General features: G+C 67.8%; 52 protein-coding genes and 1 pseudogene. 35 read left to right on the top strand and 18 right to left on the bottom strand.

Features of this window, described 5'->3' with window-relative positions; translation table 11 throughout:
* The first annotated feature begins 148 nt into the window (after positions 1-148).
* Positions 149-892, top strand: a complete 744-nt coding sequence (gene nucS / locus NA12_RS31600; RefSeq protein WP_067460001.1) for an endonuclease NucS — start codon at positions 149-151, stop codon at positions 890-892.
* A gap of 12 nt (positions 893-904) precedes the next feature.
* Complete coding sequence (locus tag NA12_RS31595) at positions 905-1195, top strand: Rv1322 family protein (protein WP_067459999.1); 291 nt, start codon at positions 905-907, stop codon at positions 1193-1195.
* A 105-nt stretch (positions 1196-1300) separates the two neighbouring features.
* Here the strand turns inward: NA12_RS31595 and NA12_RS31590 are convergent, their stop codons facing one another.
* Together NA12_RS31590 and mce are read right to left on the bottom strand one after the other, a co-directional pair.
* Positions 1301-2296: a coiled-coil domain-containing protein gene (locus tag NA12_RS31590; RefSeq protein WP_084473310.1), complete on the bottom strand. Its 996-nt coding sequence runs from the start codon at positions 2294-2296 to the stop codon at positions 1301-1303.
* Between the two features lie 86 nt (positions 2297-2382).
* The gene (gene mce / locus NA12_RS31585) at positions 2383-2844 is read right to left on the bottom strand and encodes a methylmalonyl-CoA epimerase (protein WP_174551151.1); all 462 of its coding nucleotides are present in this window, start codon (positions 2842-2844) and stop codon (positions 2383-2385) included.
* A gap of 131 nt (positions 2845-2975) precedes the next feature.
* Here mce and NA12_RS31580 point away from each other — a divergent pair, with 131 nt between their 5' ends.
* The 3 genes from NA12_RS31580 (at position 2976) to NA12_RS31570 (ending at position 5562) form a co-directional block, all read left to right on the top strand.
* Complete coding sequence (locus tag NA12_RS31580; protein ID WP_067459997.1) at positions 2976-4160, top strand: acetyl-CoA C-acetyltransferase; 1185 nt, start codon at positions 2976-2978, stop codon at positions 4158-4160.
* Between the two features lie 105 nt (positions 4161-4265).
* A complete protein-coding gene (locus tag NA12_RS31575) occupies positions 4266-4634 on the top strand; it encodes a DUF3817 domain-containing protein (protein WP_067459995.1) in 369 nt (122 codons plus the stop codon).
* Between the two features lie 61 nt (positions 4635-4695).
* Positions 4696-5562 carry a tetratricopeptide repeat protein gene (locus NA12_RS31570; protein ID WP_067459993.1) on the top strand — a complete coding sequence of 289 codons (867 nt, stop codon included), beginning with the start codon at positions 4696-4698 and terminating at the stop codon, positions 5560-5562.
* Between the two features lie 79 nt (positions 5563-5641).
* On the opposite strand, the gene glgB is transcribed toward NA12_RS31570, so the two are convergent.
* A complete protein-coding gene (gene glgB / locus NA12_RS31565; RefSeq protein ID WP_067459991.1) occupies positions 5642-7798 on the bottom strand; it encodes a 1,4-alpha-glucan branching protein GlgB in 2157 nt (718 codons plus the stop codon).
* Positions 7795-9798: an alpha-1,4-glucan--maltose-1-phosphate maltosyltransferase gene (locus NA12_RS31560; protein ID WP_067459989.1), complete on the bottom strand. Its 2004-nt coding sequence runs from the start codon at positions 9796-9798 to the stop codon at positions 7795-7797. Before NA12_RS31560 ends, glgB begins: the two co-directional genes overlap by 4 nt.
* Before the next feature lie 113 nt (positions 9799-9911).
* On the opposite strand from NA12_RS31560, the gene glgP reads away from it, so the two are divergent.
* The 5 genes from glgP (at position 9912) to NA12_RS31535 (ending at position 16172) form a co-directional block, all read left to right on the top strand.
* Positions 9912-12482, top strand: coding sequence for an alpha-glucan family phosphorylase (gene glgP / locus NA12_RS31555; RefSeq protein WP_067459987.1), 2571 nt, complete (start codon positions 9912-9914; stop codon positions 12480-12482).
* Between the two features lie 83 nt (positions 12483-12565).
* On the top strand, positions 12566-13927 hold the full coding sequence (locus NA12_RS31550) for an NCS2 family permease (protein ID WP_067459985.1): 1362 nt from the start codon (positions 12566-12568) through the stop codon (positions 13925-13927).
* Between the two features lie 69 nt (positions 13928-13996).
* Positions 13997-14410: an MTB12 C-terminal domain-containing protein gene (locus NA12_RS31545; protein ID WP_132370448.1), complete on the top strand. Its 414-nt coding sequence runs from the start codon at positions 13997-13999 to the stop codon at positions 14408-14410.
* A gap of 181 nt (positions 14411-14591) precedes the next feature.
* A complete protein-coding gene (locus NA12_RS31540) occupies positions 14592-15140 on the top strand; it encodes a DoxX family protein (RefSeq protein WP_084473308.1) in 549 nt (182 codons plus the stop codon).
* Between the two features lie 222 nt (positions 15141-15362).
* The gene (locus NA12_RS31535) at positions 15363-16172 is read left to right on the top strand and encodes a hypothetical protein (protein WP_067459981.1); all 810 of its coding nucleotides are present in this window, start codon (positions 15363-15365) and stop codon (positions 16170-16172) included.
* A 1-nt stretch (position 16173) separates the two neighbouring features.
* Here the strand turns inward: NA12_RS31535 and NA12_RS31530 are convergent, their stop codons facing one another.
* The 6 genes from NA12_RS31530 to NA12_RS31505 form a co-directional block, all read right to left on the bottom strand.
* Positions 16174-17496, bottom strand: a complete 1323-nt coding sequence (locus NA12_RS31530) for a glycosyltransferase 87 family protein (RefSeq protein ID WP_255284116.1) — start codon at positions 17494-17496, stop codon at positions 16174-16176.
* A gap of 155 nt (positions 17497-17651) precedes the next feature.
* Positions 17652-18281, bottom strand: a complete 630-nt coding sequence (locus NA12_RS31525; RefSeq protein WP_243655171.1) for a hypothetical protein — start codon at positions 18279-18281, stop codon at positions 17652-17654.
* Between the two features lie 170 nt (positions 18282-18451).
* Complete coding sequence (locus NA12_RS31520) at positions 18452-20497, bottom strand: ATP-dependent DNA helicase (protein WP_067459976.1); 2046 nt, start codon at positions 20495-20497, stop codon at positions 18452-18454.
* Between the two features lie 92 nt (positions 20498-20589).
* Positions 20590-21126 carry a DMP19 family protein gene (locus NA12_RS31515; protein ID WP_067459974.1) on the bottom strand — a complete coding sequence of 179 codons (537 nt, stop codon included), beginning with the start codon at positions 21124-21126 and terminating at the stop codon, positions 20590-20592.
* 11 nt (positions 21127-21137) lie between these two features.
* Positions 21138-21692 (bottom strand): isochorismatase family protein, encoded by a 555-nt coding sequence (locus NA12_RS31510; protein WP_067460029.1) that lies wholly within the window; start codon positions 21690-21692, stop codon positions 21138-21140.
* 92 nt (positions 21693-21784) lie between these two features.
* Positions 21785-23098, bottom strand: a complete 1314-nt coding sequence (locus NA12_RS31505; RefSeq protein ID WP_067459971.1) for a nicotinate phosphoribosyltransferase — start codon at positions 23096-23098, stop codon at positions 21785-21787.
* A gap of 61 nt (positions 23099-23159) precedes the next feature.
* Between NA12_RS31505 and clpS the strand changes: the two genes are divergently transcribed.
* The 10 genes from clpS to rdgB all read left to right on the top strand — a co-directional run bounded on the left by clpS (position 23160) and on the right by rdgB (position 30109).
* Entirely contained in the window at positions 23160-23507 is a 348-nt protein-coding gene (gene clpS / locus NA12_RS31500; RefSeq protein WP_084473306.1) for an ATP-dependent Clp protease adapter ClpS, read from the top strand.
* A 22-nt stretch (positions 23508-23529) separates the two neighbouring features.
* On the top strand, positions 23530-24099 hold the full coding sequence (aosR, locus tag NA12_RS31495) for an oxidative stress transcriptional regulator AosR (protein WP_067459968.1): 570 nt from the start codon (positions 23530-23532) through the stop codon (positions 24097-24099).
* Positions 24100-24136: 37 nt separating this feature from the next.
* A complete protein-coding gene (locus NA12_RS31490) occupies positions 24137-25195 on the top strand; it encodes a P1 family peptidase (protein WP_067459965.1) in 1059 nt (352 codons plus the stop codon).
* Between the two features lie 155 nt (positions 25196-25350).
* Positions 25351-25764: a M67 family metallopeptidase gene (locus NA12_RS31485; RefSeq protein ID WP_067459963.1), complete on the top strand. Its 414-nt coding sequence runs from the start codon at positions 25351-25353 to the stop codon at positions 25762-25764.
* Between the two features lie 36 nt (positions 25765-25800).
* Positions 25801-26076, top strand: a complete 276-nt coding sequence (locus tag NA12_RS31480; RefSeq protein ID WP_067459961.1) for a MoaD/ThiS family protein — start codon at positions 25801-25803, stop codon at positions 26074-26076.
* Between the two features lie 4 nt (positions 26077-26080).
* Entirely contained in the window at positions 26081-27043 is a 963-nt protein-coding gene (locus tag NA12_RS31475; protein WP_067459958.1) for a PLP-dependent cysteine synthase family protein, read from the top strand.
* An 88-nt stretch (positions 27044-27131) separates the two neighbouring features.
* Entirely contained in the window at positions 27132-27815 is a 684-nt protein-coding gene (locus tag NA12_RS31470; protein ID WP_084473314.1) for a rhomboid family intramembrane serine protease, read from the top strand.
* A gap of 69 nt (positions 27816-27884) precedes the next feature.
* Positions 27885-28649: a cyclic nucleotide-degrading phosphodiesterase gene (locus tag NA12_RS31465; RefSeq protein ID WP_067459954.1), complete on the top strand. Its 765-nt coding sequence runs from the start codon at positions 27885-27887 to the stop codon at positions 28647-28649.
* 87 nt (positions 28650-28736) lie between these two features.
* A complete protein-coding gene (gene rph / locus NA12_RS31460) occupies positions 28737-29501 on the top strand; it encodes a ribonuclease PH (protein WP_067459952.1) in 765 nt (254 codons plus the stop codon).
* Positions 29502-29503: 2 nt separating this feature from the next.
* Positions 29504-30109 (top strand): RdgB/HAM1 family non-canonical purine NTP pyrophosphatase, encoded by a 606-nt coding sequence (gene rdgB, locus NA12_RS31455; RefSeq protein ID WP_067459950.1) that lies wholly within the window; start codon positions 29504-29506, stop codon positions 30107-30109.
* A gap of 62 nt (positions 30110-30171) precedes the next feature.
* Here rdgB and NA12_RS31450 read toward each other — a convergent pair whose 3' ends face one another.
* From NA12_RS31450 to NA12_RS31440, 3 genes are all read right to left on the bottom strand, one after another.
* Positions 30172-30549 (bottom strand): DUF3817 domain-containing protein, encoded by a 378-nt coding sequence (locus tag NA12_RS31450; RefSeq protein WP_084473305.1) that lies wholly within the window; start codon positions 30547-30549, stop codon positions 30172-30174.
* Positions 30546-30974 carry a transcriptional regulator gene (locus NA12_RS31445; RefSeq protein ID WP_067460018.1) on the bottom strand — a complete coding sequence of 143 codons (429 nt, stop codon included), beginning with the start codon at positions 30972-30974 and terminating at the stop codon, positions 30546-30548. Before NA12_RS31445 ends, NA12_RS31450 begins: the two co-directional genes overlap by 4 nt.
* Before the next feature lie 139 nt (positions 30975-31113).
* Positions 31114-31989, bottom strand: coding sequence for an oxidoreductase (locus NA12_RS31440; RefSeq protein ID WP_067459947.1), 876 nt, complete (start codon positions 31987-31989; stop codon positions 31114-31116).
* A 208-nt stretch (positions 31990-32197) separates the two neighbouring features.
* Here NA12_RS31440 and NA12_RS31435 point away from each other — a divergent pair, with 208 nt between their 5' ends.
* From NA12_RS31435 to NA12_RS31420, 4 genes are all read left to right on the top strand, one after another.
* Positions 32198-32830: a TetR/AcrR family transcriptional regulator gene (locus tag NA12_RS31435; RefSeq protein ID WP_067459946.1), complete on the top strand. Its 633-nt coding sequence runs from the start codon at positions 32198-32200 to the stop codon at positions 32828-32830.
* A 56-nt stretch (positions 32831-32886) separates the two neighbouring features.
* The gene (locus tag NA12_RS31430) at positions 32887-34917 is read left to right on the top strand and encodes an MDR family MFS transporter (protein WP_067459944.1); all 2031 of its coding nucleotides are present in this window, start codon (positions 32887-32889) and stop codon (positions 34915-34917) included.
* 79 nt (positions 34918-34996) lie between these two features.
* Entirely contained in the window at positions 34997-35632 is a 636-nt protein-coding gene (locus NA12_RS31425; protein ID WP_067459941.1) for a PadR family transcriptional regulator, read from the top strand.
* A 145-nt stretch (positions 35633-35777) separates the two neighbouring features.
* Positions 35778-36989, top strand: a complete 1212-nt coding sequence (locus NA12_RS31420; RefSeq protein WP_067459938.1) for an FAD-dependent oxidoreductase — start codon at positions 35778-35780, stop codon at positions 36987-36989.
* Positions 36990-37025: 36 nt separating this feature from the next.
* On the opposite strand, the gene NA12_RS31415 is transcribed toward NA12_RS31420, so the two are convergent.
* Entirely contained in the window at positions 37026-37829 is an 804-nt protein-coding gene (locus NA12_RS31415) for a helix-turn-helix domain-containing protein (RefSeq protein WP_067459934.1), read from the bottom strand.
* A 107-nt stretch (positions 37830-37936) separates the two neighbouring features.
* On the opposite strand from NA12_RS31415, the gene NA12_RS31410 reads away from it, so the two are divergent.
* Complete coding sequence (locus tag NA12_RS31410) at positions 37937-38965, top strand: zinc-dependent alcohol dehydrogenase family protein (RefSeq protein WP_084473304.1); 1029 nt, start codon at positions 37937-37939, stop codon at positions 38963-38965.
* Here the strand turns inward: NA12_RS31410 and NA12_RS31405 are convergent.
* From NA12_RS31405 to NA12_RS31390, 4 genes are all read right to left on the bottom strand, one after another.
* Positions 38914-39636, bottom strand: a complete 723-nt coding sequence (locus NA12_RS31405; RefSeq protein ID WP_084473302.1) for a phosphatase PAP2 family protein — start codon at positions 39634-39636, stop codon at positions 38914-38916. The genes NA12_RS31410 and NA12_RS31405 overlap by 52 nt on opposite strands.
* Positions 39637-39661: 25 nt before the next feature.
* Positions 39662-39886 (bottom strand): hypothetical protein, encoded by a 225-nt coding sequence (locus NA12_RS31400; RefSeq protein ID WP_084473300.1) that lies wholly within the window; start codon positions 39884-39886, stop codon positions 39662-39664.
* A 35-nt stretch (positions 39887-39921) separates the two neighbouring features.
* The gene (locus NA12_RS31395; RefSeq protein ID WP_067459927.1) at positions 39922-40698 is read right to left on the bottom strand and encodes an HNH endonuclease family protein; all 777 of its coding nucleotides are present in this window, start codon (positions 40696-40698) and stop codon (positions 39922-39924) included.
* A gap of 198 nt (positions 40699-40896) precedes the next feature.
* Complete coding sequence (locus tag NA12_RS31390) at positions 40897-41547, bottom strand: phosphate signaling complex PhoU family protein (RefSeq protein ID WP_067459922.1); 651 nt, start codon at positions 41545-41547, stop codon at positions 40897-40899.
* 103 nt (positions 41548-41650) lie between these two features.
* On the opposite strand from NA12_RS31390, the gene NA12_RS31385 reads away from it, so the two are divergent.
* The 10 genes and pseudogenes from NA12_RS31385 to NA12_RS31340 form a co-directional block, all read left to right on the top strand.
* Positions 41651-42742 (top strand): calcium:cation antiporter, encoded by a 1092-nt coding sequence (locus tag NA12_RS31385; protein WP_207905685.1) that lies wholly within the window; start codon positions 41651-41653, stop codon positions 42740-42742.
* 198 nt (positions 42743-42940) lie between these two features.
* A complete protein-coding gene (locus tag NA12_RS31380; RefSeq protein ID WP_067459917.1) occupies positions 42941-43786 on the top strand; it encodes an MlaE family ABC transporter permease in 846 nt (281 codons plus the stop codon).
* Entirely contained in the window at positions 43786-44652 is an 867-nt protein-coding gene (locus NA12_RS31375) for an MlaE family ABC transporter permease (RefSeq protein ID WP_067459914.1), read from the top strand. Before NA12_RS31380 ends, NA12_RS31375 begins: the two co-directional genes overlap by 1 nt.
* A gap of 5 nt (positions 44653-44657) precedes the next feature.
* On the top strand, positions 44658-45692 hold the full coding sequence (locus NA12_RS31370; RefSeq protein ID WP_067459911.1) for an MlaD family protein: 1035 nt from the start codon (positions 44658-44660) through the stop codon (positions 45690-45692).
* Positions 45689-46693 (top strand): MlaD family protein, encoded by a 1005-nt coding sequence (locus tag NA12_RS31365; protein ID WP_067459908.1) that lies wholly within the window; start codon positions 45689-45691, stop codon positions 46691-46693. Before NA12_RS31370 ends, NA12_RS31365 begins: the two co-directional genes overlap by 4 nt.
* Positions 46681-47700: an MlaD family protein gene (locus tag NA12_RS31360; protein ID WP_067459904.1), complete on the top strand. Its 1020-nt coding sequence runs from the start codon at positions 46681-46683 to the stop codon at positions 47698-47700. Before NA12_RS31365 ends, NA12_RS31360 begins: the two co-directional genes overlap by 13 nt.
* On the top strand, positions 47700-48797 hold the full coding sequence (locus NA12_RS31355; protein ID WP_067460002.1) for an MlaD family protein: 1098 nt from the start codon (positions 47700-47702) through the stop codon (positions 48795-48797). The genes NA12_RS31360 and NA12_RS31355 overlap by 1 nt, the downstream gene beginning before the upstream one ends.
* A gap of 14 nt (positions 48798-48811) precedes the next feature.
* Positions 48812-49846: an MlaD family protein gene (locus tag NA12_RS31350; RefSeq protein ID WP_067459901.1), complete on the top strand. Its 1035-nt coding sequence runs from the start codon at positions 48812-48814 to the stop codon at positions 49844-49846.
* On the top strand, positions 49843-50796 hold the full coding sequence (locus NA12_RS31345; RefSeq protein ID WP_067459898.1) for an MlaD family protein: 954 nt from the start codon (positions 49843-49845) through the stop codon (positions 50794-50796). Before NA12_RS31350 ends, NA12_RS31345 begins: the two co-directional genes overlap by 4 nt.
* 132 nt (positions 50797-50928) lie before the next feature.
* Positions 50929-51305 (top strand): annotated as a pseudogene (locus NA12_RS31340) (hypothetical protein); the annotation flags it as partial.

Here is a 51305-nt window from a genome sequence, read left to right as displayed (position 1 = left end):
CCGCGACAACTGATTTCGCGAGCACATGGGTAACTCACCGGGAACTTCCGGCCCTGTACCACCGTCACGCCGCCGGCCCGCCGACAAACTCCTGAGAACTCTTCGACCGGCAAAAGTCGCGGAGTGGCGGAACAGCTAGAGTGCTTGGGTGCGCCTTGTCATTGCTCGTTGCCAGGTCGACTATGTCGGTCGACTGACCGCCCACCTCCCGATGGCTCGTCGGCTATTGCTGATCAAGGCCGACGGGTCGGTGCTCGTGCACTCCGACGGCGGCTCGTACAAGCCGCTGAATTGGATGAGTCCGCCGTGCTGGTTGGTGGAGCAGGAAGTGCCGGAGGCGATGCCCGCCGAATTGCCCGACGGCGTACGGCCGTTGCGGGAGGGGCAGACACCGGAGCCGGTGACGGCGAAGGCGCTGTGGGTGGTGACCAACAAGGCCGGCGAGGAATTGCGGATCACTATCGAGGAGATCGAGCACGATTCCTCACACGACCTCGGTGTGGACCCCGGGCTGGTCAAGGACGGCGTCGAAGCGCACCTGCAGGAGCTGCTCGCCGAACACGTGACGAAGCTCGGGGAGGGGTACACGTTGGTGCGGCGTGAGTACATGACCGCGATCGGCCCGGTCGACCTGCTGTGCCGCGACGCGGACGGCGCCACCGTGGCGGTCGAGATCAAGCGTCGCGGTGACATCGACGGTGTCGAGCAGCTCACCCGGTACCTCGAATTGCTCAACCTCGATCCGCTGCTGGCGCCGGTGGCCGGGGTGTTCGCGGCGCAGCAGATCAAGCCGCAGGCGAAGACGCTGGCCGAGTACCGTGGAATTCGGTGCCTCACGCTCGATTACGACGAGCTACGCGGCACGGAGAGCAACGTTTTCCGGCTGTTCTAGGAGGAGAGTCTCATGCCGCGACGTAGACCGCGCAGCGGGCGTCCTGCGGCGCCCCGGGCGATCGGGGACGTGTACGGCCGCACCGAGGACGGCCCGGGCGACGAAACCTATATCGTGCGAACGGTTCCCGGCGCGCGTGCGGTGAAGACCTATCGGTGCCCCGGCTGTGACCACGAGATCGCGACCGGAGTCGCCCACATCGTGGCCTGGGCCGCCGAGGGCGGCGAGGACGACCGCAGACACTGGCACCAGGGGTGCTGGAACGGCCGACGCACCCGCGGTATCACGCGTCGCTGGTCGTAACGGCAGAGACACCGAAAAGAGACACCGAAAACCGAAGGCCGCCTCGATGATTCGAGGCGGCCTTCGGTTTTTCCGAGTGAATGTCGTGACGAGTCCGACAGATGATCAGTTGACGTCGGCGCTCTCGCGGTCCTCATCGACGATGTCCTCGTCGGCGACCTCGGGGATGGCCTTGTTCTGACGCGAGCTCGACACCGACTTGTTGCCGTTGTTGCTGATCGACTTGCGCTCTGGCGTGCCGTCGAGCAGTTCGCTCTCGCGGTTGACCGCGGCGAGCATGGCGGGCACGGAATCGAGCTGACCGCGGATACCGAGCAGCTGGGCCAGGACCCGGCCGCGCAGCACGCGCATCTCCTCGGCCAGTTCCTTCGCGTGCGCGATCTTGCGCTCGGAGGTCTGGGTGGCGGAGCTGATCAGGCGGTTCGACTCGTCGGTCGCGTCCTTGATCCGCTGGGCGGCTTCGGCGCGACTGGTGGCCTCGAGCTCCTCCATGGCACGGGTCAGCTTGGTGCGCCGATCGTTCATGGTGGCTTCGAAGTCCTGCTGGGTGGCCTTGCGCTTGGCTTCGGCCTCCTTGCCCAGACGTTCGACATCGGCTTGGGCGGCTTCGATGATCTTGGCCGACTCGGTGCGCGCGTTCGCGAGGGTCTGCTCGAACTCGATCTCGAGCGCCTCGCGCTTCTCCTTGGTCTCCGCGAGCAGCGACTCGTACTTGCCACGCATCTCGGTGGCCTGCTGCTCGGCGATCGACACCATCTCGGCGGCTTCGGCCTGCGCCAGCGCGCGGACCTCGGACGCTTCGTCCGAGGCCAGGCGCAGCATGCGCGAGATGCGGTCGGACATACCTTCGGCGGTGGTCGGCGGCACGGAAAGCCGGTCGACCTCCTTGCGGAGCTCATCGATCTCGTCCCGGGCATCTTCCAGCTGGCTGGCGAGATTGCGGGCCTGCGCTGCGGCAGCGTCCCGGTCGGTGGCGGTGACGCGGAGCTCAGCGTCGAAGCGGTCGAAGTAGTTGCGCACCTCGTCTTGCGCATAACCCTTGCGCACAACGGTGAAGGGCAGTGCAACGAAGCGATTGCGATCGGACTCAGGTGACGACATGGCACACAAAATACAGCCTCGAGCGGATGGATGGAGACTCGACCGTGATTGTGATCTCGCCGAGATTTACCGACAGTACCGGTGTACTAGTGCGTAACATCGGGGTTCGGCTCCACTAGCTCGACCAGCACACCGCCAGCATCCTTCGGATGGATGAAATTGATGCGGGAATCGGCGGTTCCGTGGCGAGGAGCCTCGTACAGCAAACGCACGCCGCGCCCGCGCAGGAAATCCGAAACCGCCTCGATGTCGGTGACCCGGTAGGCCAGCTGCTGCAGTCCGGGGCCGCTGCGGTCGATGAACTTGGCGATCGTCGACTCCGCGGTGAGCGGGGCCAGCAACTGCAGGGCGGTCGCGCGGTCGGCGGCGGCGGGGCACGAGAGCATGGCCTCGACGACGCCCTGGGCCTCGTTCACCTCGCGGTGAGTCTCGACCATGCCGAGATTGTCGGTGTACCAGGACACCGCGGCGTCCAGGTCGGGCACGGCGATGCCCACATGGTCGACGGCGATGATGTAGTCGGCGGGGATGAAGTTCTCATTGGTCACCCTACGAAGTTAGCGCGGACCTGCGTTCCCGGCGCGGGCTTCTACGGGTTACCGTGGAGTCCAACTCCCGAGTACGCGCGGTGCTGCTGTGTGCGTCCGGCGAGGATCGACTCAATGAATGCGAGGCTTTCGTGACCACTTCTGTCATCGTGTCCGGTGCGCGTACCCCGGTCGGTCGGCTCCTGGGCGGTTTGAAGGGCTTCAAGGCCTCGGATCTGGCCGGTGTCGCGATCAAGGCCGCGCTCGAGAAGGGCGGCGTCGCACCCGAGCAGGTCGACTACGTGATCCTCGGCCAGGTGCTGCAGGCGGGCGCGGGACAGTTGCCCGCGCGCCAAGCCGCCATCGCCGCGGGCATTCCGATGGATGTGCCGTCGATCCTGATCAACAAGGTCTGTCTGTCCGGCATCAACGCGATCGCGCTGGCCGATCAGCTGATCCGCGCGGGTGAACACGAGATCGTGGTCGCCGGCGGCATGGAGTCGATGAGCCAGACCCCGCACCTGCTGCCCAAGAGCCGCGAGGGCTTCAAGTACGGCGACACCACCCTCGTCGACCACATGGCCTACGACGGCCTGCACGACGTGATCACCGACCAGGCCATGGGCCTGCTCACCGACGATCGCAACGACCTGGACAAGGTGAGCCGCGAGGAGCAGGACGCGCTGGCCGCGGCTTCGCACCAGCGCGCCGCCGCCGCGTGGAAGAACGGCCTGTTCGAGAACGAGGTCGTGCCGGTCGCCGTGCCGCAGCGCAAGGGTGACCCTGTCTACGTGACCGAGGACGAGGGCATTCGCGCCGACACCACCGTGGAGTCGCTGAGCAAGCTGCGCCCGGCCTTCCGCAAGGACGGCACCGTCACCGCGGGCACCGCCTCGCAGATCTCCGACGGCGCGGCCGCGGTGATCGTGATGAGCAAGGCCAAGGCCGAAGCGCTCGGGCTGGAGTGGATCGCCGAGATCGGCGCCGCGGGCCAGGTGGCCGGGCCGGATTCGACCCTGCAGGACCAGCCGGCCAACGCCATCCTCGCCGCGTGCGCGAAGGAGGGCATCACGCCCGCCGATCTGGATCTGATCGAGATCAACGAGGCGTTCGCGGCCGTGGGGGTGTCGTCGACCCGCAAGCTGGGCTATGACCCGGAGAAGGTCAACGTCAACGGTGGCGCCATCGCCATCGGGCACCCGCTCGGCATGTCAGGTGCGCGCATCCTGCTGCACCTCGCGCTGGAGCTGAAGCGCCGCGGTGGCGGCGTCGGCGCTGCCGCGCTGTGTGGCGGTGGCGGCCAGGGTGACGCGCTGATCATCCGCGTACCCGCCTGATCCTGTTCGACCACGAAAGCCCTGGTATTCCGTCGGGAATGCCAGGGCTTTCGTGTGACCGGTCCAACTACATGGTGTCGTAGATCATGCGGCACAATGGGGGGTATGGGTTTCTTCGATTTGCGGTCAACGGCCAGTCGGTTTCGGTTCTTCGCGGTGCTCGAGGCGCTGTCGTGGATCGGGTTGTTGGCGGGAATGGCGTTCAAGTACCTGCCCGCGGAGGGCAACGAGATCGGGGTGAAGATCTTCGGGCCGGTGCACGGTGGGATCTTCGTGCTGTTCTTGCTCTCGGCGCTGCTGGCCGCGCGGGAACTGAAGTGGAGCTGGAAGACCACGGTGCTGGCGCTGGCGTCGAGCATTCCGCCGCTGTTCACTGTGATCTTCGAGGTCTGGGCGGTGCGCACCGGACAGCTGGGTGAGCTGAGCGCCGACGCGAGCAAGGGCTCCGCGGCTGCTGCGCCGGCGGCTTCGTGACAAACTGGAAACCGTGACTCGACCCGCTGCCCGTCGTCCTTCGCCCGCCGCTGCCGCCGCCATGTCCGGCGCGGTGGATTTGTCCGCGCTGAAGCAGCCGCCCGCCGCTCCCGGTGGCGCTGCTGCTCCGGCTTCGGGGAACCATACGGTCACCGAGGCGGACTTCGAAGCCAAGGTGATCCGGCGCTCGACGCAGGTGCCCGTGGTGGTCGCGCTGTTCTCACAGCGCAGCGCGGGCAGTGTCGAGCTGGTTCGTACCCTCGAACGGTTCAACGCCGAAGACCGGGGCGCCTGGGATCTGGCCGTGATCGAGGCCGAAGCCAATATGAACATCGTGCAGGCGCTGCGCGTGCAGGGCATTCCGACGGTGATCGCGGTGGCAGGCGGGCAGCCGCTGGCCGATTTCGAAGGCGCGCAGCCGGATCCGCAGGTGCGGCAGTGGCTCGACGCTGTGCTGGACGCGACAGCGGGCAAGCTCGAGGGCGACCCCGACGCGGCTCCCGCCGAGCCCGAGATCGAGGACCCGCGCTTCGTCGACGCGGAGGACAAGCTCTCCGAAGGTGACTTCGCCGGCGCCGAGGCGGCCTACGAGGCGATCATCGCCGAGGAACCCGGCAACGAGGAAGCCAAAGCGGCCCTGCGCCAGCTGCGTTTCCTGACCAGGGCCCAGCAGCTGGACCCGGCCGTGGTCGCCACCGCCGACGCCGACCCGGCGAATCTGGATGCCGCACTCGACGCCGCCGATATCGAGATGTTCGAGCAGCGACCCGAGGCGGCCTTCGATCGGATCATCGCGATCGTCAAGCGCACCGCGGGCGACGACCGCACCAGGGCCCGCACCCGTCTGCTCGAACTGTTCGAGCTGTTCGACCCCGCCGAGCCCTTCGTGATCGCGGCTCGCCGCAAGCTCGCCGCCGCGCTGTACTGACGACACCTACGAAGAGGCCGCCCCGGCCGTGCGACCGGGGCGGCCTCTTCGTTTCTCGCCCAGCTACCTCGCGCGAGGACTAGGCGGGCGAGCTCAGCCAGAGGGCGCTGTGCGGCGCCAGGGTGACGGTCGTCGAGCAGGGCTGACCGTGCCACGGGGTGCCGTCGGTGATGACGGCGCCCAGGTTGCCGATGCCGGAGCCCGCGTATTCGGCGGCGTCGGTGTTGAGGATCTCGCGCCAGGAACCGGGGTGGGGCAGGCCGATTCGGTAGTTCTCGCGGATAGCGCCGGAGAAGTTGAAGACGGCGGCGACCGCGCTGCCGTCGGTGGCCCAGCGCAGGAAGGCGAAGACATTGGCGGTGCTGTCGTCGGCTTCGATCCAGGAGTGGCCGCCGGGGGTGGTGTCCTGGGTCCACAGCGCCGGGTGGGCGGTGTAGGTGCGATTGAGGTCGGTGACCATCGTCGAAATGCCTTGATGGAGTGGGTTGTCCAGTTCCTGCCAGTCCAGGCCGCGGTCGTTGTCCCATTCGCGGAACTGGCCGAATTCCTGGCCCATGAACAGCAGTTGTTTGCCCGGGTGGGCCCACATGTAGGCGAGCAGGGCGCGCACGCCGCTCGCCTTGGCGAAATCGTCGCCGGGCATGCGGGTCCACAACGTGCCCTTGCCGTGGACTACCTCGTCGTGACTGATCGGCAGGACGTAGTTCTCGCTCCACGCGTAGACCAGTGAGAACGTCATCTCGTTGTGGTGCCAGGAGCGGTGGATCGGGTCCCGGCCGAGGTAGCCGAGCGTGTCGTGCATCCAGCCCATGTTCCACTTCATGGTGAAGCCGAGGCCGCCCACGTCGGTGCCGCGGGTGACGCCGGGCCAGGTGGTCGACTCCTCGGCGATGGTGACCACGCCGGGATGGGCGCCGTGCACGGTGTCGTTGAGTTCCTGCAGGAAGTCGACCGCTTCCAGATTCTCCCGGCCACCATAGATATTGGGCTCCCAGCCGCCCTCGGGGCGGGAGTAGTCCAGGTACAGCATCGAGGCGACGGCGTCGACGCGCAGGCCGTCGATGTGGAATTCGGAGATCCAGAAGGCCGCGTTGGCGACCAGGAAGTTGCGGACTTCGTTGCGACCGAAGTCGAAAACGTAGGTGCCCCAGTCGAGTTGCTCACCACGGCGCGGGTCGGGATGTTCGTAGAGTGGGGTGCCGTCGAAGCGGGCGAGCGCCCATTCGTCGCGGGGGAAGTGCGCGGGGACCCAATCGAGCAGTACGCCGATGCCCGCGTTGTGGAGGTGGTCGACGAAGTAGCGGAAGTCGTCAGGACTGCCGAAACGCGAGGTCGGAGCGTAGTACGAGGTGACCTGGTAGCCCCACGACCCGCCGAAGGGGTGCTCGGCGACCGGCAGCAGCTCGACATGGGTGAAGCCGGTGGTCCGCAGGTAATCGGCCAGCTGGTGCGCCAATTCCCGATAGTCGAGTCCGGGTCGCCACGAACCGAGGTGGACCTCGTAGGCGCTCATGGGGGAGCGAACCGCGTCGGTTCTCGCGCGTGTGTCGAGCCAGGCGCTGTCGGTCCACACGTGGTCGGCGCGCGCCACCACCGAGGCGGTCGCGGGCGGTACCTCCGTCGAAAAGGCCAGGGGGTCGGCATGATCCACGACGCGACCGTCGGCGCCGTGGATGCGGTACTTGTACCGCGTGCCCGGCCCGACGCCCGGCACGAACACCTCCCACACGCCGGAACCGCCCAGCGCGCGCATCGGGGCCGAGGTGCCGCTCCAATGATCGAAATCGCCGAAGACGGTGACGCCGCGGGCATTCGGGGCCCACACCGCGAAGGAGGTGCCGTCCACTTCGCCGTCGAGGGTGGTGTAGTGGCGCGGATGGGCGCCGAGTACTTCCCAGAGACGGGTGTGTCTGCCTTCGCCGATGAGGTGCAGATCGAGTTCGCCGACGGTGGGCAGGAAGCGGTACCCGTCGGCGGAGACCACCGTCTGGCCGCCCGGGTACTCGGCGCGGATCCGGTAGTCGTCGATCTGTGGATAGGGCAGGACGGCGTCGAAGATGCCGTGGCCCAACGACTTCAGCCGATGCTGGGACGTTCCGACCAGCACGGTCACTGTTTCGGCGTGGGGGCGAAGGACACGAACCGCCGTGCCGTCGGCGTGGGCATGCGCGCCGAGGACAGTGTGCGGGTCGGTGTGGGTGCCCGCGGCCAGCAGCAGGAGATCGCGGCGCTTCATCGCAGGGTCTCGCGGTAGGCCAGCGGCGCGCGAGCGGCAGCCGCGACGCCGGGCAGCGACAGGATGTGCGCGACCGCACGGGTGGGGTCGAGGCGCACGAAATTCTGCTGGCCCCAGTGGTATTCCTCGCCGCTCACCTCGTCGAAGACCACCGGATGGTCGTGCCATTCGCGGCCGATGGCGGGCAGGTCGAGCGAGATATGGCCCTGCTCAGCGGCATAGGGGTTCAGGTTCACGACGACCAGCACCGCGTCGCCGGTGGCCGGGTCGACCTTGGAGTAGGCGATCAGCGCGTCGTTGTCGACGTGATGGAAGTGGATGCAGCGCAGTTGTTGCAGCGCGGGGTGATTGCGGCGGATCTCATTGAGACGAGTGAGCCACGGTTCCAGGGATTCACCGCGTTCGAGGGCGCCGGCGAAGTCACGGGGACGCAGTTCGTACTTCTCCGAATCGAGGTATTCCTCGCTGCCCTCGCGGACCGCCTCGTGTTCGAACAGCTCGAAACCGGAGTACACGCCCCAGGTGGGCGACAGGGTGGCGGCGAGCGCGGCGCGGACGGCGAACATGCCGGGGCCGCCGTGCTGCAGGCTCTCGTGCAGGATGTCGGGGGTGTTCACGAAGAGATTGGGCCTGGCCTCGTCGGCCTTGGCGGCGATCTCGTAGCCGAACTCGGTGAGTTCCCACTTGTGCACGCGCCAGGTGAAGTAGGTGTAGGACTGGCTGAAGCCGCGGCGGGCCAGGCCGTAGAGGCGGGCCGGGCGGGTGAACGCCTCGGAGAGGAAGATCACGTCGGGGTCGGTGCGGCGCAGCTCGGTGATCAGCCACTCCCAGAAATCGGCGGGCTTGGTATGCGGGTTGTCCACGCGGAAGATGGTGACGCCGAGGGAAATCCAGTGCCGGACCACGCGCAGGATCTCGGCGTAGAGGCCGTCGGGGTCGTTGTCGAAGTTGACCGGGTAGATGTCCTGGTACTTCTTCGGCGGGTTCTCGGCGTAGGCGATGGTGCCGTCGGGCAGGGTGGTGAACCATTTTGGGTGGGCGGCGACCCACGGGTGATCGGGGGCGCACTGCAGAGCCAGGTCGATGGCTACTTCGAGGCCGAGAGCTGTTGCCGTGGAGACGAACTCGAGGAAATCTGCCTCGGTGCCGAGCAGTGGGTGCACGGCATCGTGTCCGCCGTCCGCCGAGCCGATGGCCCAGGGTGAGCCGACGTCGCCTGCCTCGGTGGTGAGAGTGTTGTTGCGGCCCTTGCGATTCACCTCGCCGACCGGGTGGATCGGGGGGAGATAGACCACGTCGAAGCCCATGCCCGCGATGCGGGGGAGTTCGCGGGCCGCCGTGGCGAAGGTGCCGTGGATCGGCGCGCCGTCGGCGTCACGCCCGCCCGTGGAGCGGGGGAAGAACTCGTACCAGGACCCCACCAGGGCGCGACGGCGTTCGACCAGCACCGAGAACTGGGTGCCGCGGGTGAGCATCTCGCGCAGCGGGGTGGCGCGCAGGATCTCGGCGACCTCCTCGGAGAACGCGGGTGCGACCCGCGACGGCAGTTGTTCGTCGCCGCGCAGGGCGGCGGCGGCGGCGCGCAGGCGTTCGAACTGCTTCTTCGGGACGGCTTGGGCGGCGCGCTCGAACAGGAGGGCGCCGGTCTCCAGATCGTTGGCGAGGTCGGCGGCGGACTGGCCGACCGACAATTTCGCCTCGACCGCGCTGCGCCAGGTGGCGATGGGGTCGCTCCAGCCCTCGACCCGGTAGGTCCACACGCCGGGGAGGTGGGGGGTGAAAAGGGCATTGAAGACGTCGGGCTGATAGTCGGGCGACATCCGGATGCGGGTGATCCGGGAGGAGCCGGGGGCGCGGACCGCCAGGGTGGCGGCTACCGCGTCGTGACCTTCGCGCCAGACGACGGCGCGGACGGGGAACACCTCGCCGACTGCGGCCTTGGCCGGGCGGCCGCCGGGAATGGACGGGGCGATGTCATCGATGGCAATCCGGCCGGTCACTCGGCTAACTTACTGCATTTTCGCTGGGCTGCAGCGTTGGCGGCGGCCGGTGGCGGCGGTGGTCAGCGGGTCTGTACCGCCTGTGGGCGGGCATGATCGTTTATTCTTCCGGGGTGAAGGCACTTCGTCGGTTCACTGTCCGTGCCCATTTGCCGGAGCGGCTCGCCGCGCTGGGTGAGTTGTCGACAAACCTGCGGTGGTCGTGGCATGGCCCGACACAGGATCTGTTCGCCGAGCTCGACCCGGGGCTGTGGCGGACCGTCGGCCAGGACCCGGTCCGGATGCTGGGCGAAGTGCCCGCCGAGCGGCTCGATGAGCTCGCCGCCGATCCGGCGTATACCGCGCGAGTCGACGCGGCCGCCGCGGGCCTGCGCGACTATCTGACGCGACCACGGTGGTTCCAGGAGCAGACCGGCACCGACATCGCGGGGATCGCCTACTTCTCGATGGAGTTCGGTGTCACCGAGGTACTGCCGAACTATTCCGGCGGTCTCGGCATCCTGGCCGGTGATCATCTCAAGGCCGCCTCGGATCTCGGGCTGCCGCTGATCGGCGTCGGTCTGCTGTATCGCTCGGGGTATTTCCGGCAGTCGCTGTCGGCCGACGGCTGGCAGATGGAGCACTATCCGGCGCTCGATCCGCAGGGTCTACCGCTGCGTCTGCTCACCAGCGACGGTTCGCCGGTGCTCATCCACGTCGGTATGTCCGAGGGGCGGGTACTGCGGGCCCGGGTGTGGATCGCGCAGGTGGGCCGGATTCCGTTGCTGCTGCTGGATTCCGATATCGCGGAGAACGATCCCGAGCTGCGGGCCGTCACCGACCGGCTCTACGGCGGCGACCAGGACCACCGCATCAAGCAGGAGATCCTGGCGGGTATCGGCGGCGTTCGCGCGGTGCGCGCGTACACCCGCGCCAACGGGCTGCCCGATCCCGATGTCTTCCACATGAACGAGGGCCACGCGGGTTTCCTCGGCGTCGAGCGCATCCGTGAATTCATCGCGGGCGGACTGGATTTCGAGACCGCGCTCGCCGCGGTACGGGCAGGCACCGTATTCACCACGCACACCCCGGTGCCCGCGGGCATCGACCGTTTCCCGATGCCGTTGGTGCGCAGGTACTTCGGCGGCGCGCACGGTGAATCCGAATCCTCGCTGCTGCCAGGGCTTTCCGTCGACCGGATTCTGGCGTTCGGGCGGGAGGGCGATCCCTCGGTGTTCAACATGGCGCACATGGGTCTGCGGATGGCTCAGCGCGCGAACGGTGTCTCGAAGCTGCACGGCGAGGTCAGCCGGGAGATGTTCGCGGCACTGTGGCCCGGGTTCGACGCGGCCGAGGTGCCGATCGGCTCGGTCACCAACGGCGTACACGCTCCGACTTGGGCCGCGCGCGAATGGCTCGACAAGGCGCGCGAACTCGTCGGGCCCGAACTGGTCGAGGAGGCGCGGGGTTGGGAGAAACTCAGCGACGTCGACCTCGGCCAGCTGTGGTCGACGCGAAACACGTTGCGCGGCGTGCTGATCGAGGAAGTGCGGCGCAGGCTGCGCGATTCCTGGCGACAGCGCGGCGCCGCCGACGCCGAACTCGGCTGGATCGACGACGTCTTCGACCCGAACGTGCTCACCATCGGTTTCGCCCGCCGCGTGCCCACCTACAAGCGGCTCACCCTCATGCTGCGCGACCCCGAACGGCTGCGCGCGCTGTTGCTGCACCCCGAGCATCCGGTGCAGCTGGTGGTGGCGGGTAAGAGTCACCCCGCCGACGACGGCGGCAAGGCGCTGATCCAGCAGGTGGTGCGGTTCGCCGACGACCCAGAGGTGCGTCATCGCATCGTGTTCCTGCCCGACTACGACATGTCGATGGCCCGCTACCTGTACTGGGGTTGCGATGTGTGGCTGAACAATCCGCTGCGCCCGCTCGAGGCGTGCGGTACCTCGGGCATGAAGTCCGCGCTCAACGGCGGCCTGAATCTGTCCATCCGCGACGGCTGGTGGGACGAGATGTTCGACGGCGAGAACGGCTGGGCGATCCCCACCGCCGACGGCGTCCGCGACGAATCCCGCCGCGACGACCTCGAGGCCTCGGCACTCTACGAACTCGTCGAACGCACCGTGGCGCCACGTTTCTACGACCGTGACGGCAGCGATGTGCCGGTCCGCTGGACCGAGATGGTGCGCCACACCCTGCAGACCACCAGTCCGAAGGTCCTGGCCTCGCGCATGGTGCGCGACTACGCCGAGCAGTACTACGGACCGGCGGCCGCCGCGTTCGGGCGCGCCGCCGCCGACACCTTCGCGGGCGCGGCGCGGGTCGCCGAGTACCGCAGGCGCGTCGATGCCGCGTGGCCTTCGGTGCGGATCGCGCAGGTCGACAGCTCCGGCCTGCCCGACACCCCCGTGATCGGCGCCCCGCTGTCGCTGCACGCGCGCATCGACCTCGGCGGGCTCGCGCCATCGGATGTGGTGGTGCAGGCGATACTGGGCCGGGTCTCGCCGACCGACGATCTCTCCGATACGACCACGATCGAGATGGGCCACACCGGCACCGACGACGGCAGCGAGCTGTATTCGATCCACGCGCCGGTCCCGCTGTCGGGCGCGGTCGGCTACACGGTGCGTGTGCTTCCCCACAACGAACTGCTCGCCGCTGACGCGGAACTGGGCTTGGTGGCCGTCGCGGGCGCGTAACCGTCCTCGGCGACCCGTGCGCCGGGTTCTTCGATTCAGTGAACTTTCCGCTACCGTTCCGGGGTCGATCATCGAGGAGAGTCATGGCCAGCGACGTCCCAACCCGTCCCGTAGGGCGCATCGACGAATATTTCGGTATCTCGTCGAGTGGGTCCACCTTCAAGCGCGAGGCGATGGCGGGCACGGTCACGTTCCTGGCGATGTCGTATGTGCTGGCGGTGAACCCGTCGATCCTCGGTGACGAAGGCGCGCTCGGCGACAAGGGCATTCCGATGCAGGCGGTCTTCACCGCCACCGCCGTCGCCGCGGTCTTCGGCACGCTGGTCATGGGTATCTGGGCGAAGTACCCGATCGCGCTCGCGCCGGGCATGGGTCTCAACGCGTTCTTCGCCTACACCGTGGTGCTCAGCATGGGCATCCCGTGGCAGGTGGCGCTGTCGGGCACCTTGCTCTCGGGCATCATCTTCTTCGTTCTCGCGGTCACCAGGGTTCGGGAACGGATCCTCAACGCGATCCCGTTGCAGATGAAATTCGCGGTGGGCGCGGGTATCGGTTTGTTCGTGGCGTTCCTCGGTTTGAAGAACGCGGGCATCGTCGTCAACAGTGACTCGACGCTGGTGACCCTCGGCGATTTCACCGAGGGGACCACACTGCTCGCCCTGTTCGGTTTGATCGTGACCGTGGTCTTCCTGGTGATCGGCTGGCACGGCGCGGTGCTCTACGGCATCGTCGCGACCACGATCCTCGGCATGGTGACCGGTCTGGTCGGCGTGCCGGACGGTATCGCCGAGATGCCGAAGGGCCTGGATGAGACCTTCGGCCAGGCGATCATCCATCTGCCCGACGCGTTCACCGGACAGATGATCGTGGTGGTGCTCACCATGCTGTTCGTCGACTTCTTCGATGCCTCGGGCACCCTGATCGGCGTCGCCAATCAGGCGGGTCTGCTGAACAAGGACGGCACGCTGCCGCGCGCGGCGAGCGCGATGGCCGCCGACTCGGTCGGCACCACCGCGGGCGCGATCATCGGCACCTCCACCACCACCGCGTACGTGGAATCGACGGCGGGTGTGTCGGCGGGTGGCCGAACCGGCCTCACCGCGGTGACCACCGCGGGCTGGTTCCTGATCGCGATGTTCTGCTATCCGATCTTCTCGGTGGTCGCCGGGTCGGCCGAGATCACCTCGGCCGCGCTGATCGTGGTCGGCATCCTGATGGCGCGATCGCTGGGCGATATCGACTGGCAGAACCTCGAGTACTCGGTGCCCGCGTTCATCACCGTCATCATGATGCCGCTGACGTACTCGATCGCGAACGGCCTGGCCATGGGCATGATCTTCTACCCCATCGTGATGGTCGCCAAGGGCCGCATCAAGGACGTGCACCCGGCCATGTGGGCGTTGATGGTGCTGTTCCTCGCGTACTTCTTCTTCCTGGTCGAATAGACATTCCGGCCGTAGGTGTGTCTATACTCGGGCTAGCCTAGGCTTGCCTAACTAAGAGGAGATCCACCCATGAAGCGCTCGCTCGTTGCCGCGTCGATGGCATTCGCCACCATCTTCGCGCCGGTTACCGCTGCCGTCGTCATCACCGCTCCCGCCGCGATCGCAGCCCCGGCCACGCCTTCGGTCGGTGAGCTGTACGGCAAGCTGCAGGCGGCCATGAACGGATCGTCGGCCGAGCTCGAGTCGGGCAACGGCGGCAGCCTCGCGGTCGTGCGCGACACCGTCAACCGGATCCCCGGCTACAGCTGGGATGTCTCCGGCCCGGTCACCGTGGACGGTGACACCCTGTCGGCCACCCTGAACAGCCGCCTGGGCGACTACGCCTTCCCGATCCCCGTGACCTGGAAGAACATCGGCGGGATGTGGAAGCTGTCGCAGGAGTCCGAGCAGACGCTGGTCAGCTACGCCACCATGGCGTGGTGATCTGAGGAATTCCGATCAGGGCCGCCCCGATGGGGCGGCCTTTTTCGATCGATAGTGATCGGCATTACAGAATTGCCCGGGAGGGCGTGAAATAGTGGCACTGGACTCAGGGTTGTGATCGAGGAAGGCAACCGGACCGTGGTCCGGTTGTGTGGATGTTCGAATCGCAGATGAGGACACGATGACCGATACCGCTACCCGCCTCACTCCTACCGCCACCACTGACGAGACCACCGCCGTTGGCATCGGCCTGCTGGTGCTGCGCGTCGGCTTCGGTGGACTGATGGCCGCCTACGGAACCCAGAAGCTGTTCGGCTGGTTCAACGGACCCGGCTGGCGCGCCAATGCCGACAGCTTCACCGCCATGGACTACAACCCCGGCGAATTCTTCGGCACCCTGGCCGGCGCCGCCGAACTGGTCGGCGGGCTGCTGCTGGTGTTCGGGCTGTTCACGCCACTGGCCGCCGCCATCGTGCTCGGAACGATGATCAATGCCATCAATGTGCTGTGGAGCGGCGGCCTCTTCCCGGCGGATCCGTCGGTGCCGGGGTTCACCACGCCGCTGCTGTTCGCGCTGGCCGCGGCGGCGCTGGCGTTCACCGGGCCGGGGCGTTTCTCCCTCGACGCCGGGCGCCCCTGGCAGCGCCGGGGCGTGGTGTGGGGCGGTGCGGCCGTGGCGCTCGCCGTCGTGACCGCGGTGGTGACATTGATCTTCAAGGCCGTGCTGTGATCTGACGCGACACCCCGGATCAGGGATAGCGAGGCGGGGCGGTGACCGGTATCCGGTTGCCGCACCGCCTCGTTCGCGCCGCGGTGAGGCGATTCGTCATCGCCCGTATGTCCGAGGTTCCACGGAGCTGGCGCGAGGAGTCGGTGGCAGCGATTAACCTCGTGGCGGCGCCTGTGCACAGCGGCGCGACGCATAGTCCGCGGATGGAAGAGGAGAGCTGCGATGAAGGCTTACGACCTGGGTTTCGGAGACTCGGCGGACAAACTGGCCGAGACGCCCGAGGGTGATCCGCTGGTTCTCGACGCGCCGGTACGCTCCGGCTGGATCGGCAGTGAGGGCCCGGCCATCGACCCGGCCACCTGGCCGCGCGGACCTGTCACCGGCCTGCCGATGATGCACGCGCTCACTCTGCGTCTGCCCGCCGACTTCCAGCGCCGCGGGCCCGGATTTCCCGCCATCGCGCTCTTCCAGGGCGAGGGACAGTTCGCCGGTACCGATGCGGTCGAGGCCGACGCCTCGTCGCAGGACCCTCTTGCCCGCGATCTCGTCGCCACCCGCGCGCACCCGACGTTGCAGATCATGCACGACGAGATCGGCGGCGCCTTCGCGCTGATCTGGCTCACCGACAAGGAATTCGCCGACGGCCCGGTGGCCCCGCCCGCCGATGTCCGCACGCCGGGTTCCCCGACCGCGAGCGACGAAGGCCGCAACGCCTGGGACGACGTGCATCCCACCCTCGGCGTCTGGCTCGCCGAGCGCACCGCCGACCCCAACGTGGGCATTGCCCCGGTCGAATACGAGCCGAACACCAATTACCAGGACCCGCTCACCGAGGATTCCGGCTGGACCACGTGGGCCGAGCCGCTCTTCGGTCGCTCCCACCTCGGCGGCACCGCCTTCCCGGTGCAGGCGCTGCCGGAGGGGTTGACCCCGTACTACCTGGAGATCGAGGAGATCTCCGGCATGAACTTCGGCGGCGGCAACGCCCAACTCGATCTCGACTCCGGCGTTTTCGATTGGTCCTGCGGATAGCTCAGTTCATCATCGCCGGGCGGTCGTCGTCGGGGTGCGCGACGGCGGCCGTTCGGGTTCGTGGTGAAAGCTGTTCGTAGGCGCGGAGTTCGATGGCGGGCTCGATGGGCGCCGGCGGGAGTTCGCGTGTGCGGATGCGCACCGCGATACCCGCGAGGGTGATCAGATAGATGATCACGTAGATGTTCATCAGGACCTGCGGCAGCGGCCACCACGGGGGCAGCAGGAAGGTGCCCACGCTCACCCAGGTGGGGGTATAGGTGTAGGTCCAGGCGGCGGTGGCCAGGTAGAGCGCGAACGCGGCGAGCCACCAGGGGGCGCGAGTCTGAGCGCGGTGGATCAGGTACACCAGCAGCGGAACGAACCAGACCCAGTGGTGGCCCCACGAATACGGGGAGATGGCGCACGCGGTGAGGCCGCCGAGGGTGACCGAGAGCAGGGGTTCGCCCCGGCGAACAAGGACGGCGGCCAGCCACAGCGCGACCAGCGCGACCGGCACGGCGATCAACAGCCACAACCACACCGGTGCGGGGCCGTGGCCGAGATGGGCGATGGCGCCGCGCAGAGACTGGTTGGCGGGGTGGACATCCGGGGCGATGCGACCGGAATGGAAGAACGTCGACGTCCAGTACTGGTACGAATCGCTCGGCAGGATCAACGCGGTCACACCGATCGAGGCGACGAAGGTGGCAGCGGCGGTCGCGGCCGCGCGCCACTGCCGTTGGGCCAGATACTGCGCGATGAAGTACAGCGGAGTCAGTTTGATACCCGCGGCGATGCCGATGCCGATCCCACGCAATCTGCTGTTCTCGGCGCGGGAGAAATCCCACAGCACCACCAGCATCAGCACCAGATTGATCTGCCCGTAGTAGAGCGTGGTGCGCACCGGCTCGGCGAAGGCGCAGGACAGGGTGAGCAGTGCGCTGACGGCGGCCAGCGCGGGGGTGGCGCGATAGCCGAGCATCCGAAAGCTTTGCAGCACAACCCCGAACAGCACCAGCAGATTCAGCACCAGCCAGGTCGTGGTGACGTGGGCCCACGGCACCAGCAGCAGCGGCAGGAACGCCACGGCCGAGAACGGCGTGTAGGTGTAGAGCAAGCCATAATGCGTCGGCTCGATGTAGAGCGCCCGGTCGTGCACGAGCCGCCAGCCGCCGTCGCGGTAGATGTGCACGTCGAGACCGCCGACGAGAATGCCGCCGTTGTTCATCCACGGATCCATGGTGGTGAACAGCAGCGTCACACCGGCGACGGCGGTGCCGAGTAGCAGAAGCAGCGTCAGGGTCGTGCGCGGGAGTACCACGCCTCGAGATCTCTCCGCCACGGCCGTGCTACCGGCCGACCCAGATCGTATGCACGACTAAGAACCTACCGCGCCGGGTCGAGCGCGCTCGATGGCGGATCGACTTCGGTAGGAAAACGACATGAATGCGGGTAAGGCTGGCGGCGAACCCTTCTCGTGCGTGCGTGTCCCACCTGTCAGGCCGCTGGTCGCAGCGTCAACATGGTGTCGGCGCCGTGGTGGAACTCATATCCGGTCTTTTGCAGGGACGTGGCGATGCCCTTGTCGAGAAGTTCGGCGCGCAGGTGCTCGATGAGATCGTCGAGCGGGGCGCCGGTGTAGTCGAGCAGCGGATAGACACGGGTTTCGACGGTGGCGACGCGCGCCAATTCCAGCAGGGCGGCCAGATGGAAGTCGGCGTCGAGCCGGTCGGCGTAGCTGAACAGCAGGTGCGAGCTCAGGGCCAGATCGAACGCGTCGTCAGGGCAGGGGAGCGCGGGAAGGGAGCCGGCCAGATACCGCTCGGGCGTAGCGCGCACGTCGTCGGCGAAGCGGGCGGCGGCGCCGCGGCGGATCGCGGCGTGTTCTGCCGTGGAGCCGTACCAGTCCCAGCGGTAACGGTCGGCGTGAGAGTGCGCCCAGGCCACGGCGCGTTCGGTTTCGGGGGTGGCGCGGGCGGCCAGTTCGGTTGGTGGAGTGGCGTAGATGGGATCGATCGCGGTGACTTCGGCGCCCAGCGCGCTCGCCTCCGCCGCGAAACTCGCGGCGCCGCCCGGACAGTCGAGGACACGGCGCCCGGACAGATCATCGTCGCGAAGTTGGAACATAGCGCGGTACTCGGCCAAAGATCTTGCGCTGACCAAAAATTCGCCGAGTACCTCGCCATCGGCGTGGTGCATCATCACAAAACGTTCTCACGACTTGCGTTCGCACGCTCGCGAATTCCTGAGTGTGGTCACCTCGATTGCAAGACCCGACTTCGCAAGTGTTGCTTCGCTCACGCGGAGTCGGTGAGCCGGCGCAACGCCTTGGTGACCACCTCGGGATCGCTGGTCTCCCAGTACGGCGGCAAGGACGCGCGCAGATAGCTGCCGTAGCGGGCGGTGGCAAGGCGGGAATCCAGGATCGCGACCACGCCGCGGTCGTCGACGCTGCGCAGCAACCTGCCGGTGCCCTGGGCCAGCAGCAGCGCGGCGTGATTGGCTGCCACCGCCATGAAACCGTTGCCGCCGCGCGACTCCACCGCTCGCTGACGCGCGGTGAGCAGCGGATCGTCGGGGCGGGGGAACGGAATGCGGTCCAGGATAACGAGACTCAGCGACGGGCCGGGGACGTCGACACCCTGCCAGAGGGTGAGGGTGCCGAACAGCGAGGTGGCCGGATCGTCGGCGAACTTGCGTACCAGCGCGCCCATCGAATCGTCGCCCTGACACAGCACCGGGGTGTCGAGCCGTTCGCGCAGCGCCTCGGTGGCGGCCTTGGCGGCGCGCATCGACGAGAACAGGCCGAGCGTGCGACCACCGGCGGCGGTGATGAGCTGTTCGATCTCGGTGAGATAGGCGGGGGACAGGCCGTCGCGACCCGGGGCGGGCAGGTGTTCGGCCACATAGAGGATGCCGGACTTGGCGTGGTCGAACGGCGAACCGACGTCGAGGGCGTTCCAGCGCACCGACTCCAGGTCGGCGGGCGCGGTGGCGCCGTTGGCCATGGCCGGATCGACCCTGCCACCCGACTGCGCCGGCAGGCCCCAGGCGATCGCGAGCCCGTCGAACGAGCCGCCGATCTGCAGGGTGGCCGAGGTGAGCACGACGGTCGCGGTGCCGAACAGTCTGCTGCGCAACAGCCCGCCCACCGAGAGCGGCGCCATTCGCAACGTGCGACGGGCGACGCCACGGACCTCGTCAGCCGACAACCAGATGACATCGCGACGGGCGGCCGGGTCGGCCTCCTCGAACGCGGTGAGCGCGCGGACCGCGGCGTCGTGCACATCGTCGATGGCGGCCACGGCCATGGTGCGGGCGGCGGCGTTGTCGGGGTCGTCCTGGGCTTTGACAGTGCCCTGCGGTGCGATGGCGGTGCGCGCGTTCCAGGCGGAATCGCGCACCAGGGCCAGAACCGGGGCGATGCCGTCGGGCATCTGGTCCCAGCGGCCGGGCGACAGTTCCTCCAGTGCCTGGTGGAAGGCCTCCGCGGCACCCTCCAGCCGGTCGACTTCGCGTTCGTCGATCAGCTTGGTGCAGCGGCGCGCGGCCGCGCTGATCGCGGTCGCGGCCAGCTCGGCGGTGGCGACGCCGGTGACGCGGTCGACCAGTTCGTGCGCCTCGTCGATCACCACCACATCGTGCTCGGGCAGGATCTGGATGCCGCTGATGGCGTCGATGGCCAGCAGCGCGTGGTTGGTCACCACCACGTCGGCCTGGGCGGATTCCGCGCGGGCCTTCTCGGCGAAGCAGTCCTGCCCGAACTGACACCGAGACTTGCCGAGGCATTCGCGCGAGCCGACGCTGACCTGACGCCACGCGCGATCGGTGACGCCGGGGGCGAGCTCGTCGCGGTCACCGGTCTCGGTGTCGGAGGCCCATTCGTTGAGGCGCTGGACTTCGCGGCCGAGGCGGGAGATGGCGAAGGCGTCGAACAGCTCGGCCTCGCCGCCGGTGTCCTCCGGGATCACGCTGTTGATCTTGTTGAGGCAGAGATAGTTGTTGCGGCCCTTGAGAATCGCGAACTGGGGGGCCCGGCCCAGCGGCTTGGTGAGCGCCTCGGCCAGCCGCGGCAGATCTCGGTCGACGAGCTGGCGTTGCAGTGCGATCGTCGCGGTGGAGACCACCACGGTGCGGCCGGTGCGGACGGCGTGGCGCAAGCTCGGGATGAGATAGGCCAGCGACTTGCCGGTGCCGGTGCCCGCCTGCACGGCCAGGTGCTCCTTGGTGTCGATCGCGTGGTCGACGGCGGTGGCCATGGTGGTCTGCCCGGTGCGTTCCTTGCCGCCGAGGGCATGCACGGCGGTGACGAGCAGGTCGGCTACGGGGGGGAGTTCGGGCACGGTGGCAGCTTATCGGTCGGGTCGGACAGGTTTGGGTGTGCTCGGGGTGAGGGTGGGGCTGGGGTTGGGGTTTGTGGTGGCGGGGGTGTGGGTCAGGACTCGCGGACGAAGTCGTCGATGTGGGCTCGGATGTAGTCGAGGACGCGCTGTTCGAAGTCCGGGGGTTCGTTGATGTCGTAGATCTCGTCGGGGTCCTCGGCGCGGTCGCCGGTGGGGCGGCGGATCTGGTCGGGGGTGGCCAGGGTGCGGTGTTCGTCTTCCCAGAAGCGGTCGAGGTCGTCGTGGGGGGAGCTGGGGGAGGCGTCGCGGGCGGCGATGATGGCTGCTGCGGCCAGTTGGGGCATGCCTGCGGCTCGCAAACCTCTTGTTGCCCAGGGGAGTTCGCTGCGACGGGTTTTCAGGTAGCTCGAGAAGCCCGCGTCCAGGACGCTGGTGTGCAGGCTCGACAGGGCCAGCAGGTGGGAGAACGCGGGCGGGAGGTGGCCGAACGCGCCGATGCCGAGGCGGTGGAGGTCGTCGGTGGCGGGGTTGGACCAGAAGACGGTGTCGGCGGCGTCGTGGATGCTGTCGGTCTCGGCGAGTGCCTTCGTCAGGGCGGGTCGGGTGTGCGCCGGGAATCGATAGTCCATGGGAGAAGTATTCAGGGCCGTAGGCGCACGCCCGCATCGCGGAGGGTGGTCAGGGCGGTCTCGGTGGTTTCCGGGGCGACGCCCGCGGTGAGATCGAGCAGGACGGTGGTGTCGAAGCCTGCCTCGGCGGCGTCGAGCGCGGTGGCTCGCACGCAGTGGTCGGTGGCGATGCCGACCACGTCCACAGCGTCGATACCGTGGGCGCGCAGCCAATCCGTGAGTGCGGTGCCGTCGGCCGCCGCGCCTTCGAAGCCGGAGTAGGCGGCGGTGTATTCGCCTTTCGAGAAGGTCTCCTGGATGGGCGAGACGTCGAGTGCGGGGTGGAAATCGGCGCCGGGGGTCCCCACGCGGCAGTGGGGCGGCCACGAGTCGACATAGTCGGGTTCGGTGGAGAAGTGCGGTCCGGGGTCGATGTGCCAGTCCCGGGTGGCCACCACCGCGTCGTAGTGCTCGGTGGCGAGGAAGTCGGTGATCGCCGCCGCCACGGCCGCGCCGCCCGCTACCGCGAGGGAACCACCCTCGCAGAAGTCGTTCTGTACATCCACGATTATCAGCCCGCGTGCCATGTCTTCCTCCGCCTCGTTCGAGGTGAACCATTCTCCGCCGTGGAACACCCGGAAGCCACCCGGGCCGGCGCGGCCGACCGAAGCACCGTCACTCAGCCGAGGAACGTCGTCGGCACGGCCGGCTCACCCGCGGAGAGCTTCAGACCTTCCCACGGCAGGCTGACCAAACCGCGCGCGACCAGGTCACGGCTCTGTGCCAGGGTCGCGACATCGTCGACCACCTTGCCGCCGCGTACCAGCGGCACCTGCAGCTCTCGCACCTGGAAACCGTTGGTATCCGGTGCTTGCGTACCCGCGGGGTAGACGATCTCCTCGACGATCGTGCCGGTGGCGCGGGCCAATCGCACGGCCTTCTTGGTCCCGCCGCGTGACTGCTTGTGACTCGATCGCTTGGCCACCGGAATGCCGTCGACCTCGACCAGCTTGTAGACCATGCCCGCCGTCGGGGCGCCGGAGCCGACGACCACCGAGGTGCCGACGCCGTACACATCGACCGGCTCGGCCCGCAGCGCCGCGATCGCGTACTCGTCCAGGTCGCCGGAGACCACGATGCGGGTGCCGGTGGCGCCGAGCTCGTCGAGCTGTCGGCGGACCTGTCCGGCGAGGACGCCGAGATCGCCGGAGTCGATGCGCACACCGCCCAGCTCGGGGCCTGCCACCTCGATGGCGGTGGCGACGCCCCTGGTGATGTCGAAGGTGTCGACCAGCAGGGTCGTGCCGATGCCGAGCGCGTCGATCTGGCTGCGGAACGCCGCGGCCTCGTGTTCGCCGTCGGCGCCGCTGTGCAGCAGGGTGAAGGCGTGGGCGCTGGTACCAGCGCCGGGCACGCCGAAGCCGCGTACGGCCTCGAGATTGGACGTGGCGTCGAAGCCGGCCAGATAGGCGGCGCGCGAACTCGCGGGCGCGGCGAGCTCGTGGGTGCGTCGCGATCCCATCTCGATCATCCGCCGACCCGCGGCCGCGCTCACCATCCTGGCGGCGGCGGAGGCGATGGCACTGTCGTGATTGAAGATCGACAGCGCGAGGGTCTCGAGCAACACGCATTCGGCGAAACTGCCGCGCACGGTCAGGATCGGCGAACCGGGGAAGTACAACTCGCCCTCGGCATAGCCGTCGATGTCGCCGGTGAAGCGATACTCGCGCAACCAGTCGACGGTGGCCGGGTCGAGGAACTTCGCGACCACGGCCAGCTCCTCGGGCCCGAACTGGAAGTGGGTCAGCGCGTCGAGTAGCCGACCCGTGCCCGCCACGACGCCGTAGCGGCGCCCGTTCGGCAATCGCCGGGCGAACACCTCGAAGGTGCACTGTCGACGGGCCGAACCGTCGGCCAGCGCCGCGGCCAGCATGGTCAGCTCGTATTGGTCGGTCAGCAGCGCGGTGCTGGCGAACTCGTCACGGATCTGCACACCAGAAACTCTAGTCACCGCGGGTGTTGATTCCGGTGGGCGTCGTCGTAGGCTGGTTTCCATGTCCGTGTGCAATACCGTTCGGGCCGGCGCCGTCACCGACGCTGTGAACGCCGCACTGCCGGCACCGCAGGCGACACCGGAGACCACCGAATACGCCGAGATCCTGGAGGCCGAGGACCGGCCCTGGGTCACCGTCGTCTGGGACGATCCGGTGAACCTCATGCACTACGTCACCTACATCTTCCAGAAGCTTTTCGGCTACAGCAAAGCCAAGGCGACCGAGTTGATGATGCAGGTCCACAACGAGGGCAAGGCGGTGGTGTCGTCGGGCTCGCGCGACAAGATGGAGCAGGACGTGCGTCGGCTACACGCCGCGGGGCTCTGGGCAACCATGCAGCGCGACTGACGACCTGAGTAACCTGGGCCCTGTGCGTAAGTGGAGCAGGAAGAACTCACTGAGTGGCCTCAAGCTTCGATCCGAAATGGACGAGCACGAAGCCACCGTCCTGCGCTCGCTCATCGGTGCGGTGTCCGGGCTGCTCAGCGATCGTGCCGCCGACGCCCCCGAAGACGAACTCGCCGCGCTCACCGGTCTGCGCACCGGCAATTCCACCCCGCCCGACGACCCGCAACTGCTGCGTCTGCTGCCCGATTTCCACCGCGCCGAACCCGGTTCCCCCGATGCCAAGCGCGCCGATCTCAACAGCGCGCTGCGCAGCCTGCACGAGCCGGAGATCATCGACGCGAAACTGGCCGCGGGGCAGACCGTCCTGGACAGCTGCCCGGAAATAGGCGGCAAGATCGCGCTCACGCCCGAGCAGGCCGATGCGTGGCTGGCCGCGCTCACCGACGTCCGTCTCGCGCTGGGCACCCTGCTCGACATCGACGACGACACGCCCGACCACTTCGACCCGGAAGATCCGCGCGCCCCACATCTGGACGTCTACCACTGGCTCACCTGGATGCAGGATTCCCTGTTGCAGGCACTGGCCCCCTGACCCGCCGTGGCGGGCGTGATCAGACAAGGACGAGACGATGCGCAGTAGCCAAGGGGCACGTAACTCGATCACCGATGTCGAGGGCGTACTGGTAGGCCACTGCCAGGCCATCGACGCCGAGGTCACTCTCGGCACCGGCGCTGCGACCGGCTGCACGGTGGTGCGGGTCCCCGGCGGCGCGACGGCCTCGGTCGACGTCCGCGGTGGCGGCCCCGGCACCAGGGAAACCGACCTGCTCGACCCGGCCAACACCGTCCGCCGACTCAACGCCGTGCTCCTCACCGGCGGCAGCGCGTACGGCCTCGCCGCCGCCGACGGGGTGATGCGCTGGTCGGAGGAACACGGCGAGGGCATTCCGATGGACCCGACCGACGCGAGTCGCGTGGTCCCGATCGTGCCGGGCGCGGTGATCTTCGATCTGCCGGTCGGGGACTGGGGCATCCGGCCCGACGCCGATTTCGGCTATCGCGCGGCCGCGGCGGCCTCGACCGAGTTCGCCAGGGGGACCGCGGGTGCCGGTGTGGGGGCGCGCGCGGGTGCGCTCAAGGGCGGAATCGGTTCGGCGAGTGTGGTTCTCGCGGACGGACCCGGTGCCGGGGTGACGGTGGGCGCGGTGATCGTCGCGAATCCTGTCGGATCGGTTGTCGATCCGCGCACCGGGTTGCCATGGGGTGCGGGCACCGACGGGCCCGACTTCTTCGGGCTGCGCCCGGGAACCCCCGATGAGATCGCGGCGCTGGTCGCGCTGCCCGTCAAGAGCATGGTCCTCAACACCACGATCGGTGTGGTGGCGACCGACGCCGCCCTCGACCCGGCGGGGTGCCGGCGGATGGCAACGACCGCGCACGACGGACTGGCCCGCGCGATCCGGCCCGTGCACTCCCCGCTCGACGGCGACACGCTCTTCGCGCTCGCGACCGGGACTCGCGAAGTCGCGCCCGCCGAGTTGCCCGCCGCTTTCCCCGCCGACCTGCTCCTGCTCGATCAGCTGTGTACCGCCGCCGCCGTGGTCGTCGAACGCGCCGTCGTCGACGCGGTACTGCAAGCGACCTCGATCGCCGCGATCCCGGCCTACTACGACCTGTTTTCGCGTTGATCGCCGCACCCTCGCCCCGGAACGCCGCGCTGACCAGCCCCGCGACGACCCGGCCGGGACCGGAGTGTGTGCCTCGCGGAATACCCGAATAGGGTGAGTCGTTGTCGAGGAAGGTGCTCGACAGCGCGCACGCAGGATGTGGAAAGGGTCGACAAGTGCTGGTGATCAGGGCCGATCTCGTTGACGCGATGGTGGCGCACGCCCGCGCCGATCACCCGGACGAGGCCTGCGGCATCATCGCCGGCCCCGAGGGCAGTGACCGGCCGGAACGTTTCGTCGCGATGGTCAACGCCGAGCGCTCGCCCACCTTCTACCGGTTCGATTCCGGTGAACAGCTACGGGTGTGGCGCGCGATGGACGACGCCGACGAAGTGCCGGTCGTGGTCTACCACTCACACACCGCCACCGAGGCCTACCCGAGCCGCACCGATATCTCCTACGCCGCCGAACCGGACGCGCACTATGTGCTGGTCTCCACGCGCGACCCGCAGACCCACGAACTGCGCAGCTACCGCATCGTCGACGGCGAGGTCACCGAAGAACCGGTGCGCATCGTCGATTCGTACTGAACCGTCCGAGAAAAGTCACCACCCCGAGGAGTCCCCATGCCGGTAACCGTGTCCATTCCGACCATCATGCGTGGTATCACCGGAGGTGAGAAGCGGGTGCAGGGCGAGGGCTCGACGCTGTCCGCGCTCATCGCCGACCTCGACGCGAACCACCCGGGGCTGGCCGAGAAGCTGCTGTCGGACGGCAAGCTGAACCGTTACGTCAACATCTACGTCGACGACGAGGACGTGCGCTTCTCCGGTGGGCTGGAAGCCGAGGTGCCCACGGGCGCGTCGGTCACCATCCTGCCCGCCGTGGCCGGCGGCGCCTGACACCGTGGCCCGCTACGAATCGCTGATCGCGACGCTCGGCAATACGCCGCTGGTCGGCTTGCAGACACTGTCGCCCCAATGGGACGGCGACGATCACGTGCGGCTGTGGGCCAAGCTCGAGGACCGCAACCCCACCGGATCGATCAAGGACCGGCCCGCGCTGCGGATGATCGAACAGGCCGAAGCCGACGGGTTGCTCACCCCCGGGTGCACGATTCTGGAGCCGACCAGCGGCAATACCGGGATATCGCTGGCCATGGCGGCCAAGCTCAAGGGCTACCGGATCGTCTGTGTGATGCCGGAGAACACGTCGGTGGAGCGTCGGCAATTGCTGACGATGTTCGGCGCCGAGATCATCGACTCGCCCGCGGCGGGCGGATCCAATCAAGCGGTGGCGATGGCCAAGCAGATCGCGGCGCAGAACCCGGACTGGGTGATGCTCTACCAGTACGGCAATCCGGCCAACGCGCTCGCGCACTACGAGAACACCGGCCCGGAACTGCTGGCCGACCTGCCGGAGATCACGCATTTCGTGGCGGGGCTCGGCACCACCGGGACGCTGATGGGCACCGGCCGGTATCTGCGCGAGCAGGTGCCCGATATCGAGATCGTGGCCGCTGAACCCCGCTACGGCGAGTTGGTCTACGGCCTGCGCAATATCGACGAGGGATTCATCCCGGAGCTCTACGACGAGAAGGTGCTCACCACGCGATTCTCGGTGGGCCCCTACGACGCGGTGAAACGGACTCGTGAACTGGTCGGCGAGGAGGGAATCTTCGCCGGGATCTCCACCGGGGCGATCCTGCACGCCGCGCTCGGCATCGCGAAGAAAGCGAAGAAGGCCGGGAAGCGCGCCGACATCGCGTTCGTGGTCGCCGACGGCGGCTGGAAGTATTTGTCTACCGGGGCATACGACGGCACGCTGGACGAAGCCGAGGAGAAGCTGGACGGACAACTCTGGGCCTGACGCGATGTCACCCGGCTTCGGTATCCTCTGGTCAACGGGATGTTCTCGGCCTGTTCTGGGCCGATGGCCCCTTGCCGGAGTGGAGGCGATGTCGGTGAGCGCTGGGGTGGGATCGCAGGGTCACGCGAGTTCGGGCATCGGTGCGTCGCGAGGCGGGTCCTTGGTCCGGGCCGCAGCGGTGATTCTGAGCTTCGTGGGCGCGCTGTACGTGATCGAGGGCGTCGACATGGTGCTCTCCTACGATTCGCCACCCGGATCGGTCGGCGAACTCGACTCCGCGGGCATCGAGCCGCGCGAAGTATCCGGGCTCGACGGGATACTGTGGGCGCCGCTGCTGCACGGTGGGTGGGATCACCTGTTCGCCAACACGCTGCCGCTGCTCGTGCTCGGTTTCCTCGTGTTGCTCTCCGGGGTCGGGCGGGGGATCGCCGCGACGGCGATCATCTGGGTGATCGCGGGCATCGGCACCTGGCTCACGGGGTCGGCGGGGAGTGTGCACCTGGGGGCGTCGTCGATCGTGTTCGGCTGGCTGACGTACCTGATCTGTCGCGGGTGGTTCGCGCGCAATGTGGGCCAGATCGCGGTGGGACTGGTGATCCTGCTGTTCTACGGCTCGATGCTGTGGGGCGTGCTGCCGAGCGACCCTCGAATTTCTTGGCAGGGACATCTTTTCGGGGCGGTGGGTGGAGTGCTCGCGGGCTGGGTACTCTCGTCAGATGAACGTCGACGCCGCCGCGGAGTATCGGTCGGCCGCGCATTGCCAACGCGGTAGCCGGGGATCCGGTCTGAAAATGGGGGGGATCCTGCAGTGAGCACCAGCACGTCGTGGCAGCATGGAGGCATGCGCCTTACCGTCCTCGGGTGCTCGGGCAGCGTGTCCGGCCCGGACACCCCAGCGTCTGGTTACCTGCTGACAGGCCCTGATATGCGGCCGACCGTCATCGACTTCGGTCCCGGTATTTTCGGCGCGCTGCAGAAACATCTGAACCCGGGCGACGTCGATGTCTTCCTCACCCACCTGCACGCGGATCACTGCCTGGATCTGCCCGCACTGCTGGTGTGGCGTCGCTACCACCCGAATCCGCCGACCGGCAAGGCGCTCGTGCGCGGGCCGTCCGACTCGGCGCTGCGGATCGGCAATGCCTCCGCGGAGATCGGCGGCGAGACCGACGACTGGTCCGATGTGATCGACTCGCAGGCGTGGGTCGAGAACACTCCGATCCCGTTCGGGGCCGGTCACACGGTGGAAGCTCGGCGGATGTACCACCCGCCGGAGTCCTACGGGCTGCGGATCACGGCTGCCGACGGTCGGGTGTTCGTCTACACCGGTGATACGGCGATGTGTGACACGGTGGTCGAGCTGGCGCAGGGGGCGGATGTGCTGATGTCGGAGGCGTCGTGGACACACGATCCGGCGAATCGGCCTCCGGGGATTCATCTTTCGGGGACCGAGGCGGGGGAGATCGCTACTCGTGCGGGGGTCAAGGAGTTGTTGCTCACGCATATTCCGCCGTGGACTTCGCGTGAGGATGTGATCGCGGAGGCCAAGGCGGCTTTTTCGGGGCCGGTGCATGCGGTGTCGCCGGGGGAGACTTTCGATCTTTAGGTTTGGTCTGGGGTTCGGGGACCGGCCACTACGTGGCCGCCGCTCCCTAGGGGTCGCGGGGGCGGGGTAGGGGTTAGTCTGTCCAGCGTGTCTAGACGAGCTGATGGTAGGGCGGATGACGAACTCCGCGACGTGAAGATCACTCGGGGATTCACCACGCACCCGGCGGGGTCGGTGCTGGTGGAATTCGGGCAGACGCGGGTGATGTGCACCGCGAGCGTCACCGAGGGGGTGCCGCCGTGGCGCCGGGATTCGGGGCTGGGCTGGCTCACCGCGGAGTACGCGATGCTGCCGGCGGCCACGCACACGCGCAGTGGGCGGGAGTCGGTGAAGGGCAAGGTCGGTGGGCGGACGCAGGAGATCAGCAGGCTGATCGGGCGTTCGCTGCGGGCCTGCATCGACCTGGCCGCGCTCGGTGAGAACACGATCGCGCTCGACTGCGATGTGCTGCAGGCCGACGGCGGCACGCGCACGGCCGCGATCACCGGCGCCTATGTGGCGCTCTCGGACGCGGTGACCTATCTGGCCGCCGCGGGCAAACTGGCTGACCCGCAGCCGATCTCGTGCATGATCGCCGCGGTCAGCGTTGGTGTGGTCGATGGGCGCGTTCGCCTCGACCTGCCCTACGAAGAGGACTCGCGTGCCGAGGTGGACATGAACGTGGTGGCCACCGACACCGGAACTCTGGTCGAGATCCAGGGCACCGGCGAGGGCGCGACGTTCCCGCGCTCGACCCTGGACAAGATGCTGGACTCGGCCTTCGCCGGTGCCGAGCAGTTGTTCGCGATCCAGAAGGCGGCGCTGGCGCTGCCCTACCCGGGCACCCTGCCCGAGCTGTCCGCGAAGAAGTAGTCGTGGCCGTGCGTGTGCTGGTCGCCAGCCGAAATGCCAAGAAGCTGAAAGAACTTCGCCGGATTCTCGATGACGCCGGGGTGGCGGGCATCGACCTGGTGAGCCTGAACGAGGTGCCCCCGTACGAGGAGGCGCCCGAGACCGGCGCCACCTTCGAGGAGAACGCGATCGCGAAGGCGCGCGACGGCGCTGTCGCTACCGGATTGCCCTGTGTGGCAGACGATTCCGGCATCGAAGTCGACGCGTTGAACGGGATGCCGGGTGTGCTGTCGGCGCGCTGGGCAGGTGGCCACGGCGACGACGGCGCGAACAACACCTTGCTGCTCGCGCAACTGGGCGACGTTCCCGACGAGCGTCGCGGCGGACGCTTCGTCTCCACGTGCGCCCTGGTCCTGCCCGACGGCACGACCACGGTGGTGCGCGGCGAATGGCCCGGCGCCATCGCCCGGGAACCTCACGGCGACGGCGGTTTCGGTTACGACCCGCTGTTCGTCCCCGAGGGCGGCACCGGCAGCGCCGCCGAACTCACTCCCGCCGAGAAAGACGCGGTCTCCCATCGTGGCCGCGCTCTCACCCAGCTCATCCCGGCCCTGGCCGCCCTGGCCTGAGCCGCCGACAACGACAGCGCCGCCGCTCCGGATTACCGGTGCGGCGGCGCTTCTCGTAGAGGTCAGAGGCTGTACTGCTGCTTCACATCTTTGGCATTGCGGTGTTCGACGAAGAACGACAGCAGCGGGATGGTGCCGGCGATGAGGGTGCCGACAGTGCGGCCGATGGGCCAGCGGACCTTCACGGCGAGGTCGGCGGTGACCAACAGGTAGGCGAAGTACACCCAGCCGTGCACGACCGCGATCCAGCTGGGGGTGTCGACGCCGAAGCCGTACTTGGCGATCATCTCCACGGTCAGCAGCAGCAGCCACAGGCCCGTGACCCAGGCGAGCACGCGGTAGCGCTGTAGGGCCGGGGCGATCTTGGCGGTGGGGGCACTGCCCGCGGGAACGGCGGTGTCTTTGTCCAGCGACGGTGCGGTGGCGTTGTTGTCGGTCACCCGGCGTTCCTCTCGGGGGAGTGCAAGCCCGCGGTGCGGACCTGCGCGTCGATGTCGCTGGCGTGCAGTCGCGCCAGGTACTGGTTGTAGGCGGCCGTTTCCGGATCGTCGGACTTGGCGGCGGTGGGGCGTTCGGGCAGGATGCCCGCGGGGATCTCGCGCGGGGCCTCTGCCTTGCCCGGACGCGGCGGCGCGGGCTCGTCGGCCTCGCGTTCCAGCCGCACGAACCGCACATAGGCGAACACCGCGAAACCGGCGAACAGCGGCCACTGCAGCGCGTAGCCGAGATTCTGGCCGGTTCCCGACGAGGATTCGAACCGCTCCCACTGCCACCAGGCCAGCGCCAGGCAGCCCAGCGCGACGACGCAGACCAGCGCGATCAGGGCCGGTCGATTGTGCGCCGGGCGAGGAGGTGGAACGGACACGCGCTCCACGGTACCCGCCTACTACAGAGCACGTAGGAGCAGGTCGCGGCAGCTCGCTGGATCTCGTGAGCAGGGCACACGAGACCCAGCGACAACCGGTGCACCCGGGGCGAAGGTCATCGTCGCGGAATGCGCATTGTCAGAACTTGAAGCTGATCCCGGTCATCCGCTCCGATTCCTCCCACAGCCTGCGCTGCAGCTCGGGATCGCGCGAGATCTTGCTCGACGGGCACGCCTCGACCGGTCCCTGTGACTGCATCAGCCGGTTGGGGCCCCAGTACACGGTGGGATCGGCGTCGGGCTCGGTGGCCGCGAACAGGGTGGAGTGGGCGGCCTTGTGCGGGGCGTGGCCGATGAGCTTGATGAACGGCTTGCTGATTTTGTCGAGGGGTGTCTCGGTGCGGGCGAACAGGTCTGTCGCCGAGACTCCGGGGTGCACGGCGTAGGACTTCTTCGTCGATGCGGCCTCGGTGAGCCTGCGCTGCAGTTCACGGCCGAACATCAGGTTGGCGAGCTTGGCCTGCGCGTAGGCGAGATTGCGCTGGTAGCGGCGGTTCTCGTAGTTGAGATCGTCGATCCACAGCTTCGGAGTCTGCTTGTGGGCGATACTGGCGATCGATACCACCCGGTCGCGAACGCGGTCGAGCAGCAGCGCGGTGAGCGCGAAGTGGCCGAGGTGGTTGACGCCGAACTGGGTTTCGAACCCGTCGGCGGTGCGCGAGAACGGGATGTTCATCAGGCCGGCGTTGTTGATCAGCACATCGAATTCGCCCTGCTGCGAGGCGAATTCGCGCACGGAAGCCAGATCGGCGAGGTCGAGCGCGGCTACCCGGACATCGCCGGGGATGGCGTCGGCGATCGGCTGGGCCTTGCTCGCGTTGCGGCAGGCCATGATTACCGTGGCGCCTTTGCTCGCGAGCACTTTGGTGGTCTCGGCGCCGAGGCCACCGTTGGCCCCGGTGATCACGAACGTGCGCCCGGACTGGTCCGCGATGTCAGTTGGTTTCCATGCCATGCTCCTATCTTACTCTTGAGTAAGATAGGAGGAAAGATCAGCCCGGCGATCCCGTCAGCGTACGGGTGCGGGCGGGTTCACGCAGTTCGGTCAGGGCTTTCGCTTCGATCTGGCGGGGCGAATCTTTGCGAATGACACGCATAAAATTAGAGCAATACTAAAAATATGACAACACTAATTTTATGCTGAGTTCAGATAAGCTGGGGGCATGACGACGCGCCAGGGGCTTCGAGCCAGGAAGAAGCAGCAGACCAGGGAGCAGATCTCGGACCGGGCGACCGAGCTGTTCCTGGCTCGCGGATTCGACCAGGTGACCATCGCCGACGTGGCCGCGGCCGCCGACGTCGCGAAGATGACGGTCACCAACTACTTCCCCCGCAAGGAAGACCTCGTCCTGGACATCGGGGAGACCCACGTCGATCAACTCGCCGCGATCGTGCGCGAACGCGCGCCCGGCCGATCGGCGTCGGCCGCGCTGCGCCACGCCTGCCTGACCGCGATAGCGGCGCAAGACCAGCTCATCGGCTTCAGCGGCAAGGCATTCGCCAGGATGATCGCCGACAGTCCGGCGCTGCTGGCGCGCGGGCGCGAGCTCCACGATGCCCGCCAGTCGGCACTGGCCGACGCCCTCGCCGCCGAGACCGGCGCCACGCCCGAGGACATCACCCCGCGTATCGCGGCGGCCCAGATCGCCGGCGTGTGGCGGGTGCTGTGCGACGAGATCACGCGCCGCACGCTCGGCGGCGAATCCAACACCGCAATCGCCGCCGCGCTGACCCGCGATGCGGTGATCGCGTTCGACGCACTCGAGTCCGCCCTGGGAACCTACGCCGTGCGCTGAGATTGCTGCCGTGTCACTGAGGGTGGGCCCCGGGCCGGAAAGCCCATACTGGGGCAATGCCGGATGGTGTTGCGGTGGACGAGCCCGCGGAGCCGATGAGCAAGGCGAAGATCAATATCGTCTTCGCGACGGTCGTGCTCGGCATGCTCATGGCCGCACTCGACCAAACCATCGTGTCGGCGGCGCTGCCCTCGATCGTCGCCGACCTCGGCAGCGCCGGTCACATGGCCTGGGTGGTGACGTCGTATCTGCTCGCCGAGGCCGTGGCGACCGTGCTCGCGGGCAAACTCGGCGACCTGTTCGGCCGCAAACTGCTGTTCCAGATCAGCGGCATCATCTTCATCGCGGGTTCGGCGCTGGCCGGTGTCGCGGGCGGTATGGGCGTGCTGATCGTGGCGCGCGGCATCCAGGGCGTCGGCGCGGGCGGACTGATGGTCACCTCGATGGCCCTGATCGCCGACACCATTCCGCTGCGTGAACGCGGCAAGTACCAGGGCGCGCTCGGCGCGGTGTTCGGCGTGACCACCGTGGTCGGGCCCACCCTCGGCGGGCTGTTCACCGACCACGCGAGCTGGCGCTGGTGCTTCTACGTGAATGTGCCGATCGCGATCATCATGGTGGTGATGGCGGCGCGTACGCTGCCGCACCTGCGCGCGGTCACCCGGCCGGTGATCGACTACCTCGGCATCGGCCTGATCGCGCTCGGTGTCTCGTCGCTGATCCTCGGGCTCGAGTTCGGCGGTGGCGAGTATCCGTGGCTCTCCTGGCAGATCATCGGATTGTTCGCGCTCGCCGCCGTGCTGATCACCGGGTTCGTGCTGGTGGAGAACCGGGCGAAGGAGCCGATGCTGCCGATGCGGTTGTTCCGCAGCCGCGTGTTCACTGTGTCATCGGTGCTCAGTTTCATCGTCGGTTTCGCGATGCTGGGCTCGATGACCTACCTGCCCGCCTATCTGCAATATGTCGACGGCGCGACGGCGACGATCTCCGGTGTTCGCACCCTGCCGCTGGTGGTCGGGCTGTTCGTCACGTCGGTCTTCTCCGGGCAGGTCGTGGGAAAGACGGGGCAGTACCGGTACTTCCCGGTCGTCGGCATGGCGGTGATGGCGGTGGGCCTGGCCCTGATGTCGACGATGGGGCGCGGTACCAGCGTGTGGCTGGAATCGCTGTACATGCTGATTCTGGGTGCTGGGCTCGGTCTGTCGATGCAGGTGCTCACCATCGTCGTGCAGAACACCGTGCCCTATGCCGATCTGGGCACCGCCACCTCGGGCGTCACCTTCTTCCGCACCCTGGGCAGCGCGTTCGGCACCGCGGTCTTCGGCACGCTGTACAACAGCAAGATCGAGTCCGCGCTGGCGCAGGCATTGCGGCAGGCCCCGGGGATCTCACCGGAGGTGGCGGCGAATCCGAAACTGTTGCGCGAGTTACCGCTCGCGCAATCGGAGCCGATCATCGACGCGTACGCGAGTTCGATCGACTACGTGTTCCGCTGGGTCGTTCCGGTGGCGCTGGTCGGCTTCGTCGTCGCCTGGTTCCTGCCGCAGGTGCGCTTGCGCGACAGTTCTCGCCACGGTGCGGGCGATGTCGGGGAGGGCTTTTCGGTACCCGATTCGCACGACCGGGTGGTGCAGCTCGAGCGCTCGGTCGCCACGACGGTGCGCAAGGCCAGGGCGCAGAAGCCGCTGATTCCCGAGCTCATCGCGGCCTCGGGCAGCACGTTGAATCCGGACTCGGCGTGGGCGCTGGGGCAGGTGTACCTGTACGCCAAGGAGCAGGTGCCCGCCACCGTGTACGCCATCGCCTACCGGCATCGGCTGCCGGTGGAGGTGTTGTCGCCGGTGTTCCGCCAGGCCGTGGAGGCGGGTCTGTTGCACGACGACGGGGGCACCCTGTCGCTGACCGGCGACGGCGACGCCGAGGTCGACAAGCTGCGAGTGGGCTGGCGGCGGTGGCTCGGGGCTCGCCTCGACGACTGGAACTCCGAGGATCCGGTCGATCGCGCGCTGCTCGACGAGGCGCTGTCGAAGATCGCGGCCAAGCTTCTCGATCAGGGCGCTGACAGCGGCGAGGTCTCGAGAGTCTGAACGCGGTCGACGCCGGCGACCGAGCCTTGCCGCCGAATACTCGTAGACGTATATTCGTAGACGAGTAAGGAGGACGGTCATGGCTACCAAGCGCAAAGTGAACAATCTGCTGGCGCTCGCCGTGCTCTCGGTGATCGTGCAGCGTCCGATGCACCGCTACGAGATCGCCGCCACCCTGCGCGCGCACGGCAAAGACCGCGATATGGACATCAAGTGGGGCTCGCTCTACACCGTCGTGCAGAACATGGCGAAGGCCGGATTCCTCGAGGTCGTCGGCAGCGAACGTGAGGGCGCGCGCCCCGAGCGGGTGATCTACCGGATCACCGACGCCGGGCGCGCCGAGATGGCCGACTGGACCCGCGAACTGCTCGCCGCGCCCGAGCCCGAACACCACCGCTTCACCGCGGGCCTGTCGATTCTGGCAGTGTTGCCGCCGGACGAGGTGATCGTCCTGCTCGGTACCCGTATCGCGGCGCTGGAACGCACCATCGAGACCACCAGGGCCGAACTCGGCGCGCTGACGCTGCCCCGGCTGTTCCTCGTCGAATCGGAATTCGGCCTGGCGATGCTGGAAGCCGAGGCCAATTGGGCGCGGGCCCTGCGCGACGAACTGGCCGAGGGCACCTTCGAGGGCCTCGAACTCTGGCGGCAGTGGCATGTCGATGGCATGCCCACCGAACAGATCCCCGAACTCGGCGAGAGGGGGACCGACTAGCTCCCGCCCCGAGACCCCGGACCCGGTGAAGTGCGGCAACACCTCACCGAGCCCGAGAAACCGTCCCGAAACCAGGCGTGCCCGGCCCGAGGCTGGCAACCACAGGATAGCTGGGTGACGCCGACATCAGATCTGGAGATCACCCATGTCCACCACCCGTTCCGCATTGATCATCGGCGGCGGCATCGCCGGACCCGTCGCCGCCACCGCCCTGCACAAGGCAGGCATCCACGCCCACGTGTACGAGGCCTATTCCGGTCCGTCCGAGGGCATCGGCTCCGGGCTCGCGCTGGCGCCCAACGGTGTCGCGGCACTCGACCTCATCGGCGCGGGCGACGCCGTGCGCGAGATCGCGCTGCCGGTCGCGCAGATGCGACTGCGCGTGGGCGGTCGCGAACACGTCATGCCGGTGCTGGCCGATCAGCCTCCGCTGATGGCCGTCGACCGTGGCGAATTGCACCGCGCCCTGCACGATCACGCGGTCGCCGCCGGCGTCGCGTTCAGCTACGGCAAACGGCTGTCCCACGTCGACGAACACCCCGATGGTGTCACCGCGCACTTCACCGACGGATCCACCGCCACCGCCGATGTCCTCGTCGGCGCGGACGGAATCCGTTCGACCGTGCGAGGTCTGATCGATCCGGCCGCGCCGGGTCCCGACTACACCGGAATGCTCGGATTCGGCGCGATGGTGGAATGCGACCTGGACCTGCCCGACGACACCATGGTGTTCGCCTTCGGGACCAACGCCTACTACCTGTATTGGAAGCTGGCCGACGGTCGCGCGGTGTGGGGCGCGAATCTGCCGAGTAAGCAGTATCTTTCGCTCACCGAGGCGCGAGCCCTGCCGGCGGAGCACTGGCTGCGCGTCCTGCGCGAGACCTATGCACCCGACTCGCCGGGCGGCGAATTCGCCCGGCGCACCACGGCGGAGAATCTCGAGATCGCCGGCGCGCTGCACATCATGCCGCCGGTGCCGCACTGGTATCGCGATCGGATCGTCCTGGTGGGTGATTCGGTGCACGCACCGTCGAACAGCTCCGGACAGGGCGCCTCGCTCGCGATCGAGAGCGCCGTGCAGCTCGCTCGCTGTCTGCGCGATATCCCCGCGCCCACCGAGGCTTTCGCGAAGTATGAGCAGCTGCGCCGGAATCGGGTGGAGGGCATCGCGGCCCGCGCGGCGAAGATCAACCACAGCAAGACCCCGGGACCGTTCGCCCGCAGGGTGATGAACGCGGTGATGCCGCTCATGGTCAAGACCGTGATGAACCCGGAGAAGACCATGGGCGCCGAACGGCGCTACCGCATCGATTGGGACGCGCCGGTGCGGGCGGAATCCGTCACTGCCGCACCGTGATCCGGGCGGCCCTCGATCGTCGCTGATCGAGGGCCGTCACGGTGTCGATCGGTGACGTGCCGCGCGCAGCCGCAGGATGCGCGCGGTGTCCGCGTCGGCGGGCAGAAACGCTTCCAGGTGGAGTTCGGCGATGGTGACGTCGGTGGCGGTCGCGAAGGAGGTGAGAGTGGTGATCAAGCGGAGGTCACCGTCGGGGGTGCGCAGGTGCAGCGGGACGGCGAAGCCGACGTGGTCGGGCCCGGGGCAGGGTGGGGGCAGGTAGCTCGACAGCTCGGCGATGAGCTCGTCGAGGGCGGGATCGGGGGTGTGCGCGGCGCGGCCACGCAGCGAATCCATGATGTGCCTGCCCCATTCGGGGAGGTTGCGCACCCGGGGGGCGACACCGTCGGGGTGCAGGGCCAGTCGAAGGACATTGATCGGCGCGCGCAGCAGGTCCGGGTCCACGCCCTCGGTGAACAGGTCGAACGCGGCGTTGGCGGTGACGAGTTCGCCGCGCGGCCGGGCCACCAGCGCCGGGTAGGGCAGGTGCCCGTCGAGGACCGCGCTGATCGCCTCGCGTACGGGCGCCAATTCCGGTGCGGCCAGATCGCTTTCGGGGAAGACCGGCGCGAAGCCCGCGGCCAGCAGCAAGGTGTTGCGGTCGCGCAGGGACAGCTCGAGCGATTCGGCCAGCCGCACCACCATCGTGCGACCGGGCTGCGACCTGCCCTGCTCGAGAAAACTCAGGTATCGCTGGCTGGTCTCGGCACGGATCGCCAGGTCGAGTTGGCTGACTCGGCGCAACGTCCGCCAGTGACGCAGTTGCGGGCCGAACCCCGTCGTCGGCAGCGCGGTTGTCATGACAGGACTGAACAGCGTCGACCACCGCCGTCATTCCCGCCGACAAGGTGGCTCCCATTCCCTGGAGGGAATCGCACGGTCGCACCGTCACCGACAGAGTTGTTCCCATGTCCGACAACGAACTCCATTCCGATCACGCCTACGCCTATCACCTCGACGGTGGTCTCACCCGGTCCGCGCAGCAACGGCCGGAACCGGGTCCGCATCAGGTCCTTATCCGGGTCCGCGCGGCTTCAGTGAACCGCCGAGACCTGATGCTGATGGACGGCACCTACCCGCTACCCGCCACCGCGGGCGTCATCCCGCTCTCCGACGGCGTAGGTGAGGTGATCGCGCTCGGCCCCGGAGTGACCCGCGCGGGAATCGGCGACCGGATCACCGCGAGCTACTTCGTCCGCTGGGTCGACGGTCCGCAAACCCTCGCCACGGCCGCCGAGCAATACGGCGCGAACTACGACGGATTTCTCGCTACCTACGCGCTGATCGAAGAGGACTCGATCGTGCACGTGCCGGCGCACCTCACCGACACGGAGGCGGCGACCCTGAGTTGCGCGGGCATGGTCGCCTGGTCGGCGCTCACCACACCCGCTCCGCCCGCGTCCGGCGCGCGCGTGGTCACCGTCGGCAGCGGCGCGGTGGCGCTGTACGCGATCCAGTTCGCGAAAATCCTCGGCGCCGAGGTCATCTCGATCACCTCCAGCCAGGCGAAGGCGCAACGGTTGCGGGCGCTGGGCGCCGACACGGTGATCGATCGCACCGTCACCGGGAACTGGGGTGACGCGGTGATGGACCTGACCGGGACCGGTGCCGAGCATGTCATCGACACGGTCGGGCTGCCCACGCTCGAACAATCGGTGCGAGCGGGCGCCTACAACTCGACGGTGACGATGGTCGGCGCGATGGCGCCCGCACCGGGAACCAGCCTGCCGGACAACCCCTTCGGCTCGTCCTACCTGTCGATCCGGCGCATCGCGGTCGGCAGCCGCGCCGGTTTCGAGGCGATGAACCGGGTGATCGCCGAGCATCGCCTGCGCCCGGTGATCGATCGCGAATTCGATGCCGACAAGGCCGCCGACGCCTACGACTACCTGCGTTCGGGCGCGTCGTTCGGCAAGGTCGTGATCGCGGTGGGCTGAGGGCACAGCACGCGGGTGAAGGCGGTGACGCACAGGACCAGCCACAGCAGCCCGATGATCCAGCCCGCGAGCACATCGGTGGTCCAGTGGACACCCAGATAGATCCGCGACAATCCGACGGCGATCGGAAAGGCGACCGCGAACACGGTGGCGCACACCCGGGCCCAGTGCCTACGCAGACGGGGGATCACCACGATCGCCACGATGCCGACGACCACCGTGGAACCGAGCGTATGTCCCGAGGGATACGACAGGCTCGGTTCGAAGACCAGCCGGGACGCCTCGGGCGGTCGCTGCCGCCCGACGAGGCGTTTGATCACCCACACCAGCACACCCGCCCCCAGCGAGGTGCCCGCGACCAGGGCGGCCACCGGCGGATTGCGCCGCAGCAGGAACCCGGTGATGGTGAGCACCGCCAGAATCGTCATCGACAGGGTGCTGCCGAGGTCGGTGATCACCGTGGCGATATCGGTGAGCGTTTCGCCGCGGTGCGCGATCATCCAGTCGAGCACCGCGGTGTCCATCGCGCTGACGCCGCTGGTGACCTCCCAGGTGAGGGCGGTGATCAGCACCGCCGCGCTCGCGATCATGGTCACCACGATCGGCGTGCGACGACAGAACGAGGACCAGGCGACCTCGGTGGGCGGTGGTTGTCGAGAGGCAGGCGGCATAGCTACCAGATTGCCAGCTCGCGCCTCACGCTTCGAAGACCACGGTATTTCCCGCGACGTCGCGGGTGCCCGCGTCCTTCTTGATCGCCTTGACCAGGTCGGCGACACAGTCCCAGGTGCGCGGCGGATCGCAGGCGATATTGCCGATCGTGTACCAGGTATCGGTGCCGCGATAGCGGACGAGGCCCTTGCCCGCGTCGTCGAGCATGACATCGAGCTCGCCGGACACCGTCCCTTCCTCTTCGGTCATGACGGCGCTCTCGGCGGTGATCTCGATGGGGTCGCTTATTTGAACTCTCCTCGGCGTAGGCAGTCGTCGACTGCGGTGCGCAACGCGGTGTGCTCTGCGGTATCAACGGTCAACGCGTATTTTACCTTCACCTTGACGTAGTGCTCGACATAGGCACACCGGAACTCGCCGGGCGGCAGGTAGTTCGCGGGGTCCTGATCACCCTTGGAACGGTTGGCCGAGGGGTCGGCGGCGACCAGGTTCATCGAGTCGTTGGCGATGCGGCGGCGGGTGTCCTTGTCTCGGTCGGCGGCGCCCGATCGCCACGCTTCGGCAAGGGGCACAATGTGTTCGGCGTCGACCTTGGCCGGATCGGTGATGAATTTGTAGGGCCCGAGTTTGCCGGTCGCCTTGTCGATGAAGCCGTAGTGGTCCTGCCAGCCACCACCGGCCGCCACCTTCAGATCACAGGTCTTGGCGTCGAGGGTGACCTTGCCGTTGGCGTCACGCAGCATCATCACCTCGCGGCTGGTGCATTTCGAGTACTTGGCCAGGTCGCCGGTGAAGCCGTGCTCGGGCTTGTTGGTGTCCCAGTGCGGGAACTCCTCGCGCGTGTAGCCCGTCATCGGGCCCTCCTGCGCGACAACGAGGGTGGCGATCAAATCGCTCACCTCCTTGCCCGACGCCGTCGCCGCGCCCGCGGCACCGGGACCCGGATTCACCTTGTCCAGCACCGGATTCGAGCAGGCGGTCACCACGGCCAGGCCTAGTGCCGCGGCGAAGGAGAGCACGGCTCGTCCCGTGGTAGTGCCGCTGATCGAAGACCACTTCATGCCCGTACCGCCCAGACGCATCGTCGAAAAATGAACCGGCACAACCTAACGGCCGCACCGGGTGTCGTCAGTGATTGTCCGCTATGAGGTCGCGCACAGCACAGCGTGATCTGATCGCGGATCGATAGCGTTCATCTATCGGCGGAGGTGACCCTCGCCGTCGACAGGCAAACCCTAGGTGATGGATATCACAATGAATCAGTCGGGCAGGGATCCCGATTCGGGCGGAATGCCGGTGTCCAGGAAGCGGATCAGGCGTGCGATGCGGGCGGCGTGATCGACACAGCGCTGGAATTGACTGCCCAGCAACGCCATATCGATCGCGGCCTCGGTGCTCACGTCGGCCTCGGTGAGCGCGGTGCGCAACTGCTTGCACAGCGTCTCCATCGCCTCGATGTCGGTGCCGTCCTCGGCGGTGAATCGACCGTTTGCCACCGACGCGCTCACCCGTGCCACGCACCGGGTCGCGAGCGTGCCCATCGACACGAGTTCGGCGATCACCGGTTCTGGCGCGACCGCGGCCGGATGGGCCCGATAGACGTACTGGCCAGCGGTTTCGGTACGCCGACCGATCCGTGACAGCTCGCCGGCGACCTGAATCGCGGTCACCACATGCCGTAGATCGCGGGCCACCGGGGCCTGTAGCGCGAGTAGCGCCATGGTGCGCGATTCGCACGCGGCGAACATCTGCTGTAGCTGCTCGTCGAGCGCGAACACCTCGTAGGTGGCGGCGAGGTCGGCGCCGGCCAGCGCCTGGGTAACCCGCTCGGTCGCGTCACCTGCGACGCGCGACATCAGGGTGAGCTCGTTGGCCAAAGCGACGAGCTCGAGGGTGAACTGGGTCCGCACCCGCTGAATTGTTCCCCATCGAGGGGGTGTGAGTGAATCCCTCGTCGAGATCCCGCGACGACGGATCCGGGTGTGCCTGTTCCCAGCTGGAAGGATGGGAGCCATGATTGCCGCGTTGACGACCAAATGGACCATGTACGTGCCCATCCTCGCCGCGCTCGTGCTCGTGCTCAGCTGGGGTCGTTCGGTACCGGGATTGATCGTCGCGTTGGTGAGTGTGGCGCTGGTCGGCGCGGTGCTGGCGGCGGTCTATCACGCCGAGGTGGTGGCCCATCGGGTCGGCGAACCGTACGGCTCGCTGGTCCTCGCGGTGGCGGTGACCGTGATCGAGGTGGCGCTGATCGTCACGATGATGATCTCCGGCGGCGACAAGGCGGCCTCGCTCGCTCGCGACACCGTGTTCGCCGCGGTGATGATCACCTGCAACGGCATCTTCGGTTTGGTGCTGCTGATCGGCGCGCTGCGCAGGCGGGTGGCGGTGTTCAACGCGGAAGGGACCGGCGCGGCGCTGGCTACCGTCGCGACCCTGGCCACGCTGAGTCTGGTGCTACCCACCTTCACCACCAGTGCGCCGGGCCCGGAGTTCTCGTCGGCGCAGCTCGCCTTCGCCGCGGTCGCCTCGCTGGCGCTGTACGGGCTGTTCGTGATGGTGCAGACGGTGCGCCACCGTGACGACTTCCTCCCGGTGGAGGACGGTGGCGCGGTCGACGAGAGCGACACCCATGGTCACGTGCCGTCCACCAGGATCGCGCTGATCAGCCTGGGGATGCTGGTGCTCGCCCTGGTGTGCGTGGTCGGCCTGGCCAAGGTGGTCTCGCCCGCGCTCGAATCGGCGGTGGCCTCGGCCGGCTTGCCGCAGTCGGCGGTGGGTGTGGTGATCGCGATGCTGGTGCTGTTGCCCGAGACGATCGCGGCGGTGAACTCCGCGCGCCGCAATCAGGTGCAGATCGGTCTGAACCTCGCGCTCGGCTCGGCGATGGCCAGCATCGGCCTGACCATTCCGGTGATCGCGATCGCGACCATCTGGTTGAGCGGACCGCTGGTGCTGGGTCTGGGCGCCACCCAGATGGTGCTGCTCGCGCTGACCGTGGTGGTGAGCACGCTCACCGTCGTCCCCGGCCGCGCGACCCTGCTCCACGGTGGCGTTCACCTGGCGTTGTTCGCCGCGTTCGTGTTCCTGGCCGCCAGTCCGTAGCTGGAGTGTTGCGGATCACATGGCAAGTGGATCTGTCATGGAATCCGCGAAAAAGCGACCAGGGTCACCCATGGGTAATTTTGTTGTGACGCAGAGTACCGGTTAACTTGCTGGGGTTGGCACCGACGCCGAAGCCAGAGAGTGCGGTATGAAAATCACCAAGCCCCGTGCTTCACGAGCGGCCCGGAGGCATTTCTGATGCCCACCGATCTGCGCTCCGCGAAGCCGGATTCCGCTACCCGGATCGTCCGCGAGAACTTCACCGACACCGTCGTGTCGTCGCTGCGGACCTTCGGGCGAGCGGTGGATCTCGCACAGCAATCGGTCGGCGGCTCGTTCTCCGACATCGCCCGCAGGCAGTTCCAGTGGCGGGAAACCCTCGTGCAGGCCTGGCGCCTGATCACGGTCACCGCCATTCCGGCGATCCTGATGGCGATCCCGTTCGGCGTGATCGTCTCGGTGCAGGTCGGCAACCTGATCCACAGCCTGGGCGCCGACTCCATGCTCGGCGCGACCGGCGGCCTCGGCGTGATCAAACAGGGCGCGCCCATCGCCACCGGCTTCCTGCTCGGTGGCGCCGGCGCGGCGGCGATCGCGGCCGACCTCGGCGCGCGCACCATCCGCGAGGAGATCGACGCGCTCAACACCATGGGCATCAACCCGGTGCACCGGCTCGTCATCCCGCGCCTGGCCGCCATGCTGCTCGTGGCACCGATGCTCAATGTGCTGATCATCTTCGTCGGCGTACTGGCCGGATACGCGGTCGCCGTCGGCGGGCAGGGCGTCACGCCGGGTAGCTACTGGTCGACCTTCGGTTCGTTCGCGACCGCCGGTGACGTGTGGGTCTCGCTGCTCAAGGCACTGATCTTCGGGTTCCTGGTCGTGATCATCTCCTGCCAGCGCGGCCTGGAGGCCAAGGGCGGCCCGCGCGGGGTGGCCGACGCGGTGAACGCGGCGGTGGTGCTCTCGGTGGTCTCGATCGCGATCGTGAACCTGCTGGCCAGCCAGATCAGCGCCATGTTCCTGCCGACGAAGTTGGCGTGATGGCTGCCTCGTCGTATATCCCCACGTCGCTGCATTGGCTGCGCAAGCCCGCTCGCCTCGGCAAACGGATCGTCACCGCCGGGGAATCGCTCGGCTTCGTCGCGGTGTTCGTCTGGCAGGTGTTGTCCTCGGTGCCGCTGACATTGCGCCGCTATCGGGACGAGACGCTGCGCGCGGTCACCGATATGACCTGGGGTCGCGGGTCGATCATCGTCGGCGGCGGCACCGTCCCGATGATGATCGTGCTCGGCCTGGTGATGGGCGCCTCGGTGGGCGTCGAGTCGTTCGCCTCCCTCGACATGCTCGGCATGGGCCCGGTCACCGGCGTCATCTCGGCCTACGCGACCACCCGTGAACTGGCGCCGATCGCGGCGGCCATCGGCTTCGCCGCCCAGGCGGGCTGCCGGATCACGGCCGAGATCGGCGCGATGCGCATCTCCGAGGAGATCGACGCGATCGAGGCGCTCGGCCTGCGTTCGGTGCCCTACGTCGTCACCACCAGGGTGATCGCGGGCGCCATCGCCATCGTGCCGACCTTCCTGATCGCGCTGATCCTGGCCTACGGCGCCTGCCGTGGACTGCTCACGATGGTCTACGGGCAATCGGCCGGGGTGTACGACCACTACTTCTTCCAGTTCATCTCCGGCTTCGACATGATCGCCGCGGTGATCAAGGTGGCCGTGTTCGGCACGGTGGTGATCCTGGTGCACGCCTACTTCGGGTTCTTCGCCACCGGCGGCCCCGAGGGGGTCGGCATCGCGTCCGGGCGCGCGGTGCGCGCCAGCTCGGTGGCCATCATCGGCATCGACATGGTGCTCACGATCATGCTCTGGGGCTTCAACTCGGCGATCAGTTTTACGGGGTGAATTAGATGCCTAACTACGGAATGCCCGGCGTCGCGGCCGATCGGCGCACCTCGCGGTTGACCGGCGTGATCATCCTGTCGGTGATCGCGGCGATCGCCCTCGGCTACCTCACCTACACGAATCTGCGGTCCGAAGACGGCCTGCGCATCGCCCTGCGCACCGAACACCTCGGCGACGGCATCAGCGCGGGCAGCCAGGTCCGCGTCGACGGCGTGACGGTGGGCGAGGTCGCCGAGGTCACCCCCGGCGCGCGCGGCACCCAGCAGATCGCGCTGCTGCTCGACACCGAGCGACTGGTCGGCATCGACGACAGCCTCGCGATCGACTACGCCCCGACCAACCTGTTCGGCATCGCCGAGATCGAATTGCGCCGCGGCGCGGGCGGTTCGCCACTGCGTGAGGGCGCGGTGCTCGACCTGACCGGCACGAACAACGACCGGGTCTACGACGCGACGATGAGCGCGATCCTGCGCAGTCTCTCGCAGGTCGGGATGACCGTCACCAGCCCGCAGATGGCGACCGTCATCTCCCAGCTGGCCGCCGACTTCAAGGCCTTCACCCCGCTGGTCCAAGCCCTGATCACGGTCTCGCGGACCATCGCCGACAACCAGGACGTCATGCCCTCGGAACTGGCGGGCAAGCTCGGACCCGCCTTCGACGGCGGCGGCCAGTTCGCGAGCGCGACGATGAAGGTGATCGACCAGCTCAGCGAGATCCGGGTGACCCAGGTCGACAAGCAGCGCTACGACATCGGCGTCGGGGTGATCGGCGGCGCCATCCTGCCCGCGCTCACCACCACCGTGAGCACCGCGGGCGCGCACTTCGCAGAGACCACGGACATGCTCGCGCCGATGCTGCTCGCGCTGGCCCAGATGTCGCCGAACCCGCGCCGGACCGGCGCCGATCTCACCGCCCTGCTGCGGAACCTGCGCGGTGCCATGCCCGATGGTCCGAACGGACCTGTCGTCAATCTGGACGTCGAGCTCAGCGGGGTCCCCGGCATCGCGGTGCCGCTGCTCGGAAAGGCCGGTGCGCGATGAAGATTCGCGGAACCGCACTGCGCCTCGGCGTCTTCAGCTTGGTGATGATCGCCATCCTCGGCATGGTGTTCACGCTGATCAAGCGCCCGGTCGACGGTGACACCTTCGCCCACGACGCCCTGTTCACCGACGCCAACGGCCTCAAGGTCGGCAACGACGTGCGGATGTTCGGCGTGCAGGTGGGCAAGATCGAGAAGATCGGCCTCGAGGGCGACAAGGCCAAGGTCGCGATCACGGTCAAGACCGACACCCCGATCTATGACAACTCCAAGCTGGCCATCCGCTACCAGAACCTCACCGGCCAGCGCTATATCGACCTGCAGCAGGCCCCGAACCCGGGCAGGACCATCGCGGCGGGCGCGCGGATCGGCGCGAACATGACCGTCCCGTCCTTCGACGTGACGAGCCTGTTCAGCGGCCTCAAGCCGGTGCTCGCCACCTTGTCGCCGGAAGCGATCAACCAGTTCACCGCGAGCATGCTCGCCGTGATCGAGGGCGACGGCACCGGTCTCGGGCCCGCGCTCACCGCGATCGACAAGCTCGCGAGCTATGCCGATGACCGTCAGCAGGTGATCAGCACCCTGATCCACAACCTGTCGGAGCTGTCGGAGCGCCACGGCGGCAAGGTCGGGCATCTGGTGCCGCTGCTGGCTCGGCTCACCGACATCTTCGAGGCGATGCAGCGCAATATCGGTGGCGTCGCGCAATTCGCGATGACCGCGCCCTCGGTGCTGGCGCCGGTGGACCGGTTGCTCGCCTCGCTCGGCCTGGTCGAGGGCGGCGGCGCCGATGTCGACGCGATGATCCGCGCGCTGTTCCCGAATCCGCAGGAGGCCGTCGAGGTGTTCGGCAAGCTCCCCGGTCTGCTGGCCACGGTCGACGCCTCGCTCGCGCGCGGTTTCGCCGACTTCACGCCGCACTGCAGCAACGGCGCCGCCGAGGTGCCCGTGCCGCTGCAGGTGCTGATCGCCGGACAGAAGGTCACCGTATGCAACCGCTGAACAAGCTCACCGCGATGTTCGCCGGTGACCGCCCGATCCCCGACGAAGCGGGCAAACGCGCACGGGAACTGCGGATGGGGATCATCGGTCTGAGCCTGGTCGTGCTGTTCATCATCGGCGCGGGCGTGGTCTACGTGGTCCCGCTGGGCAAGCACACCTACACCGCCGAGCTCAGTGAAGCGCAGTCGGTGCGCGAGGGCGACGACGTGCGCCTGGCCGGTATCTCGGTCGGCAGCGTCACCTCACTGGCACTGAAGCCCGACAAGGTGCTCATGCGGTTCACCGTGAAGAACGATGTCTTCGTCGGCGATCAGACATCCCTGGATGTCCGCATGCTCACCGTGGTCGGCGGTCACTATGTGGCGCTCTACCCCGCGGGCTCGAAGCCGCTGGGCGACAAGGCGATTCCCGCTGATCGAATCCGCCTGCCCTACAGTCTGATCGAGACCTTCCAGGACGCCACCGCCCCGCTTGCCGCCGTCGACGGCGACACCGTGCGCGACAACCTGGCCGCCGCGAACTCCGCGATCTCGACCTCGCCGGAGGCGCTGCGCACCACCCTGGACACCGTCGGCAAATACGTCGACATGCTCGACCGGCAGCGCGCTCAGGTGTCGAAGTCGATCGCGGTCGTCGACGAGTACATCACCATGTACGACGGCGCCAAGTCCGATCTGGGCAGGCTGATGGACAACGTCAACCTCCTCGAGGATTTGCTGCTGAGCAAGAAGGCCGAACTGGCCGAAGCGGTTCGGCTGCTCACCTCGGTCGTGAATCGTCTGGCGGTCCTCGCGCCGACCTGGGAATCGACGCTGAAACCACAGGCGCAGGCTTTGGCCGACGCCCTGCCGCGACTGGCGGAACTCGGCGGTCGGCTCGAGCCCGTCCTCGGGACCGTCGGTGCTTTGCAGACGAAGTTGTCGCAGCTGGCCACCCCCGAAGCCGGTGTCGTGGTCGACCAGTCGAGCGCCCGCGTGTGCGTACCGCTGCCCGGGAAGGCGTGCTGATGCTGAAACGACTGCTCGGATCCCAGGCGTTCATGTCGATCGCCGGTGTCGCGGTTCTCGTGGCCCTGGTGACCGGCGGCTACTTCGTCGCCTTCGATCCGCTGAAGAAGACCGAATCCTATTGCGCGCTCATGCCCGACGCGATCGGCCTCTACCCCGGCAACCACGTCACCATGCGCGGCATGGATGTGGGCGAGGTGACCGCGGTGCGCAACGAGGGCGCCAAGGTGCGGGTCGACTTCGAGGTCGACGCCGAATTCGATGTCTACTCCGACGCTTCCGCGACCACGGTCGCGTATTCGGTCGCGGCGGATCGCAATCTGGCAGTGCTCACCAGCGGCAAGGCCGCGCCCCCGCTGGCGGGCGGCTGCATCACCAAAACGCTGACCCCCAAGAGCATCACCGAAACTCTCACCGCGCTGGCGAGCCTGTCCGATCAGCTCTCCGGCGGCGCCGCGGGTGCGCCGAGCGCCCTGGCCGACGGCCTGTCCTCGCTCGACCGCGCGACCGAGGGCACCGGCCCCACGGTCAACGAGCTCATCCACACACTCGGGTCGGCGATGAACAAGCCCGATGCCGACATCGGCCATCTCGCCGGTCTTTTCGACGCGTTCGCCTCGGTCTCGAACCGGGTCGCCGCCAACTGGGGCGACCTGCAGACGATGCTGGTCCGGCTGGCGCCGCTGCTCAACATGGCGTCGGACGACCTGCTCGGCCCGGCCACCTCGCTGTTCGACGGTCTCGGCGAGGTGTTGCCGATGCTCAACGACATCGCCGTCATCCTCGGCGACCCGCTGATCGGCGCGCTCGACGACACGGTCCCGCTGGTGAAGCTGTTGCGCGCCAACATCGGCTCGCTCAGCGAGATCGTGGCGAAGATGCCCGCGCTCGCCTCCGCCTTCCGCAGTGCCACCGATCCCGCGGGCGGCACCGCGATCACCTACGCGCCGCCGAAGGTCGTCTTGCCCGCCGGTGCGGCCGACCAGGTGTGCAACGCGGTGAACGAGCTGATTCCGGGGCAGTGCCCCGACCCGGCGCTCGGACTGGCCGATGTGAATCTCGTGCAGGTTGTGCTGGGAATGGCAGGTGCTCGATGAATGCTCGAAAATTGATGCGACACAGCGCTTCAGCGCTTGTCGTCGCGGCCGGACTCGCCGTCGGCGGCTGCGGGTTCGACCCTGCCGAAGTGCCCGTGCCCGGCTCGACCGTCAGCGGTTCGACCTACCGGGTGCAGATCGAATTCAGTAGTGCGCTGAACCTGCCCGCGAAGTCGAAGGTGATCGCCAACGGCGCCGAGATCGGCATCGTCGACGGTGTGCGGGTAGTTCAGCCCGCCGACGCGCCCGCGGGCCGAGGCGGTTACGTCATCGTCGAGGCCGACATCCTCGACACCGTGCAACTGCCGGCGAAGTCCATCGCCGAACTGCGCCAGGACACCATCCTCGGTGATATCCACCTCTCGCTCACCACACCGAAGGACGGCTTCGGCGACCTGCTGCGCGACGGCGCGACGATCCCGATCGAACGCACGAAACCGCCTGTGCAACTGGAAGACACAATGGCCACCATGGCGCTGTTCGTGCAGGGCGGCGCGATCGGCCAGCTGCAGGAGATGCTCGGCCGGATCAACTCGGTGATGCCATCCGATCCCAGAGAGACCGCGCGTATCTCCGCGGTGATGGGTGCCGACGCGGCGGACCTGGCCGCGCACCTGGACCAGCTAGACCTGCTGGTCGACGGACTGTCCCGCAACGCGGCGATCCTGCACGACGACACCGAAGTCGCCTTGACGAACATCCTCACGCCCGAGGCGGTCGCCTCGCTGACGGGCACCCAGGATTCGATCGCGAAGACCATGAAGATCTTCGACGCGCTCGGTCCGGTCGGTTCCTCGCTCACCTGGCTGGCGCCGATCGCGAGCTCCGGCGACGCCGCAGCGAGCGCGTTCCTGCCGCTGGCCACCGGTGGCTCGGCCGATCTGCGGTCCTCGACCAACATGGCGCTGCTCACCGCCCTGCTGCGCGACAAGATCATCCCCTTCGTCGAGCGCGGGCCGAAGGTGAACGTCACCGGGGTCGAGGTGTCCGAAGAAGACCAACTGGCGCAGATCGTCACCGCGCTGCGGATGATCGGATTGGTGCGATGAAGATCGGTGCACTGGCGTCCCTCGGCGGCATCGCCGCCATCACCGTGCTCGGCGCGACCTATCTGACCTTCGGGGTGGTTCGGGTCGACCCGTTCGCCGACTACACCGCGGCCTCGATCGAGATCGCGAATTCCGGTGGTCTCAGCGTGGGCTCGCCGATCCTGCTGACCGGTATCGAGATCGGCGAGGTGACCGGTGTCGACACCTCGGCGAGCGGCCGCGTGCAGGTCGGGTTCCGGTTCGGCGCCGAGCACAAGGTGCCGATGAGCAGCGTCGTCACCATCGAGCACCTGTCCTCGCTCGGCGAGCCGTACGTGCAGTTCGTGCCGCGCGACGCGAGCGGGCCCTACCTCACCGACGGCCAGCGTCTGTCCGGGGAGAACGTGCGGACTCCGATGTCGATCCCCGAGGTCGCGCGGCTGGTCACCAAGACCGTCGAGCAGCTCGACCCCGTGGTGGTCGGCTCGCTGGTCGACACCCTCGGCACGGCGATGGTCGGCACCGAGAACGTCGTCCCCGAACTGGCGAGGGCGGGCGACCTGCTCGCCGCGGCGCTCATGAGTCGCGTACCGGCGATCGGTGAGTTGCAGAACAACTTCGAGTACGTCTCCGGCGATATCGGTTGGGCCGGGCCCGCCACCTCGGCCGCCGCGCCCGCTTTCATCCGGTTGAGCCAGGTGATCGACCAGTTCGTCGAGTCGGTCGGCCGGGCGACCGAGGGCGATCCGCGGATGTACCTGCGCGAGGACGGCCTGGTGCCACTGCTGCGGCAGCTCACCGCCGCGCTGAACGAGCTCGGCCCCGAGCTCTCGGCCCTGTTGCCCGGACTGCGCCCGCTCACCGAATCGGTGACCGCGACCGCTCCACAGCTCGACTTGAGCGCACTGATCGCGCAGGCCCTGCACAACACCGACGCCGATGCGGTGAAGGTCCGGGTCGCGATCAAGTAAATATCTGGCAACCATCAGATATCGGTATCTGCCCTGGCCAGTGGATGTTTCGCCGAGCCTGGCGATCTGCGAGCAACCTTGCGGTAGCGTGACGGATCGAGGGGAGACCTGGTCCGCGGCGAAGGCGGTGCGATGGCAGAGAGCAGCGAGGGTCCGCGCACACGGGCCGGCAGCAGTACTCGAATGATCGCGATCGCGGCGGTGCTCGCCGCGATACTCGGGCTGGTCACCGGGCTCGGTCTGGTGATGCGCGCCGACCACGGTGGTGCGGACAACCCGTCGGTGAACCCGATGGGAGCCGATGCCGACAACCTCCCGGTCGCCGGGTCCGATCCGGACCAGGGATTCGCGCCACCGTGGCCGGCCAGGCGGGTCGGCGGCAACTGCTCCGCCGGTGGCATCGTCGCGCATTGGCGTGTTCACGACGATGGCGATTGGCAATGCACGGCCACCACCCCCGACGCCCTGCCACCGGCCTCGGCCCCCGCGCCGCCCGCCCCGCCCCCGCC

This window comes from Nocardia alba NBRC 108234 (assembly GCF_001612665.1).
Taxonomy (GTDB): Bacteria; Actinomycetota; Actinomycetes; order Mycobacteriales; family Mycobacteriaceae; genus Nocardia; species Nocardia alba.
Note: the sequence above shows the minus strand (reverse complement) of the source record. Positions and strands in the feature narration are given on the sequence as shown.

Bases quoted from the DNA above. Each gene is read 5' to 3' on its own strand.
- NA12_RS31595 (WP_067459999.1), top strand. From the start codon at position 905: ATGCCGCGACGTAGACCGCGCAGCGGGCGTCCTGCGGCGCCCCGGGCG.
- NA12_RS31590 (WP_084473310.1), bottom strand. From the start codon at position 2,296: ATGTCGTCACCTGAGTCCGATCGCAATCGCTTCGTTGCACTGCCCTTC.
- NA12_RS31575 (WP_067459995.1), top strand. From the start codon at position 4,266: ATGGGTTTCTTCGATTTGCGGTCAACGGCCAGTCGGTTTCGGTTCTTC.
- NA12_RS31570 (WP_067459993.1), top strand. From the start codon at position 4,696: ATGTCCGGCGCGGTGGATTTGTCCGCGCTGAAGCAGCCGCCCGCCGCT.
- glgB (WP_067459991.1), bottom strand. From the start codon at position 7,798: ATGAAGCGCCGCGATCTCCTGCTGCTGGCCGCGGGCACCCACACCGAC.
- NA12_RS31550 (WP_067459985.1), top strand. From the start codon at position 12,566: ATGGCCAGCGACGTCCCAACCCGTCCCGTAGGGCGCATCGACGAATAT.
- NA12_RS31545 (WP_132370448.1), top strand. From the start codon at position 13,997: ATGAAGCGCTCGCTCGTTGCCGCGTCGATGGCATTCGCCACCATCTTC.
- NA12_RS31540 (WP_084473308.1), top strand. From the start codon at position 14,592: ATGACCGATACCGCTACCCGCCTCACTCCTACCGCCACCACTGACGAG.
- NA12_RS31535 (WP_067459981.1), top strand. From the start codon at position 15,363: ATGAAGGCTTACGACCTGGGTTTCGGAGACTCGGCGGACAAACTGGCC.
- NA12_RS31525 (WP_243655171.1), bottom strand. From the start codon at position 18,281: ATGTTCCAACTTCGCGACGATGATCTGTCCGGGCGCCGTGTCCTCGAC.
- NA12_RS31515 (WP_067459974.1), bottom strand. From the start codon at position 21,126: ATGGACTATCGATTCCCGGCGCACACCCGACCCGCCCTGACGAAGGCA.
- NA12_RS31510 (WP_067460029.1), bottom strand. From the start codon at position 21,692: ATGGCACGCGGGCTGATAATCGTGGATGTACAGAACGACTTCTGCGAG.
- clpS (WP_084473306.1), top strand. From the start codon at position 23,160: ATGTCCGTGTGCAATACCGTTCGGGCCGGCGCCGTCACCGACGCTGTG.
- NA12_RS31490 (WP_067459965.1), top strand. From the start codon at position 24,137: ATGCGCAGTAGCCAAGGGGCACGTAACTCGATCACCGATGTCGAGGGC.
- NA12_RS31480 (WP_067459961.1), top strand. From the start codon at position 25,801: ATGCCGGTAACCGTGTCCATTCCGACCATCATGCGTGGTATCACCGGA.
- NA12_RS31470 (WP_084473314.1), top strand. From the start codon at position 27,132: ATGTCGGTGAGCGCTGGGGTGGGATCGCAGGGTCACGCGAGTTCGGGC.
- NA12_RS31465 (WP_067459954.1), top strand. From the start codon at position 27,885: ATGCGCCTTACCGTCCTCGGGTGCTCGGGCAGCGTGTCCGGCCCGGAC.
- NA12_RS31440 (WP_067459947.1), bottom strand. From the start codon at position 31,989: ATGGCATGGAAACCAACTGACATCGCGGACCAGTCCGGGCGCACGTTC.
- NA12_RS31435 (WP_067459946.1), top strand. From the start codon at position 32,198: ATGACGACGCGCCAGGGGCTTCGAGCCAGGAAGAAGCAGCAGACCAGG.
- NA12_RS31430 (WP_067459944.1), top strand. From the start codon at position 32,887: ATGCCGGATGGTGTTGCGGTGGACGAGCCCGCGGAGCCGATGAGCAAG.
- NA12_RS31425 (WP_067459941.1), top strand. From the start codon at position 34,997: ATGGCTACCAAGCGCAAAGTGAACAATCTGCTGGCGCTCGCCGTGCTC.
- NA12_RS31420 (WP_067459938.1), top strand. From the start codon at position 35,778: ATGTCCACCACCCGTTCCGCATTGATCATCGGCGGCGGCATCGCCGGA.
- NA12_RS31415 (WP_067459934.1), bottom strand. From the start codon at position 37,829: ATGACAACCGCGCTGCCGACGACGGGGTTCGGCCCGCAACTGCGTCAC.
- NA12_RS31410 (WP_084473304.1), top strand. From the start codon at position 37,937: ATGTCCGACAACGAACTCCATTCCGATCACGCCTACGCCTATCACCTC.
- NA12_RS31405 (WP_084473302.1), bottom strand. From the start codon at position 39,636: ATGCCGCCTGCCTCTCGACAACCACCGCCCACCGAGGTCGCCTGGTCC.
- NA12_RS31400 (WP_084473300.1), bottom strand. From the start codon at position 39,886: ATGACCGAAGAGGAAGGGACGGTGTCCGGCGAGCTCGATGTCATGCTC.
- NA12_RS31395 (WP_067459927.1), bottom strand. From the start codon at position 40,698: ATGAAGTGGTCTTCGATCAGCGGCACTACCACGGGACGAGCCGTGCTC.
- NA12_RS31385 (WP_207905685.1), top strand. From the start codon at position 41,651: ATGATTGCCGCGTTGACGACCAAATGGACCATGTACGTGCCCATCCTC.
- NA12_RS31380 (WP_067459917.1), top strand. From the start codon at position 42,941: ATGCCCACCGATCTGCGCTCCGCGAAGCCGGATTCCGCTACCCGGATC.
- NA12_RS31375 (WP_067459914.1), top strand. From the start codon at position 43,786: ATGGCTGCCTCGTCGTATATCCCCACGTCGCTGCATTGGCTGCGCAAG.
- NA12_RS31370 (WP_067459911.1), top strand. From the start codon at position 44,658: ATGCCTAACTACGGAATGCCCGGCGTCGCGGCCGATCGGCGCACCTCG.
- NA12_RS31365 (WP_067459908.1), top strand. From the start codon at position 45,689: ATGAAGATTCGCGGAACCGCACTGCGCCTCGGCGTCTTCAGCTTGGTG.
- NA12_RS31360 (WP_067459904.1), top strand. From the start codon at position 46,681: ATGCAACCGCTGAACAAGCTCACCGCGATGTTCGCCGGTGACCGCCCG.
- NA12_RS31355 (WP_067460002.1), top strand. From the start codon at position 47,700: ATGCTGAAACGACTGCTCGGATCCCAGGCGTTCATGTCGATCGCCGGT.
- NA12_RS31350 (WP_067459901.1), top strand. From the start codon at position 48,812: ATGCGACACAGCGCTTCAGCGCTTGTCGTCGCGGCCGGACTCGCCGTC.
- NA12_RS31345 (WP_067459898.1), top strand. From the start codon at position 49,843: ATGAAGATCGGTGCACTGGCGTCCCTCGGCGGCATCGCCGCCATCACC.